The 57,671-nt window shown below is 30.7% G+C and carries 49 protein-coding genes and 1 pseudogene (1 of these 50 only partly in view); 37 read left to right on the top strand and 13 right to left on the bottom strand.

All coding sequences use genetic code 11. The annotated features are described in order from the left end of the window. Positions 1–789 precede the first annotated feature (789 nt). The 3 genes from HGI79_RS03745 to HGI79_RS03735 all read right to left on the bottom strand — a co-directional run bounded on the left by HGI79_RS03745 (position 790) and on the right by HGI79_RS03735 (position 5,613). On the bottom strand, positions 790–2,361 hold the full coding sequence (locus HGI79_RS03745; RefSeq protein ID WP_241428135.1) for a glycoside hydrolase family 32 protein: 1,572 nt from the start codon (positions 2,359–2,361) through the stop codon (positions 790–792). A gap of 253 nt (positions 2,362–2,614) precedes the next feature. Next, a complete protein-coding gene (locus HGI79_RS03740) occupies positions 2,615–4,084 on the bottom strand; it encodes a glycoside hydrolase family 68 protein (RefSeq protein WP_185649317.1) in 1,470 nt (489 codons plus the stop codon). 80 nt (positions 4,085–4,164) lie between these two features. Beyond that, a complete protein-coding gene (locus HGI79_RS03735; RefSeq protein ID WP_185649316.1) occupies positions 4,165–5,613 on the bottom strand; it encodes a glycoside hydrolase family 68 protein in 1,449 nt (482 codons plus the stop codon). 838 nt (positions 5,614–6,451) lie between these two features. Between HGI79_RS03735 and HGI79_RS03730 the strand changes: the two genes are divergently transcribed. Both HGI79_RS03730 and HGI79_RS03725 read left to right on the top strand, forming a co-directional pair. Next, a complete protein-coding gene (locus tag HGI79_RS03730; protein ID WP_207725694.1) occupies positions 6,452–7,924 on the top strand; it encodes a sucrose-6-phosphate hydrolase in 1,473 nt (490 codons plus the stop codon). A 41-nt stretch (positions 7,925–7,965) separates the two neighbouring features. Beyond that, a complete protein-coding gene (locus HGI79_RS03725; RefSeq protein ID WP_185649315.1) occupies positions 7,966–8,958 on the top strand; it encodes a LacI family DNA-binding transcriptional regulator in 993 nt (330 codons plus the stop codon). 156 nt (positions 8,959–9,114) lie between these two features. Here the strand turns inward: HGI79_RS03725 and HGI79_RS03720 are convergent, their stop codons facing one another. The 5 genes from HGI79_RS03720 to HGI79_RS03700 form a co-directional block, all read right to left on the bottom strand. Further along, a complete protein-coding gene (locus tag HGI79_RS03720) occupies positions 9,115–9,798 on the bottom strand; it encodes a hypothetical protein (RefSeq protein ID WP_185649314.1) in 684 nt (227 codons plus the stop codon). A gap of 194 nt (positions 9,799–9,992) precedes the next feature. Further along, positions 9,993–10,706: a hypothetical protein gene (locus HGI79_RS03715; RefSeq protein WP_185649313.1), complete on the bottom strand. Its 714-nt coding sequence runs from the start codon at positions 10,704–10,706 to the stop codon at positions 9,993–9,995. A 29-nt stretch (positions 10,707–10,735) separates the two neighbouring features. Further along, a complete protein-coding gene (locus HGI79_RS03710; protein WP_185649312.1) occupies positions 10,736–12,034 on the bottom strand; it encodes an SPFH domain-containing protein in 1,299 nt (432 codons plus the stop codon). Positions 12,035–12,709: 675 nt separating this feature from the next. After that, positions 12,710–13,228 (bottom strand): nitroreductase family protein, encoded by a 519-nt coding sequence (locus HGI79_RS03705; RefSeq protein ID WP_185649311.1) that lies wholly within the window; start codon positions 13,226–13,228, stop codon positions 12,710–12,712. 602 nt (positions 13,229–13,830) lie between these two features. Then, the gene (locus HGI79_RS03700) at positions 13,831–14,601 is read right to left on the bottom strand and encodes an SDR family oxidoreductase (protein ID WP_185649310.1); all 771 of its coding nucleotides are present in this window, start codon (positions 14,599–14,601) and stop codon (positions 13,831–13,833) included. Between the two features lie 157 nt (positions 14,602–14,758). Here HGI79_RS03700 and HGI79_RS03695 point away from each other — a divergent pair, with 157 nt between their 5' ends. From HGI79_RS03695 to HGI79_RS03685, 3 genes are all read left to right on the top strand, one after another. Further along, on the top strand, positions 14,759–15,769 hold the full coding sequence (locus tag HGI79_RS03695; RefSeq protein ID WP_185649309.1) for an AraC family transcriptional regulator: 1,011 nt from the start codon (positions 14,759–14,761) through the stop codon (positions 15,767–15,769). Positions 15,770–16,007: 238 nt separating this feature from the next. Continuing rightward, positions 16,008–16,811, top strand: a complete 804-nt coding sequence (locus HGI79_RS03690) for a lipid II flippase Amj family protein (RefSeq protein ID WP_185649308.1) — start codon at positions 16,008–16,010, stop codon at positions 16,809–16,811. 81 nt (positions 16,812–16,892) lie between these two features. Further along, complete coding sequence (locus HGI79_RS03685; protein WP_185649307.1) at positions 16,893–17,129, top strand: hypothetical protein; 237 nt, start codon at positions 16,893–16,895, stop codon at positions 17,127–17,129. A 376-nt stretch (positions 17,130–17,505) separates the two neighbouring features. Here HGI79_RS03685 and HGI79_RS23465 read toward each other — a convergent pair whose 3' ends face one another. Next, a complete protein-coding gene (locus tag HGI79_RS23465; RefSeq protein WP_313885178.1) occupies positions 17,506–18,291 on the bottom strand; it encodes a cell wall-binding repeat-containing protein in 786 nt (261 codons plus the stop codon). Here HGI79_RS23465 and HGI79_RS23460 point away from each other — a divergent pair. Beyond that, positions 18,197–18,436, top strand: a complete 240-nt coding sequence (locus HGI79_RS23460; protein WP_313885177.1) for a hypothetical protein — start codon at positions 18,197–18,199, stop codon at positions 18,434–18,436. The two genes, HGI79_RS23465 and HGI79_RS23460, sit on opposite strands and share 95 nt — an antisense overlap. Positions 18,437–18,443: 7 nt before the next feature. Here the strand turns inward: HGI79_RS23460 and HGI79_RS03675 are convergent, their stop codons facing one another. Further along, positions 18,444–19,070, bottom strand: a complete 627-nt coding sequence (locus HGI79_RS03675; RefSeq protein WP_185649306.1) for a cell wall-binding repeat-containing protein — start codon at positions 19,068–19,070, stop codon at positions 18,444–18,446. Positions 19,071–19,303: 233 nt separating this feature from the next. After that, positions 19,304–19,492 (bottom strand): DUF2442 domain-containing protein, encoded by a 189-nt coding sequence (locus HGI79_RS03670; protein WP_185649305.1) that lies wholly within the window; start codon positions 19,490–19,492, stop codon positions 19,304–19,306. 165 nt (positions 19,493–19,657) lie between these two features. On the opposite strand from HGI79_RS03670, the gene HGI79_RS03665 reads away from it, so the two are divergent. Continuing rightward, positions 19,658–23,005 (top strand): ATP-binding protein, encoded by a 3,348-nt coding sequence (locus HGI79_RS03665; protein WP_207725693.1) that lies wholly within the window; start codon positions 19,658–19,660, stop codon positions 23,003–23,005. Between the two features lie 116 nt (positions 23,006–23,121). Here the strand turns inward: HGI79_RS03665 and HGI79_RS03660 are convergent. Beyond that, positions 23,122–23,847, bottom strand: a pseudogene (locus tag HGI79_RS03660) (asparagine synthetase B family protein); the annotation flags it as partial. Between the two features lie 683 nt (positions 23,848–24,530). On the opposite strand from HGI79_RS03660, the gene HGI79_RS03655 reads away from it, so the two are divergent. Continuing rightward, positions 24,531–26,273 (top strand): hypothetical protein, encoded by a 1,743-nt coding sequence (locus HGI79_RS03655; RefSeq protein ID WP_185649304.1) that lies wholly within the window; start codon positions 24,531–24,533, stop codon positions 26,271–26,273. 44 nt (positions 26,274–26,317) lie between these two features. On the opposite strand, the gene HGI79_RS03650 is transcribed toward HGI79_RS03655, so the two are convergent. Then, positions 26,318–26,533 (bottom strand): helix-turn-helix transcriptional regulator, encoded by a 216-nt coding sequence (locus HGI79_RS03650; protein WP_185649303.1) that lies wholly within the window; start codon positions 26,531–26,533, stop codon positions 26,318–26,320. Positions 26,534–26,716: 183 nt separating this feature from the next. Between HGI79_RS03650 and HGI79_RS03645 the strand changes: the two genes are divergently transcribed. The 29 genes from HGI79_RS03645 to HGI79_RS03510 form a co-directional block, all read left to right on the top strand. Beyond that, positions 26,717–27,496 carry a ParA family protein gene (locus HGI79_RS03645; protein ID WP_185649302.1) on the top strand — a complete coding sequence of 260 codons (780 nt, stop codon included), beginning with the start codon at positions 26,717–26,719 and terminating at the stop codon, positions 27,494–27,496. Further along, positions 27,493–28,479 (top strand): ParB N-terminal domain-containing protein, encoded by a 987-nt coding sequence (locus HGI79_RS03640; RefSeq protein WP_185649301.1) that lies wholly within the window; start codon positions 27,493–27,495, stop codon positions 28,477–28,479. The genes HGI79_RS03645 and HGI79_RS03640 overlap by 4 nt, the downstream gene beginning before the upstream one ends. 752 nt (positions 28,480–29,231) lie before the next feature. Further along, complete coding sequence (locus HGI79_RS23635; RefSeq protein ID WP_395939502.1) at positions 29,232–29,600, top strand: TnpV protein; 369 nt, start codon at positions 29,232–29,234, stop codon at positions 29,598–29,600. A 53-nt stretch (positions 29,601–29,653) separates the two neighbouring features. Then, positions 29,654–34,609, top strand: coding sequence for a helicase-related protein (locus HGI79_RS03635; RefSeq protein ID WP_395939501.1), 4,956 nt, complete (start codon positions 29,654–29,656; stop codon positions 34,607–34,609). Positions 34,610–35,035: 426 nt separating this feature from the next. After that, positions 35,036–35,287, top strand: coding sequence for a hypothetical protein (locus tag HGI79_RS03630; protein WP_185649299.1), 252 nt, complete (start codon positions 35,036–35,038; stop codon positions 35,285–35,287). Further along, positions 35,287–36,003 (top strand): RadC family protein, encoded by a 717-nt coding sequence (locus HGI79_RS03625; RefSeq protein ID WP_185649298.1) that lies wholly within the window; start codon positions 35,287–35,289, stop codon positions 36,001–36,003. Before HGI79_RS03630 ends, HGI79_RS03625 begins: the two co-directional genes overlap by 1 nt. A 26-nt stretch (positions 36,004–36,029) precedes the next feature. Next, the gene (locus HGI79_RS03620) at positions 36,030–37,007 is read left to right on the top strand and encodes a DUF3991 and toprim domain-containing protein (RefSeq protein ID WP_185649297.1); all 978 of its coding nucleotides are present in this window, start codon (positions 36,030–36,032) and stop codon (positions 37,005–37,007) included. 72 nt (positions 37,008–37,079) lie between these two features. Then, on the top strand, positions 37,080–38,126 hold the full coding sequence (locus HGI79_RS03615; protein WP_185649296.1) for a hypothetical protein: 1,047 nt from the start codon (positions 37,080–37,082) through the stop codon (positions 38,124–38,126). 208 nt (positions 38,127–38,334) lie between these two features. Further along, positions 38,335–38,646, top strand: coding sequence for a plasmid mobilization protein (locus tag HGI79_RS03610; protein ID WP_185649295.1), 312 nt, complete (start codon positions 38,335–38,337; stop codon positions 38,644–38,646). Between the two features lie 9 nt (positions 38,647–38,655). Next, a complete protein-coding gene (locus tag HGI79_RS03605; RefSeq protein WP_185649294.1) occupies positions 38,656–39,612 on the top strand; it encodes a relaxase/mobilization nuclease domain-containing protein in 957 nt (318 codons plus the stop codon). Between the two features lie 122 nt (positions 39,613–39,734). Continuing rightward, positions 39,735–40,643, top strand: coding sequence for a DUF1837 domain-containing protein (locus tag HGI79_RS03600; RefSeq protein WP_185649293.1), 909 nt, complete (start codon positions 39,735–39,737; stop codon positions 40,641–40,643). Continuing rightward, positions 40,640–43,189, top strand: a complete 2,550-nt coding sequence (locus HGI79_RS03595) for a DEAD/DEAH box helicase (protein ID WP_185649292.1) — start codon at positions 40,640–40,642, stop codon at positions 43,187–43,189. Before HGI79_RS03600 ends, HGI79_RS03595 begins: the two co-directional genes overlap by 4 nt. Positions 43,190–43,292: 103 nt before the next feature. Beyond that, a complete protein-coding gene (locus tag HGI79_RS03590) occupies positions 43,293–45,473 on the top strand; it encodes a VirD4-like conjugal transfer protein, CD1115 family (RefSeq protein WP_185649291.1) in 2,181 nt (726 codons plus the stop codon). A 28-nt stretch (positions 45,474–45,501) separates the two neighbouring features. Then, a complete protein-coding gene (locus HGI79_RS03585) occupies positions 45,502–45,813 on the top strand; it encodes an Mbov_0395 family pilin-like conjugal transfer protein (RefSeq protein ID WP_395939503.1) in 312 nt (103 codons plus the stop codon). Between the two features lie 45 nt (positions 45,814–45,858). Continuing rightward, positions 45,859–46,089: a DUF6133 family protein gene (locus HGI79_RS03580; protein ID WP_185649289.1), complete on the top strand. Its 231-nt coding sequence runs from the start codon at positions 45,859–45,861 to the stop codon at positions 46,087–46,089. Positions 46,090–46,160: 71 nt separating this feature from the next. Next, complete coding sequence (locus HGI79_RS03575) at positions 46,161–46,997, top strand: conjugal transfer protein TrbL family protein (protein ID WP_185649288.1); 837 nt, start codon at positions 46,161–46,163, stop codon at positions 46,995–46,997. Continuing rightward, the gene (locus HGI79_RS03570) at positions 46,997–47,206 is read left to right on the top strand and encodes a mercury transporter (protein ID WP_185649287.1); all 210 of its coding nucleotides are present in this window, start codon (positions 46,997–46,999) and stop codon (positions 47,204–47,206) included. The genes HGI79_RS03575 and HGI79_RS03570 overlap by 1 nt, the downstream gene beginning before the upstream one ends. A gap of 199 nt (positions 47,207–47,405) precedes the next feature. Continuing rightward, positions 47,406–48,905, top strand: coding sequence for a hypothetical protein (locus HGI79_RS03565; RefSeq protein ID WP_185649286.1), 1,500 nt, complete (start codon positions 47,406–47,408; stop codon positions 48,903–48,905). Positions 48,906–49,003: 98 nt separating this feature from the next. Next, complete coding sequence (locus tag HGI79_RS03560) at positions 49,004–49,327, top strand: hypothetical protein (protein WP_185649285.1); 324 nt, start codon at positions 49,004–49,006, stop codon at positions 49,325–49,327. A gap of 16 nt (positions 49,328–49,343) precedes the next feature. Beyond that, positions 49,344–49,766 carry an A24 family peptidase gene (locus HGI79_RS03555; RefSeq protein WP_185649348.1) on the top strand — a complete coding sequence of 141 codons (423 nt, stop codon included), beginning with the start codon at positions 49,344–49,346 and terminating at the stop codon, positions 49,764–49,766. A 1-nt stretch (position 49,767) separates the two neighbouring features. Beyond that, a complete protein-coding gene (locus HGI79_RS03550) occupies positions 49,768–50,556 on the top strand; it encodes a Flp pilus assembly protein CpaB (protein ID WP_185649284.1) in 789 nt (262 codons plus the stop codon). Then, positions 50,557–51,360 (top strand): ParA family protein, encoded by an 804-nt coding sequence (locus tag HGI79_RS03545; protein ID WP_185649283.1) that lies wholly within the window; start codon positions 50,557–50,559, stop codon positions 51,358–51,360. Beyond that, the gene (locus tag HGI79_RS03540) at positions 51,360–52,718 is read left to right on the top strand and encodes a CpaF/VirB11 family protein (protein WP_185649282.1); all 1,359 of its coding nucleotides are present in this window, start codon (positions 51,360–51,362) and stop codon (positions 52,716–52,718) included. Before HGI79_RS03545 ends, HGI79_RS03540 begins: the two co-directional genes overlap by 1 nt. Further along, positions 52,705–53,646 carry a type II secretion system F family protein gene (locus HGI79_RS03535; RefSeq protein WP_185649281.1) on the top strand — a complete coding sequence of 314 codons (942 nt, stop codon included), beginning with the start codon at positions 52,705–52,707 and terminating at the stop codon, positions 53,644–53,646. Before HGI79_RS03540 ends, HGI79_RS03535 begins: the two co-directional genes overlap by 14 nt. Positions 53,647–53,659: 13 nt before the next feature. After that, a complete protein-coding gene (locus tag HGI79_RS03530) occupies positions 53,660–54,532 on the top strand; it encodes a secretion protein F (RefSeq protein WP_185649280.1) in 873 nt (290 codons plus the stop codon). Positions 54,533–54,543: 11 nt separating this feature from the next. After that, positions 54,544–54,951: a DUF4320 family protein gene (locus tag HGI79_RS03525; protein ID WP_185649279.1), complete on the top strand. Its 408-nt coding sequence runs from the start codon at positions 54,544–54,546 to the stop codon at positions 54,949–54,951. Then, entirely contained in the window at positions 54,942–55,496 is a 555-nt protein-coding gene (locus HGI79_RS03520; RefSeq protein WP_185649278.1) for a hypothetical protein, read from the top strand. Before HGI79_RS03525 ends, HGI79_RS03520 begins: the two co-directional genes overlap by 10 nt. 157 nt (positions 55,497–55,653) lie before the next feature. Next, positions 55,654–56,145, top strand: coding sequence for a DUF6550 family protein (locus tag HGI79_RS03515; protein WP_185649277.1), 492 nt, complete (start codon positions 55,654–55,656; stop codon positions 56,143–56,145). A 67-nt stretch (positions 56,146–56,212) separates the two neighbouring features. Beyond that, positions 56,213–57,671, top strand: the 5' portion of a protein-coding gene (locus HGI79_RS03510; RefSeq protein WP_185649276.1) for a hypothetical protein. Its footprint extends 269 nt past the window's final position; the window shows 1,459 of its 1,728 coding nt (coding positions 1–1,459); it begins with the start codon at positions 56,213–56,215; its stop codon lies beyond the right edge, outside the window.

The raw sequence follows: 57,671 nt of genomic DNA, 5'->3' as shown, positions 1-57,671 counted from the left end.
CAAAAAACTAACATAAACAATCAATACTCGTCAAACAAATCAAATCGGGTTAACTGCTTTATTTCGACAAATTCTGACTAATTCAAGCAAATCCTCACAATTACACATAAATCTAATTTAAATATAAGTTAAATTTAATTTTATATTAATTTTTTGTTAAACATAATTCAAATAAGAACTTTGTTGACATGATATATAATACCCTTCATTTGCTAATTACCTTATATGCCATATACGCATATGAAGTTAATTTCAGGGGGTATAAAAAATCAAAAAAATTCATAATATTCTTTTTGAGATGCTATTTTATCTTTATTATCAACCTTAGATAAAGGAGTAAAGCCAAAAGGTTATTCACTGACTAGCAATATAAAAAAGTATTTGATGATGAGATTAAAGAATATATTTTAGAATTTGTAGATGGTGATACTATAAACTATGGCTATAGAAAAATACTGCATCATATAAGATGTAAATACGATTTCAATTGCAAACAATTTGTAAACAATAAAATCTTATATAGATTATGCAAAGAACTTGAAATTTAAAAAAATCAAAGAATTATAAAGCTTAAAATTAATCGTATAATTATACCCAATAGAACACTAACAGGATCAAATCAGCTTTGGGAAATGGATATAAAATAATGATGAAACTATATTACAATAATAAAGCTCATATCATTCTCCTCCTTTATTAACATAAATTACTCTCTCTTTTTCAATTGAATTCCTTTACATTCAATTTTATAATAATATTATATCTACATTTTAAATTCTTTCCCTAATTTTACCTATTGATGGAATGAAAGTGTTTGATTACAACATTTTCAAAGATCGATTTACCACCAATAGAAAAAAGGGTTATTCCTTTATCATTTAAATTAGGAAATACTTCACTTGAGTAAGCAATCTTACCATCATCAACAAATACTTCTACACTTGTTTTATCAACGAGAATCTTTAAATGAACCTTCTTCTTACTTGTATCAAAGGTTGCTCTACTTTCAACATATTTTTTATTTTTGTCAGGCTGTGCTGTAAAAGTTCTATTAACATAAGAATGTTGGCCTTCAACAAAAACCCCCACGTCGATATGACGTTTTTTGTCATCTGATTCTCGAAGCTTAAATCCTACATTTTTGGCATCTAACCAACTTATATCCGCGTCAAGTTGGTACGCTTCACCTTGAACTTCCAGCGTTTTTGATCCATTCACTTGGATTTCATTAAAATAGTCAGTTGACGTTACTATACTATCTAAAGTTTCAACAGGCTGCGAGACCAAGCTATAGGTGTTATCCACTTGTTTTTTTAAGCTGATCTGTCGCACAATAGAATCCATTCCATTGAAGCCTTCTCGCACAGTTGGGGTATTGTGTGGGTAATCCCAGTTATTCATCCAGGCTAAAGCATAACGTTTCGTAAATTTATCACTGCTGTTGCCACTCTCAAAGGTCACACCTGCGTACCAATCAAAGCCATAATCCAGCCATTGAAGTTCACTTTCATCGGCTACAAATTCTTTTCCATTATAATTGCCTATCCAATAGGCATAAGTATTAGGTTTGTCTGTAGATTTGCCATTGGCACTAGCACCTAGAACCCACTTGTACGTACCGTCATTTGCCAGCATCATAAAGAGATCAGGACATTCTATAGTACCTATATTTTCTGTAAAGAAACCACCTGTATAGTGCCAACTTTTAAGATTACGGGATTCATAAAAGCCAATTTTTGTTCCTTCCGCTAAGACCATTACCCATTTATTAGTGTAAGAATCCCATGTGATTTTTGGATCTCTAAAATCTTTTGTCCCCGGGTTTGGTATAATCGGTTGATCACTATAAGGTTTAAACGATATTCCTTTGTCCGTACTGTACCAAAGGAATTGTTCCTGCTGACCGCCATTAGCGGAGGACTGTGTTGCAACGGCCACAATAGCTCCTTCTCCAAAGCCTGCTGTATTATTGATGTCAACAACAACAGATCCTGACCATATATCCCTGTTTTTATTTGTATATTTAGGAATAGCTACCCCTTCATCCTTCCAGTGCACTAAATCCTCCGATGTGGCCTGCCTCCATTCTGTACCATTGCCATTTGGATAATCACTATTATAGAGATAATAGTAATGATACTTCCCATCAAAAAATATAGGCCTCTGTGGATCATTTTTCCATTTACCAGGCGTGGTGAAATGATATATTGCCCGATAAGTTGAATTTTGAGCAATTATCGTTTTAGCTATCTCCTTATTTGAATAATAGAAGAATAATAAAATAACCAATAATATACCAAAACGGGTAATTAAAGCAGTTAATTGTTTATATGCTTTTTTATAAATTTCTCTTCTTTGCAAATAGACATCTCCTTTTTTGTTAATATTTTGAACCTTGTGGAGATTATAGGTAAACATAGCTTAAATTTAATTTATATTAAATTTCGGGCGTGGTTATCTATATACCTTTTATTTTTAAGATGCTTTTAACCTACAAGTAGATAGAGCTTTATCTGCAAAAAAATGCCGATATTCCATCGGCATTTTTGAGAATTTTTTATATTTTTAAGTCCAAATCTTTAATCTTAGTTTATATGTTTTTAGCTTATGACCATTACTTATCAATTGTAAGTTGTCCTTGTGGAAGGATGCTGTTTGGTACAACTGATGTTTTTGATCCTTCAATGTTCAGTAAAAAGCTTGGCGCAAAGGTAGACTGGTGGTCTGTATAGAAACCTCTATTTGTCATATAACTTGTTATTACCACGTTATTACCATCAGCTTGTGGTACAGCAAAGTGAGAGTAAGTAAATGTAAGGTCAGCAGGGTCAAGATTCATGTTTAATACAAGCCCACTTCCATTTAATGGTTTGTATGAACCAGTTAAGGAATCTGCCACATATCCTAACATGTATACATCTTTCGCACCTATTCCATCAATAGTCATTTTAGCTCCTCTTGAGTCTGTGAATAAATACCATTTACCATTCATTTTGAATACGTTAGCACGTTCTATTTCATCTGTAACTGTATTAGATGTAATCAATGGTTTCATTACTGTTTTCAATGTATAGTCATCGTTTAATTCAATAATACCTAGTGCTCCATTAGCTAAAGAAGCATCATGTTTTTTAGGTCCAATTAATAGTTTATCTTTTTCTGACTGGAAGAAGACTTCACTGCCACCATAGAAAGCTTTATTAAATAAAGATTCATCACCTTGGTAACCATCTTCTGTTCCTGTATTAGCTTCAAAAACAAGATATTTATGACCATTATCTTCAACATAGTGAGGATCTCTTAAAGTATGGTTATCTCCTGAGCTCCACTTGCCTTCATCTATAAATTGCTGAACATTTTGATAGATTTTACCATCTCCACCATCAAAAATAGATTTATGATCTTCTACACCATCAATCTTAAGAGTATCAGCATCTGGATTAGACATATTGATTTGAGCCGTTGTTAATGTTTGTTTACCAGCACCTGTTCCTCCATCTTCTGGAGATCCAGAGTAATCTGTGTAAAATAAACGTACTTTACCATCTTTAGTTAAAGTTGCAGAACCTGACCACTCTTGTGTTTGATACTTAAGAATAGGATCATTTGAATCAAATTTATCGCTATCTTTAAATACTCTACCAGCGTTCTTCCAACTGTCAATAGAATTGTCACCTATTTTTTTATAGAAAAGGTAAATAGATGTATCATTGCCGTTTTTAGGATCCCCTGCTAGAGCGAAAACGATTTGGTATCCATTATAATTTGCCACTGTTCCGTCAGCATTTTGTAATGGCCAACTATCCCATACATCTAAATCTATTAAATTACCATACTTATCATAACCTTTTGCCGAAGCTATGTTTTTTATTGTAGACGGATCAAATTGAGGTACACTAAATTGTGCACTATTTTGCTGTCCAGGTACTTTTAGCATGTCATTACGAGTGATATGAGAAATGCCATAGGTTTCTTTGTAATCCATACTGCCACTTGCAGCAAAACTTTGCTGAGCGCTACCTATTAAACAACTAGAAATTATAGAACCAATTAAAACGAATTTTCCAACTTTTGACTTAATCATTACTAAACCTCCTAAAATTTTTTGATGTTTTTTAAATCTAAATCTTTAATCTTAGTTTATAAGTTTTTAGCTGATGACCATTACTTATCAATTGTAAGTTGTCCTTGTGGAAGGATGCTATTTGGTACAACTGATGTTTTTGATCCTTCAATGTTAAGTAAAAAGCTTGGTGCAAAGCTAGAATGGTGGTCTGTATATAAAGCTCTATTCGTTATATAACTTGTTATTACTACGTTATTACCGTCAGCTTGTGGTACAGCAAAGTGAGAGTAAGTAAATGTAGGGTCAGCAGGGTCAAGATCCATGTTTAATACAAGACCAGTTTTGTTTAATGGTTTGTATGATCCAGTTAAAGAATCTGAAACGTAACCTAACATGTATACATCTTTCGCACCTATTCCATCAATAGTCATTTTAGCTCCTCTTGAGTCCGTGAATAAATACCATTTACCATTCATTTTGAATACGTTAGCACGTTCTATTTCATCTGTAACTGTATTAGATGTAATCAATGGTTTCATTACTGTTTTCAATGTATAATCATCATTTAGTTCAATAATCCCTAATGCACCATTTGCTAAAGAAGCGTCACGTTTCTTAGGTCCAACTAATAGTTTGTCCATTTCTGATTGGAAGAAAGCTTCACTTCCACCATAGAAAGCTTTATTAAATAAAGATTCATCACCTTGGTAACCATCTTCTGTTCCTGTATTAGCTTCGAATACAAGATATTTATGACCATTGTCTTCAACATAGTGAGGATCTCTTAATGTATGGTTATCTCCCTCAGTATTACCTTGTGTAACGTTTTGATAAATTTTACCATCGCCATCAAAAATAGATTTTAGATCTTCTACTCCATCAATTTTAAGGGTATCAGCATCAGGTTGAGATACATTGACTTGAGCCGTTGTTAAGGTTTGTTTACCATAAAATCCGCGCTCTGGTGCCCATGGGTGTCTATCTGTATAAAATAAACGAACTTTTCCATCAGCTGTTAATGTTGCGGAACCTGACCACTCTTCTGCTTGATCTTTTAGAATAGGATCATTTGAATTCAATTGATCTTCATACTTAAATACTCTACCAGCATTTTTCCAGCTATCAATAGATGTATCGCCTATTTTTTGATAGAACAAGTAAATATGCGTGTCCCATCCTCTTTTAGGGTCTCCTGCTAAAGCAAAAACAAGATTGTATCCATGATAGTTTGCCACTGTTCCATCAGCATTTTGCAGTGGCCAGCTATCCCAAACATCTAAATCTATTAAATTACCATACTCATCATAACCTTTTGCCGAAGGGATGTTTTTTAATGTTGATGCATCGAATTGAGGCACTTTAAATTGTGCACTGTTTTGTTGTTCAGGTATTTTTAGCATGTCATAACGTGTAATGTGGGAAACTCCGTATGTTTCTTTGTAATCCATACTGCCACTTGCAGCAAAACTTTTCTGAGCGGTACCTACTAAACAACTAGAAATTATAGAACCAATTAAAACATATTTTGCAACTTTTGATTTAATCATTACTTAAACCTCCTAAATAATTGTTTTTTTCTTATTTTCCAAACTGGGAACTTCTCTTTGCCATTAATTTATACATGTTTACTTGTCTAATAAAAAGATTCATGATCTGATCGAATTGCATTGGAAGCAAACGCTCAAAACAAGTAGAAAAGTGTAACTTTGCACATTATTTACTTTTTAGGTTTCAACTAGGTATCTGTAAATGGCCATTTACACGGTTTTTGCAACATTTATTTCGATATCCAAAGCACAATTTTATATAAAAATCTTTTTTTTTACTTCAACAAACATTCCAAATTATACGACAAGATCTGCTCAACAAGAAACTACCATAAACAATCGATACTCGTCAAATAGCTGAAATGGGGGGATTAACCACTTTATGGGGACAAATTCTGACTAATTCTGCCACATTCTCGCAATTACACATAAATTTAATGTTAAAATAAATTTGATTTAATTTTTTATTAAATTTTTGTAAAACACAGCTTAGAAGAGATTTTATTAACATGGTATATGATTTACGCATATGAAGTTAATTTTAGTGGGGTATAACATGATAAAAAAATTAATAACATATCTTTTGAAATGCTATTATATTTTAGAATTTCAGGTAAAATTCATTAGAGGTTTTATTCCCTGGACTTGAATACAATCTTTTATATTTATATATAGACAAGAAAAAGAAAATAATGTATTATAAATTTATAAACAGTTAAATAAGAATTTATTTTATAAATTTTGAGGGAACGTTCCCTTATTTCGAAGCTACATAGTACATATGAGGTTTTTTTTAATGGAATATGTGGGAACGATACCGTATGGAGGTGGAGTTAAAATGATAGAGTGGTCAAGAGAACAGAGATATAAAAAACTTGAAGAAGTTACAGCTATGGAATTGCAAGAATTAAAGCAAAAGGTTAGGGTGTGTCCATTTCGTCAAAAGTTCCATATTCAACCTCCAACGGGTCTTTTAAATGATCCTAATGGATTTTCATATTATAATGGCAGATATCACTTATTCTATCAATGGTTCCCACTGGGACCGGTTCATGGTTTAAAATATTGGTATCATGTTAGTTCAGCAGACCTTGTAAAGTGGGAAGAACATGGAATAGGAATAGCCCCTGGCGATTGGTTTGATTCCCATGGAGCTTACTCAGGTTCAGGTATAGTTCATAATGAAAAGTTATATTTATTGTACACGGGGAACACAAGAGATAAAAACTGGATTCGTCATCCATCTCAATGTTTAGCAATTATGGATAAAGAAAATAATATAACTAAGCATTCAGGTCCAGTAATTGATAGGGTACCAGAAGGGTATACAGAACATTTCCGCGATCCAAAAGTATTTGAGAAGGATGGAGTGTATTATTGCATCATTGGGGCTCAAACAAAAGATTTGAAAGGTACTGCGGTTTATTATGAATCTAAAGATTTAGTAAACTGGACTTATAAAAATTATATTAAAACTACTTTGAAAGATTTTGGATACATGTGGGAATGTCCAGATTATTTTGAATTAGAAGATAAGGGAGTTATGGTCTTTTCACCTCAAGGTATTGAAAGACAAGGAGATTTATACGCTAATATTTATCAATCAGGTTATTTAATAGGTTCAAAGATAAATTTTGAAGATGGAAAATTTGAACATACTGAGTTTGTTGAGTTAGATAACGGATTTGACTTTTATGCCCCTCAAACTATGGAGGACCACAAAGGAAGACATATTTTAATAGGATGGATGGGGTTACCTGATGTTGAATATCCAACAGAGAGAAATGGATGGGCTCATTGTTTAACATTACCACGTGAATTAAAAATTAGAGGCAATAAGTTAATTCAAACGCCTGTTACAGAATTAGAGCAGTTACGTAAGAATCATAGATCATTGAATGAAACTTTAAAATTAGATGAAAAATCCTTTGATGGTTTTAGTGGAGAAAGATACGAGTTAAATTGTTTATTTACAGAGTTTACAGGAAAACAAGTAGGTGTAAAACTACGTGTATCGGAAAATGAAGAAACTGTTATTTATTATGATATAGAAAATAAAAAGATTGTATTAGATCGTAGTAAATCAGGAGAAGAATTTGCAAAGGAATGGGGAACAGAACGTAAGACATACTTTGATTGTAAAGATTTAAAGCTTCAGATTTTTGTAGATAGTTCTTCAGTTGAAGTTTTTATAAATAATGGAGAAAAGGTATTTACATCGCGTATATTTTCATCTAAAGAAAGTCAAGGAATTAAGTTCTTTGCAGATGGAGAAAGTAAGTTAAGTGCAGATATATGGAATATTAATTAAAAGTTGTAGAAAATCTAAATAATAGGATTTAGGTGAATTTAATGACCATTATAGAATTTGCAAAAATAGCAGGAGTGTCGAAATCAACAGTATCTAGATATTTTAACAATGGATACGTTAGCCCAGAAGCTAGCGAAAAAATAAAGTTGGCTATTGAAAAAACGGGCTTTCAACCTCACAGACAGGCTAAATCAATGAGAACAAGGAAAACTAATTTGATTGGTGTAATAGTTCCTAAAATAAGTACGGAAACAGTTCCTAGGATTGTAGAAGGAATATCAGATGAATTAAGTGTTTATGGATATGATATATTAATAGCTAATACAAATTTAATCATTGAAAAGGAAATAGAGTATTTAAAGATATTCAAAAATAATCAAGTTGATGGAATAATTTTCATAGCTACAAAGGTTACTGAGGAGCATTTAAAGGTTATGGAAGAGGTTAAGGTGCCTATAGTGGTGGTTGCTCAAAATATAGAAAAATATCCATCTGTGTATAGTGATGATTATAATGCCTCAAGAGACGTTGTAAAATATATAATTAACAAGGGATATAAAGATATAGGATTTATTGGTGTATATGAAGACGATATTTCCGTTGGTTTTGAAAGAAAAAAAGGATATATAGATGAGTTAAGAGAAAATAGTATTGAAATAAAAAACGAGCTTATAAAAATAGGTAACTTTGAAGTGGAAAGTGGCTATAAACTGGCAGAAGAATTGATGAATCAAAAAGAAAAGCCAACAGTAATATTTGCAGTTACGGATAACATTGCAGCTGGTGCTATTGAGTATTTAAAAGAAAATAGTTATAGGATACCAGAGGATGTAGGAATAGTAGGTATGGGGGATTCTAAGATATGTAAGTATATTAATCCTAAGCTTACAACTGTTCACTATTATTATAAAACATCAGGCGTAGAGGCTGCTAGTATGATGTTGGAGTTATTAAATCAGGGAGTACGTTCTTCTAAAGATATAAATAGGAAGCAAAAGTTACCATACAGGTTAGTTGAGAGAAATACTATATAATATAAAGTGAAACTTGAATCAGATGGGGTTTTGATCCCACCTGATTCTTAGTTGAACGAATCCAGGGACGTAGCCACTCTTTACTCCCAGTTAAGCAGAGAGCCAAAATCTGTAATTTTGTGCGAATCGCTTACTCCTCCTAAGAGGAGTTTCCTATTATTCTACTTCAATTTTAGAACCGCAGAATTCGCATTCCCCGACAGTTCCAGTAGCAATGCTGTTATGTGCCCCGCAGCCTTTGCAGGTTACAATCTGCATTCTAATACTTTGATCAGCATTATTAGATTGATTATATAAAGGTTCCTGATGTTTTCTAGGTATTACTATTTGTCTTACTGATTCATTAATATAAGCACCCTCGAAAAAGCCTTTGTCAATCATTTTCTGCAAGTCTTTTATAGCATTTTCATATGATGTTGGAATGGCTGCAGCAATGTTGTCGATATCTATAACTCCATCATTGACAATAATTGAAATATATTTTTTGGACTTGTTAGCATTATTTTTTATCTTTTTTCCTAATATAACAAGACCTATTCCAGCTAAAAGGAAAAATAATATTGCAGTTACATCATCGCTTTCAAATCCCTCAGAAATACTTACAAGGAATCCTAGAAGTGCAAAAGATAAGCTTATCCATCCAAATATACCAATAGCTCTTCCAGAAAATAAAGCTGCTTTTTTATCAATAGTAGTTCTTTTCCATATCAAAAATAAACCAACTGGCCAAAATACAATACAAATTATTATAATAGCCGGCCAGGATAACCACCATTCAGGTTTAGGATTTTTCACTGAAACTTTAGCGTTTTGAAAATCATTCTGTAAATTACTATTCATCAATATCCTTCCTTTACATTTTATTGTGAACCTATCGCTGATTCGCAGAATTTACACTCAGCCATTGTACCCTTAGGTATACTGTTTGAGGCTCCGCAGCTTTTACAGGTAACAACCTTAAATTCAACATCATGAGGTACCTAATATTCTGCTTATTACAATTGCTGATTGTGAAGTTTGCTGTACGCTCATACTTAGAATCCCCCTTGATTTAATTGTATTACTGATAGATTGCGCTCCTTAATAAGCAAAACTATTTCATCAACCATTTTTGAAATATCTTCTACCTTTAGTTCATTTTCATTGTTTGATAAAAGTGCTTTAAGTTCTTCTAATTTCATATATATGGTTTGTTCTTTTTTAACTGATTTTGTCTTGTCGCTGTATTTTATCTCTTCATAAATTTTGCTCAGCAATGAAGAGTATGCACTAAAATTAGCATTGGATTTTAATGAAAAGGCCAGATTTTCACACTCGCTCATTATTAATCTGGAGTCCATAAGCTTAGCATCATGTTCCCTAACATTAATTACAGCAGCATATAATGATATTGAAATGATTAGAGCAATTGCAAGAATAACAATTTGAGTAGTTGCAAAGCCGCGAACATTGTCTTTGAATATATTTCTGCTAAAAACCGAAAGTATGGTTGTTGCAATCCAATAAATAGATAAAGTAGAAATAATTCCAGACACCAATAGCATTTGGCTGCTTGTGTACTTTCTTATTAATGTAACAGTAGTACCGCCAAACAAGACGATTTCTGAAATTAGCACAAAAGTTAAGGCAAGCCAGTGAATAGTTTCTTTTGGATGATTTGTATACCCTAAAAAAAATACTACTAAGGTAACAATAAAAACAATTAAGCCAATTCCCATGTTTGCAAGAGTTCTTACTTTACTGCTCATAACTACACCTCCTTATTTAATTTTAGGAATTAGAGTTTATTTCCACACTCTGGGCAAAACTTTGGAGTGCCTTTTATTTCTATGCCGCAACTTGAACACCTTTTAATTAAAGAAGTTCCGCATTCAGGACAAAATTTAGTAGTTTCTCTTTCTATCCCATATCCACATTTATGGCAAAGTCTTGGTCTTGCACTGCCGCATTCAGGACATACATTTGTATCTTCCTTCAAATCGGCTCCACATTTATGACAAGGATTATATTTGTCGCCGCACTCAGGACAGAATTTAGCTTTCACAGAATATGAAGCGCCGCAATTACTGCAAGTAACTGTCTCGCGTTTTTTGTCTTCTTCCTTCTTTTGTGTATCAAACCCGCAGTCACTGCAAAAACGATTTTCCTTTTCCATTTCAACGCCGCAATTTGGACAATTTTTCTTTGCTGGTGCTGCGGCCATATTTTGAGTTATTCCACTCATTTGGGAGCCAAAGCTGCTGCCTAGTCCAACTCCCATTCCTAGTCCAATGCCAGCTCCCATAAGGTCTGACTGTCCAGAACTCGGATTTGTGGCTGCACCTTCCAGTGTATCAAAGGAACGCTGCTGAACATAATTATAACCAACTATATCCATCTCAGCGCGCTTAGCAAGTGCATCCTTTAATTTAATAACAGCCTTGTCATCTTCGGGAACGTTTATGTCATTAACATAAAAATTAACTAGCTTAATGCCGTATTCTGATAGAACAGGTACCATCTTTTCCTTTAATTGTTCAGAAAGTTCATCAAGATAAGCATTTATCTCTAAAACACTTACTTGCTTATGTACTAAATATGATGATATAGCATCCTTTACCTTTGTTAAGTATAAGCCTCTGAAATATTTAATAAGACTGTCTTTATCAAATACAGAAAGAGTACCTACCAATTTAATTAAAAACTTTCTTGAATCTTCTATTTGAATACCAAATTGTCCAAAGGAACGCAGTGGTACAAAAACTTTATACTTGGGATCTTGCAATTGAATTGGTGTAGCAGTCCCCCATTTAATATCCAACGAATGCACCTTATTTATATACCAAACCTCTGCTGTAAACGGTGATCTTCCTCCAAACGGAAGATTGATGATTTTATTTAAAAATGGAATGTTAGCAGTTTGAAGAGTATGCCTTCCACTTGGAAATAAATCAAGTGCTTGACCACCCTTAAATAAAATAGCCTCTTGAGATTCGTTAACAATAAGCTGAGTCCAAGTTCCAAGTTCTTCACTTGGATATTTCCAAGCAAAAATACTTGGCCCACCATTATATTTAACAACTTCTACAACTGCCATTAAAATGCCCCCCTTTTATTAATTTTAATAACTGCTTATGTAAAGAAATTTACAATAAATACATTTTGATTATACATCAAAATACAATTATTATACACCAAAATATGATTATTTTACATTTGTTGCATGAAAATATTAATAAATACACAAAATTACATGTAAATGTGAAGGGTTGGCCTTTGAATATTTCAGGAAAAGCTATCAATTATTGAATACGTAGAAAATAATAAAAACTACCGTTAACATAATCAAACGTTAATGACGAGTTTGATATGGCTTCCTCGGGGTCAAAGAGCCAAGCATGCTATACAATGATTACACAGTAACTCAGGAGACCTACAGCTCTCCTTCATAGGAGTATGGCAAACAACTGATAACAAGGGAGAATGTCAAATGGTTAGTAGGGAGTCGGATAATCTAATAGTACCAATGAAGCAGGTTTTATTTCTAAGTTAATAGCTTTTATGGCCGTATGATTCCCATAAAGTTTTGTTAAGTTTTCAATTTTTATCAACCTTATCACCTCTAGACTATTTTTAGTTCACTTGAAATTTATAACAAATAAGTATGGCATTTTTGTGACATATTTATGACTAGTATGTAAAATCATTATTAATATAAAAAAATAGACCCTCTCTTTACTAACATCAGAGTAAAGAGAGGGTCTATTAAAGTTTAAAAAGTTTCATAAAATACTGTATTCTCTAAAGGCTTACGTGCTTTATCATGTCTATCAGGTGAGGCAGGTTCATCTTCTGCGTATCCAACAGCTAAGATATTTACTGGTTCAACGTTATCTGGCAGATTAAATTCCTTGCGTATAACTACTGGATCAAAATAACATACCCAAACTGTTCCTAATTCCAATTCTGTTGCTTGGAGCATCATATGATCTGTAACTATGCTTACATCTATATCAGCTATGTCCTTACCATCAAAGGGTCTTTTCCAAGTAGTGCTGTGATCTGCACATACTATAAGAGCTAGAGGAGCACCATATACATTTGCACCCTTCTTGAGTTTTTCTAAACCCTCTTTTTCTTGTATGACTATAATTCTTTGAGGTTGAGTGTTAGCTCCTGTGGGAGCAATTCTGCCTGCTTCAAGTATTTTAAGCAGCTTTTCCTTTTCCACTTGTTTTGTTGAATATTTACGTACAGAGTAACGCTTTTTTGCCAATTGTAAGAAGTCCATTTTTATCATCCTTTCTAAATTTAAAATAATATATTTAGATACCCACGCCCGAAATTTAACTTATACTCCAGAATATATTACCATGTTTCGGCACGTTAAATATTTTTAATTAGTCTAAAGCTTAAATTTGAGAAAAATCTAAGAACTTTGATAAACTCGTACCTCAAACATATCTAAAGTTCTAAGATTTTTTCTCAAATTTTCGCTAAGACTAATAAAAAAATATTTAAATGTGACTTCAACATTGGTAATATACCCCTACGTATAAGTTAAATTTAAGTTGTTGTTATCTATTGAGACTCTAAGGTATATGTTACTAATTGTTCTTTTGTTATTTATAGGATTAATTATATACAGAAAGTATTAGATATTAAAGTAGGCACATTAATCATACACAATATATAAAATGATACTTAAGTATATTTTTATACTAAATATAAAAGCTCTATGAAAAGTAAATAAATCTTTCTATTTTTATAGAACTTTATTTTAGATTAAGTGTTAAATGTATATTCTACTAACCTCTGATCTGCAAATGGAAAATTCTTAAATATTCTTATTTAAATGCTATTATAAATAGCACATATTTTTGAAGTTCATTTTTAACTCATAAGTAGTTGTCCTAATTTCAACACTAGCCATCTAGGAGTAAATCTTATTAAGATTACCATTAACTTATTATATAGTCCAGCAACGACAACTCTTTTTCCTTTAAATAGAGCTTTATACCCTATTTTTGCTACAGTGCTAGGATTCATAACTATAGTATTAAACATTCGAGTATTTTCAATTTGTGCTTTTTTAGAAAACTCTGTTTTAGTTGCACCAGGACATAAGGTTGTAACAGTAATACCAGCACCTTCAAGATCCTTAGAAATACCTTCGCTAAAGCTTAGGACATAGGCTTTTGTTGCACAATAAATTGCATTAAGAGGAGCTGGTGCAAAGGAACCTGTTGAACCTATATTTAATATCTTACCACCACCATGTTTCAACATTTCAACAACAGCAAGTTTTGTAAGATGTGTGAGTGTAACTAGATTCACTTGAATAAGCTGTAGTTCTTTCTGAAGGTTTGTTTGCTGAAATTTGCCATAAATTTGAGTTCCAGCGTTATTTACTAAAATGTCAATGTGTATAGACTTTTTTCTAAGCTCATCAAAAATTTCTTCTGGAGCTGTAGGTAATGTAAGATCTATTGATATAGTTGTTATATTTACTGAATACTTTTTGCACAAATCAGTTGAAATTTCTTCTAGTTTTGATTTTTCTCTTGCTACTAATACTAGATTATAACTATCTTTAGCAAACAGTTTGGCTAGTTCTAGACCTATTCCACTGGATGCACCAGTTATTAAAGCTGTTTTATTCATATTTTCTTCATCACCTTCCTCTTAGTATGTATAAATATATTTATACACTAGGTACTTGTTAGAATTAATGATTTTTAACGAAAAAATATTGACTTTTAGCGCAAATAACAATAGCCTATATTTGTATAATTTTTTTAAAAAGTTAGGTGGTTAGATTATGGAAAATACCTTAACAATATCAGCAACTAAAATTTCAGCATTTTTAAAGGACTTTGAAAATTATGGAGTTACAAGAGATGAAATTTTACGATATGCACGTATTATACCTTCAATTCTTAAATCACCTGACAACAGGTTAACATCTGAAGGGGTCAACCGTATTATTCAAGCAGCTGTTAAGCTGACTAATAATGAAGATATAGGTCTTCTTCAAGGAGCACGTCTCTCTAAAGGGTTTTCCAGCATTTTGGGGTATATTCTAATGAACTGTGATACTTTGGGTGAAGCAGCTTTAAAATATTGTAAGTATGAGAAGATTGTAGATGAAACTAGTATTACAGATATTAAGATAGAATCCAACTTTGCTATATTAAGTAATACAACAATTGATAATAAATTATTAAATAATAGGCAGTTCTCCGATTTTAAAATCTCTGGAATGCTTTCATATGCTAAATTACTGACAGGTAAAAATATTAGATTAAATAAAGTATGTTTTACGCACAGAAAACCAAAAGATATCTCAGAATATCAGAAAATTTTTCAATGCCCTATATTTTTTGAAGAATCAATGAATGCTTTGGTATTTGACTATGAATCGTTGAAGCTTTTAATTACTGAGCCTAATAGGTCACTGTTAATTTTATTCGAAAAAAATATTCAGGAAGTCCTGCAAGAGCGTGATGGTAGTGAGACATATACAAAAAAGGTAACTAGAATAATTACTAAGGAAACGAAAGGTGAATTGCCTAAAATTGATTTAGTGGCAAGGAAACTTACTATTAGTACACGAGGTCTGCAGATCCGGCTAAAGAATGAAGGAACTTCATATACTAAGTTGATAAGTAAAGTTCAAAGGGAGATGGCTGAAAAATATCTGAAAGACAAGAATAATTCCACCGATGAAATTGCATATGCTTTGGGTTTTTCAGATACGAGTGCTTTTCATAGAGCATTTAAAAAATGGACAGGTATTACTCCTAAAGAATTTAGGAATAGTATTCTTTAGAGAATTGAATTTATAGATGGCCCAGTTGTTGAAACAGTAGAAGATGACAGATATGTTTAGTTAAATATCTGAATTAAACATAAAATAGCCTCGGTAATCTCCGAGGTTATTTTATATGTAGATTATTGCTCATGGTACCATATAAATCCTAAGGAGTAGTTTTAGTAAATTAATGGTATAATTTATTAAATAGGCTACGCTATATTGATAACATGAATAAAATAAGAGGTGTTAAAAAATGACAGTTCAAATATATTTAGTTTTTATACTAACTTTCATTATTTATATAATAGGAACATTAGCATATTCTGCAAGGATTGTAGGAGTGAGAACAGGAAGGATTGCAGTGTCTTTTGCTGTATTTAATGTTTTTATATTAATACAAAGAACAGCTAATACTCTTCAAGCACCATTACTGGCAAAAACTATTGAAAATGGTATAAATACAGGACAGTCTAATAGCTTACTATATATCTTTAGGTGGATAATTTTTTCTATTACGCTAGCTACAATAGCTGGTGCAGCTTTAATGCCAACTTTTATAAAAGTATTTAACAAATTAGTTGCATCATTTAGTATCTATCGATCCTTGCCTAAGTTAATGGTACATGCATTTTCAAAATCAGGAATTGAGCAGTTTAGGAATAGTATTTCAATTCCCAAAAAGGAAAATCTATCTGAATTAAGAAATTTTCATAAGACCCCTAGAAAGGTAATTTTACTAAATATGATTGCATTTTCTATATCTAGCGTAAGCGTTTTATCGGCGCTATATGCTGGGTGCTTAAATCCAAGTTTAAGAACTACATGCAGCACTTTATCAGCAGTGATTAATAGTGTTTCAACAATATTTATGGTTATATTTATTGATCCTTATTTATCTATGATAACAGATGATGTGATAAGAGGAGAGTGTACAGAATTAGAATTTAATCGTTGTATAATTTTTATTATTGGTGGACTAATCATTGGAAGCATAATAGCACAATTTATATTGGTTCCTGCTTCAAAGATAATAGTAGTTATTGCAAAATTACTTTAGTTACTAAATTATGCAAAAAATTTATTGCTTCGAAAAGTATTTTTGTTTATTTATATTTAGCGATAATAAAGGGGAATGAGGATGGTTAAAAATATAACTAGTAAAATAATATTAAAAGTTTTAGTAATTATGCTTACATTTTTGATAATAGTAACTGGTATTATGTATGGCAAATATGAGAATGCAAGATATGTATTCAATAGAAATTGTTATTATAGATTAGAAGATCTTCAAGGAAGCACAAATGAAATAGTAAAAAAGTTCAAAGATTCAAAGTCAGGTGAAGTAGGGGCTAAAAACCAAAAATTCCTGTCCTAGACTAAGAGAGAGTAGTATATAAATTCAGATAAGACAAAATTTTCTTATCCAATTAAAATGTAAAATCTAAGAGACTGTCATAAATGATGAGTTTTAACTTAAATTTTATGATAGCCTCCCATATTTTATTATAATCATTACAATGGAATAACAGATTGACGTTCTACCAATTCTACATCCGAAACTATATTTTGTTCCTTGCAAATTTCATTTTCAAAAGGATATGAGCATTTCTCTTGATTATATCTGCAGAGGTAAGCGATATTGTTCCAATGTCAGATGATATTGTATAAATAGAAAAGAAAGCATGTGGTTTAGAATAAAAGTATTGCACATAACCACATGCTTTCTTTTGGTTATAATTTATTGATTTTGTTTATTGTATATAGCTTTGAATTTTAAGTAGCTTACTACGCAATTTTGTGATGTCATTAACGTATGGAGTGCGTTCTTTATCTAAGTTGTATTTTAAAGTTTTTAATTCTTGGGTTAACTCCATTGCTTTATTTATATTATTTGAATTTACAGCATCTTTTATTTCAGTGCATAAGTTTATGAAGTTATCCATATAACCTATAAGAATATCCAATTTTTTTAATACAGTATCTATACCATTAATATAATCAGTTTTAAGCAATTCTGTACTGCCAGGAGATTGTAAGCTTGAAACTTGATCTTTTAAATCAAGGAATTTTTGCTTATATGTATTATTTAAGCTTTTCATATCATTCATAAGATCAATATATTTATTTAAAAAGTCAGTTAGCGCCGTTATATTATTTGATGAATTCTGATTTAAAGATTTAGCTATAGGATCAAATTTGTTCATATCTTGAACATAATTTAAGGATATATCTGCATAAGCGTTACAGTAATATGATAATTTATTTATATAATCCTTTTCTTCATCTGTTACGTTATCTGAACCTTTTAATGCATATTCTGTTAAGATATCTATAGACCCAGAACCCCCAAGAAGAGTTATATTCTTATAATGCCTAGAATCTAAATAGTCTTTTTGATCTGCAATATTTTGCCCATCTGTTAATATTATAGGTGCATTTAGTTTGGCTGCTAGGGCACTTCCTGATAATGCGTCGGGAAAGTTTTCACCATTTGCAACAATAGCGTTATCAGTGTCTAAATCAAAATATTTACATATATTTAAAGAGGTTTCATATCTAGTTTGTCCACCAATTCTTACTATATTGTTAGTATCTAGTGAAGGTACAAGAGTCTTTACCTGGTTTACAGTTTCATCTCCAACTGAAGCATTACCACCTATTACAAATAGTTTACTTGGTTGAAGATTTGTTATTGTTTCCTTGGTTGAAGATTTGTTATTGTTTCCTTGGTTTCATTTGGCAAGTTAGAAGAATTGGCCATTAGTATAGGATAACCTTTTAAGGCGGCTACACTTGAAATGCTGAGTGCATCTGCAAAACCATAGCCATTTACTAAAACAACAGGAGTACCTTTTGGTACATTCATATAGTTAACAATGGATTTATTAGTGTCAAATCTATTGCTTCCTCCAAGTCGTATAACATTGTATCCTTGCTTTTGCATATAGTTCATGAAATCATCACTTACAGAAGATTTTCCACCTAAAACATAAATATTTCCTCCTTTGTCTAAGTGAGATTGTATATATTCTATTGAGTCACTGTTATTATTTATATCGTTACTTACTAAAAGTATTGGTGCATTAAGCTTCTTTGAAAGGACACTTCCAGCTAAAGCATCAGGAAAGTTATTCCCACTGGATACAATTACATTTTGCACAGTTCCACTGCTAAAATTATTAGAAATATTAACAGAAGTTTTATACCTATCTGATCCATAAAGCCTGTTAAAACTATATCCTCCTTTTGCCTGAGTGGTTGTTGAAATACCAAATGTTAATGCTGTTATAGCAATTAAAGTAATAATTTTTTTCATGTACATCCCCCTTTTGTTGAATTAATTATTAAATCAAATTATATAATTTATTATATATTACATTATATAGTAATTTTACAGAAATGTACAGTAATATATATGTTAAAGTTACACATTGATGCAGAAAAATGAAAAATTTTATAAATAAATACAAAATTATGTCATATTCCAATATAATAAAGTATTGGTGAGGCTTTGATTCAATGATACTCTGCTAAGTATTAAAGATAATATTAATTTACTGGTTTAGAATTAAGGTAAATAGAATTCTTACATATATCTATTCTATTATTCCAGACAACATTAGAGTCAATGTTAGTATCTCTATCCCAAGCTACATTACCTGATTCGTCTATGAAAACTTCTTTAAATTTATTTAAGTCTTTTAAGATTTCAAATACTCCAAATAATTTATCCTTCATATCAGTTTATCGATTAAGCCTCTGACTTTTTTAAGGGTATTTATTATAAAAAGGATTGAAAAGATATCATATAGAATTAAACATAATTTCTTGATATACTATATATTATTAAGAAAATGTGAGCTAATCTCAATAGACAAGGATTAACAATTAAGGAGTTTTTAGATGAGTATTAAATTACCAAAGATAAAATTGTTTAGTTTACTTTCAATTACTTTAATAATACTTATATACATAATAAGCAGCAGTTTAAATGTTAATCATACGAAAAAAGCAAGGCCTGTAGCTGTAAAAGGTGTAATAGATTTAAGAAATTGGGATTTTAATAAGGATGGGCTGTTAAAGTTAGATGGACAGTGGGAATTTTACGATAAACAGCTTTTAACGCCTAAAGATTTTAGTAATAGGTCTTTAAAAAAGAGTTATAGTTATATCCCAGGTAATTTTGGTGGATACGGCTATGGAACTTATAGACTTAAAATCCTTGTCAATAGCGATGATTACCTGTATTCTGTTAAAATTGATTATATCCAAAATGCATTTCAACTGTGGGCAGACAATAAACAAGTAGCTGCTGTAGGAAAAGTAGGTAAGACACAAAATGAAATGAATCCGCAGCTATTGCCAAAGTCGGCATCTTTCTATACAGAAAATGGTGAAGTATTTTTGACGCTTCAAGTTAGTAATTTTTATGCTACTTATGGATTTATTGATACTATTTTAATGGGAGAAGCTTCAAAAATAAATAGTTATAAAGAGCGCAAGCAAGCCTTTGATATTTTCCTCTTTGGAAGTACATTAATAGCTGCAATTTATAATTTGGCTATATTTTTTAAGAGAAAGAAGGACAAGACTCCATTATATTTTGCAATAGTTTGCATTATAGTTGCTGTTAGAACATTGTTTTTAGGTGAAAGATTTATTATTTCCTTATTTCCTAACTTTAATTTTATAGTGTCAGGAAAGATAAGGATTTGGACCTTTTATTTATATATTCCTTTTATAGTATTATTTATTAACAAGAATTATGGTGAGATACTATCAAAAAGAATTTTAAAAACTTCAAACTTTTCAGCTATATTATACTTTTTGCTTGTGCTTATTTGTCCACCTAAGTATTATATTAGGTTGATAGTTCCTTTTGAAATTTATGCATTATTAATGATATTTTGCATGATGTGGAAGATATCTAAAGTATATATTAAGTCGGAAACCAGCGATTATATTGCTGTAGTAGGACTTTCTGCACTGTTTATAACAAGAATTAATGATATTTTATACGAGTACAGCATAATTATAACCAATTCCTTTGCACCCTTAGGAATATTTATATTCATAATAGCCAATTATTATGTTTTGGCAGAAAGACAATCTAAAGCTCTTTCAAGTTTTGAAGATATGAGTGAAAGACTAAAGTCTTTGAATAATTTAAAGGATGATTTTTTAGCTATAACTTCACATGAATTGAAAACGCCACTAAATGGAATAATTGGACTATCCGAAAATCTTGCTAATAAAAGCTCAAATAGTATCAGCAAGGACGATAGAAATGATTTGTTTTTAATTAAAGCAAGTGCAAGGAGATTATCGAATTTAGTTGATGATATTATAGTATTTTCCAAGCTAAGAAATAATGAAATAAAGTTAATTAGAAAACCAGTTAAGATTAATAAAATTTTAGAAATGGTAATAAAGTTTTGCCAGCCTACCATAAGTAGCAAAAATATAGAGTTAGTCAATTTAATAGATGGAGCAGTTCCTAGTATAAATGGGGACGAAAATAGAATACAGCAGATTTTTTATAATTTACTAGGTAATGCAATCAAATTTACTCAAGAAGGTAAAATAATTGTTTCTTATTCTGTAAAAGAAAATTATATGGAAATTTGCGTAGAAGATAATGGAGTTGGAATACCTGAAGAAGAAATTAGCACAATTTTTAGTATCTATGAACAAGGCCAGGGTATTTCTGAAAAATATGGAGGTACTGGCTTGGGGCTATATATAACAAAAAACTTAGTTGAGCTTCATGGTGGGAAGATAGCAGTTAGTTCCATTGTTGGTAAGAGTACTAAATTTATGTTTACGCTACCTTTATGCTCTGAAGAGGAAGCTTTGACTATTGAAAATACTGATTATATAGAAGAATCGAAGGGTGAGACTTTAAATTTATCCATAAATAAAATAACTGAAAAAATTGAAGAAAATATAAATATTAAAACTGATAAAAATTATAAAATATTGATAGTTGATGATGAATATGTAAATCTAAAGATACTAGAGGATTATGTCTCAATCTTTAGTCAGTATGTTCTAAAGGCTTCAACAGGGAAACAGGCTATAGAAATTATTGAACAAAATAAAGACTTAGATTTAGTTATTCTTGATATGATGATTCCTGACTTATTAGGCTACGAGATTTGTAATGTAATAAGAAAAAAATACTCACTTTTTGAGCTGCCTGTACTTATGATGACTGCAGACAATAGGCTGGAAAATTTAGTATTATCCTTTGAATGTGGTGCAAATGATTATTTAAGAAAGCCCTTTGGCAAACATGAACTTTTGGCAAGAGTGAATACTTTACTAACATTAAAATATTCCGTAAAGGAGGCTTTAATGTTAGTGCAGCAAGTGGCAGTGGCTAATGAAAAGATTAATACCCTAAGTCTTAAGAATAATGAAAGTACCAAAAAAGTAGAGGAGCTAATGGAGTACAATAAGTTAAAAACAGAATTCTTTACCAATATTTCTCACGAGATTAAAACGCCCCTTAACGTTATAAGTAGTACCATACAGTTATTAAAATCTTTGGATGGATCAAAGCAACTAGGTGATGAGAGAATAAAATATTATTTTGATATAATAAACCAAAATTCATTCAGGCTTCTTAGATTAATTAACAATCTAATAGATACTACAAAAATAGATGGAAACTATTTAAGTCTTCATTTAGTCAGCGGAAATATAATATATGTAATTGAAGAATTAGTTCAATCTGTTGCAGCTTTTATAAATTCACATGGTATAAATATAATTTTTGATACAGAAATAGAGGAAAAAATTATTTTATTTGATGAGGAAAAAATTGAAAGAATTATTTTAAATCTTTTATCTAATGCGGTGAAATTTACTAATGATAATGGAAGCATATTTGTTAATATTTACGACAAAGGATATTTCATAGAAATTTCTGTAAGAGATACAGGAATTGGTATACCTAAAAACAAGTTAGACTTTATATTTGAGAGATTTGCTCAAGTTGATAAGTCTACAACTAGAAAAAAAGAAGGAAGTGGGATAGGTCTTGCTCTAGTAAAATCACTTGTTGAAATGCATGGCGGAACTATTTGTGTCAAAAGTGAGCTAGGCAAGGGAAGCGAGTTTATAGTAACGCTGCCTGTAAAAACATCGAATACCGGAGAAGTAGAAAGTAACATGACAAGTAAAGAGTTTTCTAAATCAAAATATGGAGAAAATCTGCAAATTGAGTTTTCTGATATATATATTTAAATAAATTTAGATGCTAAGAAGTAGGTATTTTTGTAAGACGCCAGCTTCTTAGCATTTACATTATTATCTATTTAGTTTTACATAAACCTATGGATGTTCTCCTTGCTTTATTTTTATTATAATTCTATTTTAACATTATATTCCTTAAGCCAAGTATTAACCTGAATTAGATAGGCCAATAACTGAGGTCCTCTCATAAGCTGACCAAACCAAGGAGCTTTAAAGGAAGAACCACCTGTTTCGATTAATGTTTCCACAGCTTTTCTATCTATTAAGTCAAGAATTGGTGAGGATTTATCCTCTACGATTTGTCTCATCCAATTTTGAACTATGCTAGTATACTCAGGGTTATGAGTCTTAGGATAAGGACTCTTTTTTCTTTCAATAATGTCATCAGGGAGAATACCCTTTAGGGCTTTTCTTAATAAGCCTTTTTCTCTGTCATTATAGAATTTTATTTCAGATGGAATATTGAATGCATATTCTACTAATCTCTGATCTGCAAAGGGAACTCTTACTTCAAGACTATTGGACATACTCATACGGTCTTTTCTGTTTAGAAGTGTAATCATAAACCATTTAATGTTAAGATAAAATAACTCTCTCATACGATGCTCTTGTTTAGATTCGCCATCTAGGTGAGGAACTTGTTTTATAGTACCTTGATACTGTTCATTTAAAAATCCTTCTAAGTCTAAGGATTTTAATTGGTCTGATAGAATTTCTTTTCTTGCATTTACTGATTTTGACCAAGGGAAGGTATTTGCATTGATGTCTTCAGGCCTTCTATACCAAGGGTATCCACCAAAGATTTCATCTGCACACTCACCTGATAGTGCTAATTCAATGATGTTTATTATTTTGTTAATTTAAGCTTAATTTTTACACAGTATTAATATATGCTATTTATATAGTTATATTATATATAATTACTTGGTAATAGTGTACTTTTTGAGGTTATATTATTCCAAGATACATTTATAAAAAAAATTATTCTAAAAAATATAGAGTGATGAGCTTTAAGGGAGTAGTATTTTCAAATCGTCTATTTTGTAATATTGAGAATTCCTTTTAAAAATAAGTTGTAATGTATTGAGGGTAGATATGTTTTTGAATCTTATACATGCGGAGTGTGTGGTAGGAATACTTCGCAAAGATTCCGTGTAATACTTGAATTTATATACTTTACAAGCTTTTTTAATTTTAATACAAAAGGTGATGATTTTAGAAATAAAGAAGTCATTCATGGTGTTGTTAGATATGTGATGTAATATAGTAAGGATAGAAAAATAGTATGCTTAGTATTAAAAAGTTCAAATCTTAAGATTTGAACTTTTTATTCAATTTAATTGGTTTTATTTATATTTACAATACATTGAATTAATTTACAAAATGTACTAATATATTTACATAAGCGCATACAAATTAGTTTTATTTTTAAATATATTGTAAATAAAGGTACAATAATAAGTTAATTTTAAATAGGTAACTATTTTTATATAATATTTTAAGAGTGGAGAAAAGCATGAAAAGAATAAAATCAATTAAGATTGAAAATGTAAGAGGCATAGGTAATAAAGAGTTTGTACTCGACTTAATTCCTAACAAACCAAGTATAATGGTTGCACCTAATGGATTTGGAAAGAGTTCTTTTGCTGCAGCTTTCAATAATATTAATTCTAATGGCATTAGGTTAGATAAAGATGCTTTCTATAATAATGATGAAGCAAATAAACCTAAGGTTACTATTTCTATAATTGAAAATGATAATAGTGAAAATATAGTGGAAGCTACTGAAAATTCAAATAAAATTAAAAATGAATTCGATATATTTGTTATTAACAGTCAATTAATACCAAAAGCTAAGAAGTTAAAAATATCTGGTAAAACTATAGCTAGTCCATCTCTAGAAGTTACACCAATTTGCTTGATTGAAAGTGTTCCACCAAAAGTTAAATTTAAGTATTCTATAAAAGATATTAAGAATAAATTTGGATGTAATGGGAAAATATTAGGTAACATCAATTGTATTTTAGAAAATATGGACTTGATTGTTGAACTTAAAGATAACATTGATTTTTCTAAATTTTCAGGGGTTAGAATTAAAAAGAAGTTAGAAAAATTTAATGAAGAAGTAAACTTATTAAAAGGAAATAGTGAAAAAATAGTAGAGAAAATCGAAAAAAAATACTTGTCTATATTAAAAGAGATAAACGATATAAATAAAATTGTAGCAATAATTAAAAAACACGATAAAACATTCGAGAGTGAAGTGGCACTTTATCTTTCTACTATTCAGTTAATTAGTATATATAATGAAGATAGTAAAGAATTTAATTCTGTATGTGTATATTATGATTACTTAATTGAAAAAAAAAAATTAGATATGAATTTTAATTTTTTTAGATCTACATGGAAAAACATAAGGCCAAAAGAGGTTCCAGGTAAAGGTGTAATGATTGAATTTCCAAAAGCTAATCAGATTTCTAACGGAGAGAGGGATGTAATATCTTTCGTGGCACTATTACTGAAAGCAAAAAGAAAACTCAAGAAAGAAAAATGTATTTTAGTAATTGATGAAGTATTTGATTATTTAGATGATGCTAATTTAATATCAGCTCAATATTATATCACTCAATTTATTAAAGAATATAAGGAGTCAGGGAAAATATTATTTCCATTAATAATGACTCATCTAAATCCATATTATTTTAGAAATTTTTTATTTAAAAATCAACATGTATATTACCTAGATAAAAATAACATTGGAATTAATGAATCAATTAAGAATATATTATTAAAAAGGAAAAACGTATCTATTGAAAATGAAATTAGTCATAATTTTTTGCATTATGCTCCAGAAAATGTAGATATAAAAGAGCAATTTAAATTGCTGGGATTAAATGAAAAACTAGGAAGTTCTCTAGATTTTAAAAATTTTGTTTATAATAAATTGGACAAGTATGTTAATGAGAATACAGAAATTGATATTCTATCAGTATGTTGTGCAGTAAGATTAAAAGTTGAAGAAAATATTTATAATTTGATTCAAAATGAAGATGATAAAAAAGAATTTATTAGAACACATTGTACTACTGAAAAATTGAGATTTGCTGAAGAGAAAGGTGTAGTTGTTCCTGATATTTATTTTTTACTAGGTATAATATATAATGAAGCAATGCATATTGATAATAATATCGATAAGTTAACTCCTATTAGTTGTAAATTGAAAAATCTTACAATTAAAAACATGATAAAGCAGATATAAGTTTAAAAAGCTATGAGTTAAAGATTAGAACTCATAGCCTTTTACTATATTTTATCCCCATCCTCAAAAACAAAATAACCTTCAAATTTACACCCAAGAGCTTCAGCAATTTGCTGGAGTTCTTTTTCTGAAAAATTATCACGAGTAAGTTTGTTGGATAAATTTTGATTAGTAGTTCCAATTAATTCTGCAAGCTCAGATATAGTAATTTTTTTACGTTTTATTAAAATACGAATTTTTTCCCCCATTGTTAAAGACATATAGTTTCACCATCCTTATTAACAATATACACTTTTAAGTGTGATTTATCAATAAATACAAATAAAACCAAACTAAATAGTTTGATATTTCTTGTAATAATAAACTTTAAAGTGTATTATTAAACTATAAAGTGTGAAATATAAGAATGAAAAAAATAAATTTAGCAAGGTGGAGGATAAAATATGAGCAAAGTAATAGCAATCGTTAATCAAAAAGGGGGAGTAGCGAAAACTGTAACAGCTTTAAATTTAGGATATGCTCTGTCAGAAATGAGAAAGAAAGTTTTACTGATAGATTTTGACCCTCAGAGCAGTTTAACTGTATGTTTTGGCTATGACAACACTGATAATATCAACACAACAATTTATAATCTGATGGCACTGGCTATTGAAGAAAAAAATCTACCTGAAAAAGATGAATATATTCTTTCAGTAGGAAACATTGATCTTATTCCTTGTAACTTGGAATTATCGGCAATAGAAATAGCTCTTGTTAATGTTATGAGTAGAGAGCTTGTTTTAAAGTCTATCGTTGATGAAATTAAAGAAGCTTATGATTATGTTATTATTGACTGTTCTCCATCACTTGGAATGCTAACAATTAATGCTCTTGCAGCCTGTGATAGTGTTATTATACCTGTTACTCCTCAATATCTTTCTGCTAAAGGTTTGGAGTTGTTATTAAGAAATATCATAAGGGTAAAAAAGAGAATTAACCCTAAAATAGAAGTGGATGGAATACTTCTTACCATGTATGCAGAAAGGATGAAACTATCAAAGGAAGTGCTATCAATTATACAAGAAGCATATGGGAATAGTGTTAACATATTTAATAGCAAGATACCAACATCAGTAAAGGTTGGAGAAGCTAATATGAAAAGTAAAAGTACCATAGAATATGATCCTAAGAATAAAGTATCAATAGCATATGAGGAGTTTGCAAGGGAGGTTGTGTTAATATGAGTGAGAAAAAGTTAATGAGTTTGGCAGATATGTTTGGAGAAAATACTGAGGAAAAAGAGGTTACTAATCAAACTGAAATTGACATATCAAAGCTTGTATCCTTTGAAAACCACCCTTTTAAATTATATGATGGTGAACGCTTTGAAAATATAGTACGAAGTATTAGGGAACTTGGAGTTATTGTTCCTGTTATTGTAAGACCTAAAGGTGAAGAATTTGAAATTTTATCAGGTCATAACAGGGTTAATGCTGCTAAAACAGCAGGACTATTGAAAGTACCAGTAATAATTAAAGAAAACCTTGAAGATGAAGAAGCAATGCTTATTGTAACTGAAACAAACCTTATGCAACGTTCTTTTAGTGATATGCTTCATTCTGAAAGAGCAACGGCATTAGAGCAGCATCATAAGGCACTATCTTCACAAGGAAAAAGAACAGATATTTTAAAAGAGATAGAAACACTGCTAAAAGCTGATGAAATCAAGGATGATGAAACTTCTCGACAAGTTGGCGAGAAGTTGACAAGTGCGGATGAAACAGGAAAAACTTATAATCTTTCAGGTAGATCAGTATCAAGATATTTAAGGATATGCAATCTTATAAAGAATTTAAAAGACCGATTAGATATGGAAGAAATACCTTTTATAGCTTCAGTAACTCTTTCATATCTAACAGAAGAAGAACAATATATTGTAGAACTTATTATTTCTGAGCATAACTTCAAAGTAGATATGAAAAAAGCAGAAGCACTTAGGAATTACTCAGAAAGCAAAAAGTTAGATGAAGAAACAGCTTATGCAATTCTTTCAGGAGAATTAAATAAGAAGGAAAAGGTAAATAAGCCAGCATCTATTAAATTAAAACCTAAGCTTATCAGTAAATTCTTTACACCTGAAACAAAGCAGTCTGAAATTGAAGATGTTATTGAAAAAGCTTTGGAATTATATTTTAAGTCACAAGGGAAGGAGGTTTTGAATGAGTAGATTCAAAGAAGTAAAAGAAATTTATGAAAAGATAACTGATATTGTAACAGGAAGTAAGCCGGAGTGGAAAGACTTTTTAAGCTTTGCATCAAGGATTTACAAATACAATTTTGACAATGCTATATTAATTTATGCCCAAAGACCAGATGCAACAATGGTTGCTAATATGGAAATCTGGAATAGAAAGATAGGAAGATATATTAATAAAGGAACAAGGAGTATTGCGGTTTTTGATACTTCTAAATCTAATTTAGAGCTTCAGTACTTATTTGATGTTAAAGACACTAATGGTGAACCACATACAATTCCTAAGCTATGGAGTTTAAATGATAATATTACTCCTTCACTTGTAGACAAGCTTAATAAAAAATATGACCTTTCTTATAATAATTTAGATAGCATAATTGGAGAATTGGTTGAAATGGAGGTCAATGCAAACCTAGAAAATAGCTTTGCAGACTTTGAAAATGATACCCAAAACACATGGCTTCAAGATTTACCTATTGAGGGGCTTATAAGCTGTTTTACTCAAACTATTATTGAAAGTACTCATTATATGGTAGCTAAAAGGTGTGGTATAGAATCTCCTATTTACAATGATGATAATAGCTTTAGATTGATTACACATTTTAATACACTGGCACTTACTTTTCGATTAGGCAGTGCGGTTTGTAGTGTGTCCCAAGAAATTCTAAGAGAAATTGAAAGTGAAGTAAACCAAATTATTAGAGAAAAAAGGAGCGAGAGAAATAATGAAAGAAGCATTAAAAATGAATTACAAGGAAGTCGAGGGGATACTTTATCCAGAGATTCAAATATCCAAGGACAAGAAAGCAGACGTGAAACTATTAGGGAAATACGGACAGATGGCACTAAGTTATCTGAAGGAAAATCATCCGAACAGATACAGCCTACTTCTAGCGAAGGGGGAACTGATGCCAACTATGCACAAGGTGAACAAGGAAGCCTATGGGAAACTGGAGTTAATAATGGAACAGATGTTGAAAACAAATCCAATACCAAATCCAGAGAACACCATGGAGAGCTTCAAGTACAGGGAACAAGTGAAACAGACAGCAGAAGAAATAGTTCTACTGGAGATAGTGTACCAAGTCAGATAGAAAATAAAATACAAACTAACGTTATTGAGTCACTTAATGGTGGCTCTTTTTTTATGCCAGAAAATAATCAAAACAATATTGATTTAGCAGAAGAAGTTAAAGGTAATGAAGAAGATATTGTTTTAGAAGAAGTTAAAACAAATGAAGAAAAGGAAACTATAGAAAAACATAAACCTATAAATTATAAATATAGTCCAGAAGATGAAATTGGAGTTGGTGGGCTTAAAACAAAGTTTAGAAATAATGTAGAGGCAATAAAAACTTTAAAGGTTATTGAAGGAGAAAATAGACTTGCAACGATTGACGAGCAAAAGATACTTGCAAAGTATGTTGGATGGGGTGGTATGCCACAAGCTTTTGATATAAATGCAGGTGGGTGGAATAGTGAATATGCAGAGCTTAAAGCTTTATTAACACCTGAGGAATATTCATCAGCTAGAGCATCTACACCTAATGCTCATTATACTTCACCAATAGTTATTGAGGCTATGTATAAAGCACTTGAGAGATTTGGATTTAAGTCAGGTAATATATTAGAGCCATCTATGGGGGTAGGAAATTTCTTTTCTACTTTACCAGAAAGTATGGAAGGCTCAAAACTTTATGGAGTAGAGCTTGATGATATATCAGGAAGAATATCAAAGCAGCTATACCAGAAGGCAAATATTAAAATTCAAGGCTTTGAAGAAACTAACTATCCAGATAATTTCTTTGATGTAGCTATTGGAAATGTTCCTTTTGGAGATTACAAACTCCATGATCCAAATTATGATAAGCAAAATTTCTTAATCCATGATTATTTCTTTGCCAAGGCTTTAGATAAAGTAAGACCAGGAGGAATAGTTGCCTTTGTTACCAGTAAAGGAACTCTTGATAAAGAAAATAGCTCAGTAAGAAAATACCTCGCTGAAAGAGCTGATTTAATAGGAGCAATAAGGCTTCCAAACACAGCCTTTAAAACAAATGCAAATACTGATGTTACAACGGATATTATATTTTTGCAAAAACGTGAAAGGGTATCAGTAAATGAACCTAACTGGCTGCATGTAGGATTAACAGAGGATAAAGTTCCTGTAAATGAGTATTTTATTGATAACCCTGATATGCTTCTTGGAAAAATGCTTTTTGACCAAAGAATGTATGGGGAAGGAAGTAAGTATACAGCATTATTTAATGAGGATGAAAACTTTGACCTTAAAGAATCACTGCATAAGACTATTGAAAATCTTAATGCTGATATAGGTAGTTATGAGAGAGAAGATATTAATTCACAAGATGAAATACCTGCTGACCCTAATATAAGGAATTACACATACACTTTTGTTGGAGATAACTTATATTATCGTGAAAATGCTTCCATGAGAAGGATTGATGAAATAGGTAAAACATTGGAACGTATTAAAGGGCTTCATGGTATTAGAGAAATTACAAGAGAAATTATTGATATTCAAACCAATGGATGTACTGAAACAGAATTAAAGGAAAAGCAAGCTATTTTAAATAGCAATTATGATAGCTTTGTTAAAAAATATGGTTATATTACTTCAAGAGCTAATAATACAGCTTTTAGAGATGATAATGATTATCCTCTTTTATGTTCATTAGAAGTTGTTGATGAAGCTAATAAAGTTACCAAGGCTGATATGTTTACAAAGCAGACAATTAGACCACTAGAGAAAATTACAGAAGTTGATACAGCTATTGAAGCACTAACTGTAAGCTTAAATGAAAAAGGTAAGGTGGACTTGTCTTTAATGTTAGAGCTTTATGATAGTACACCAGAAAATATTATAGAAGAGTTAAAAGGACAAATCTTTTTAAATCCTGAACATTATTATAAGGATGATATTTTAAAAGGATGGGAACCACAAGATGAATATTTAAGTGGAAATGTAAGGCAAAAACTTAGAATTGCTAAAGTATATGCAGAAACTAATGGAGCATTATTTGCAGGTAATGTAATAGCTTTAGAGCAAGTGCAACCTAAGGAACTTGAAGCTAGTGAAATTGATATTAGACTTGGTACTACTTGGATTGAAGAAAGTGATATGGAAAAATTTATTTATGAAACTTTAGGAACACCAAGATACTTTCAAAATTCAAATTCACGATATTCAAATAATGAAATAAAAGTTCATTACAATAATTATAATGCTTCTTGGAGTATAGAAAACAAAGGTGCAGATGGTAATTCTATAGCAGCCACAGAAACCTTTGGAACAAAGAGAATTAACGCTTATTATATCAGTGAGGAAAGTTTAAATCTTAGAACGGTTACCGTAAAAGATAGAATAGAAGATGGTGATACTGTAAGATATGTTTTAAATCAAAAGGAAACAATGCTGGCAAGAGAAAAACAAAATCAATTAAAGGAAGAGTTTAAAAACTGGTTATTCAGAGATCCAGACAGAAGAAAGAAATATGTTGATTTTTATAATGAAAATTTTAATAACATCAGATTAAGAGAGTATGATGGTTCACATCTTACTTTTCCAGGAATGAATCCTGATATTAAACTTAGGAAACACCAAGTAAATGCCATAGCAAGAATTCTTTATGGAGGAAGTACATTACTTGCCCACTGTGTTGGTGCAGGGAAAAGCTTTGAAATGATAGCAAGTGGTATGGAACTTAAAAGATTAGGACTTGCTAAGAAGAGTATATTTGTAGTACCTAACCATTTAACAGAGCAGATGAGAGCAGAGTTTTTAAGACTTTATCCATCAGCCAACATTCTTGTAACTACTAAAAAGGATTTTCAAAAGCAAAATAGAAGAAAGTTTGTAAGTAGAATTGCTACAGGAGCTTATGATGCAATTATTATTGGGCATAGTCAATTTGAGAAAATACCAATATCTAAGGAAAGACAGGAGAGAATGTTAAATTATCAGATTGAGCAAATGACTTATGCTATTGAGCAAACTAAAAGGGAGCGTGGTGAAAACTGGTCTATAAAGCAAATGGAGAAGTTTAAAAAGGGGCTTGAAAGTGAACTAAAAGCGTTATTAGATGCTTCTAAAAAAGATGATGTTATTAATTTTGAGGAACTAGGTATTGATTGTATGTTTGTAGATGAAGCACATTATTATAAAAACTGTGCAGTATTCTCTAAAATGCGTAATGTTGCAGGCATTTCAAATACTAGAGCTAAAAAGGCAAGCGATATGTTAATGAAGTGTCAGTATATCAATGAAGTTAATGATGGCAAAGGAGTAATTTTTGCCACAGGAACTCCTATTTCAAACTCTATGACTGAGATGTATGTTATGCAAAGATATCTTCAAAACCATGAGTTAGAAAGACGAGGTATTCATCATTTTGATGCTTGGGCAGCAAGCTTTGGTGAAGTTGTTTCATCTCTTGAACTTGCACCAGAAGGGACAGGTTATAGATTTAGAAGTAGATTTTCTAAATTTACAAATTTACCAGAGCTAATGACTTTATTTAAGAATATAGCAGACGTGCAAACATCAGATATGCTGCAACTTCCAATACCAAAATTAAAAGATGATAAATATATCCTTGCAGCTTCAGAGCCAAATGAGTTTATTCAAGATGCGATGATGGAGTTTGTGGAAAGAGCAGAGAGAATAAGAAATGGTATGGTGGATCCTTCTCGTGATAATATGCTTAAAATTACAAATGAAGCAAGATTACTTGGTACAGATCCAAGGCTTTTAGATATAAATGCTGTAAATGATCCTGCTTCTAAGGTTAACCAATGTATAGAAAATATTTATGAAGAATACTTAAAATCACAGGATATAAAAGGAGCTCAAATAGTCTTTTGTGATGTAGGAACGCCTAATAGTGATAGGCGTTTTTCAGTTTATGATTATGTAAAACAAGAGCTTGTAAGGCGAGGAATTACAGAAGATGAAGTTTGTTTTATTCATGATGCTAAAAATGAAATTCAACGTGAGCAAATATTTTCTGATATGAGGTCAGGAAATAAAAGAGTAATTATAGGAAGCACACCTAAGATGGGGACAGGAACCAATATTCAAGATAGACTTATAGCACTTCACCATTTAGATTGTCCTTATAGACCAAGTGATATTGAGCAGCGTGAGGGAAGAATTTTAAGACAAGGGAATATGAATAGTGAAGTTAATATTTATAGGTATGTTACTAAGAATACCTTTGATTCTTACTTGTGGCAGATAGTTGAACAAAAACAAAAATTTATTTCTCAAATTATGACTTCAAAATCCGTTGCAAGAAATTGTGAGGATGTAGATGAAACAGTGCTTTCTTATGCAGAAGTAAAAGCTCTTGCAACAGGTAATCCATTGATTAAAGAAAAGATGGATATTGATAACGAAGTATCAAGACTTAGAGTATTAAAATCTGCCTATGATAATCAAAAATATACTATGCAGGATAACTTTACTTTTAAATATCCTAAGATTATAAATGAAGCAAAACAGCAGCTTGAATGTGTTATTAAGGATATTAATAGACGTGATATGAGCATAAGTAAAGACTTTTCAATTACTCTTAATGGTAAGTTATTTGATGAGAGAGAAAAGGCAGGCACAATGCTTGAAGCTTTATCCTCAAAAGTTGCAAAAGGAGAAGAACGTCATATTGGTACTTTTAGAGGTTTTGATTTAATGTTAAGAAGAAATGTATTTTATGAAAAAGTAGACCTTATACTTCATGGCAACTCAAAATATACTGTAGAACTTGGAGATAGTGCACATGGGAATATGATAAGGGTTGAAAATGCTCTAAATAATCTTGAAAATAAGTTAAACAGAATTGAATGTAAAATTGAAGAGTATCAAAGAAACCTACAGCAATCCAAGATTGAATATGAAAAGCCATTTCAGTATGAAGAAGAACTAAAGGTAAGGCTTGCAAGGCAATTTGAACTTAATACACTTCTTGATATGAACAAAAAATGTGAGGAAGTTTTAGCAGATGAAGATACCTTTACTGATAAAAAAGAAGAAACAAATGAAATTGAAAATGATGAAGAAGAAATGGATGAAATGGCGGTATAAATTTTCAGATGACTGGATATTTTTAAAAGAAAGTTATATAATTATGTATAGTTAAATTTGTTTGCCAAGGTCGTGGGTTCGAGTCCTTCACTCCCCGCACTAACAACCATAAGTATTTATATTCTCATTTTAATTGGAGAATCAACAGTTAGGTCTACCATTGGTAACTTAATTACAATTCTCAAGGATAAATACGAAGGGAAGTGGTGTTTTGTGAATATTTTATTCATAATAATAGCTCTATGCGGTATTTACGGGGAGTTAGCTCAGTTGGTAGAGCATGTGATAAAGTAGATCGCAGCGTAGAGCTTAACCAAATAATGATGTGCTATTTAGTACATGTTTATAAATAAAAAGACTTGTCGTTTGACAGGTCTTTTTTTGAGTAAAAGTTGAAATTAGATATTATAGAAAGGTGATGAAAAAATGACTAAGCAAAAAAGAATTGACTTATATAGCTATAAATACATCAGTTCATTGGTAGCACAACTTCTTGAATTAGACATTGATACTGAAGAAAAAATTACAGGATACATTGAAAACTTTGGAATAGATAATTTTCTAAAAGATATTGAATTAATGGATTTACCCTATGAGATATTAGAAAAACTTGAAAGTTTAGAGCAAATTATTGAAGCTTTAGAAGAAGAAAATGAAAAGAATGGAGGTGTTATTTAATGAAGAGTATGCCACATACAGAAAGTTTTTTAAAAGGATTAACTACACTAACTGGTCTTTCTATGAGAAAGGTTCAGGACTATGCCAGAGATAATAGTCCATTTAATATTTTAGAACATCCACGTATTATAGATCCTAATGAAAAACAGCTTCAAAAGATAGGATTACTGAATGAATTTATTGCTTCTTATAATCTATTAAAGTCCCATGAAAGTGAAAATAAAATAAAGATAACATCTCCAGAGCAAGCAGGAGCTTACTTTGTACCCTTACTTAGTGGTAAGAAAGACAAAGAAAAGTTCATGGTTGCTTTTTTAGATGCAGGAAATAATATTATTCATTCCAGTGTGGTATCAGAAGGAACAATATCACAGGCTATAGTTTATCCAAGAGAGATATTAAAGCAAGCTTTAGATTGTGATTGTAAATCAATGATTATAGCACATAACCATCCAGGAGGCTCAATAATGCCATCCGCTGAAGATAAAAACATGACACAAAGACTTGTAGATATTTTTCATCCATTAGAAATTAGAATACATGATCACATTATAGTGGCTGATACAAAATATACTTCAATGGCAGAAAAGGGATATATGCCAAGGAATACACAGGCAAGAGCAAATTATGAACCTTTTGAAATTGTAGAAGTTACAAAGGAAGCAGAAATTGGTTATTCTATGGATATTGAAGATGAAGAATGGGAGCTTGAATAAATCATGCTATAGGAGTGGTGAATTTTATGAGAAGAGAAAAATTGAGATTTACCGATAACCAAATTGCTCTTGCAGATAGTGTAAATATTATAAGTTATGCTGAAAGTATGGGGTATGCAGTAAAACAAGTTACTCCAAGATCCTTTAAAATTGAAGGCTATGGTGGTTTATATATTCATGGAAATGGTCATAAGTGGAATTGGTTTTCTAAAAACATGGGTGGTGGTACTATTCAATTTGTTATGGAAATGGAAGGAAAAACGTGGGTAGAAGCAATAAAGAAGTTACTTAATATAGAGAATGAAATTGTAAGATATGCACCACCTAAAATTGAAAATAAAGAAGAAGAAAAAGGAGAATTTATTCTTCCAGAGAAAAGTAGTACCTTTAAGCATATATTCGCATATCTCATAAACACAAGGGATATTGACAAAGAAATAGTTTATGATTTTGTAAAGAGAGATAAGCTTTATGAAAATAAATATGGAAGCTGTATTTTTGTAGGATATGATAAGGAAGGACAGGCTAAATATGCAAGTATAAGAAGTACCAACACTACAGGAAAGTCTTTTAGATGCGATGTGAAAAATTCAGATAAAACATATCCATTTTGTAGCTCAGGAACCAATGATACAGTATGCGTATTTGAAGCTCCTATTGATCTTATGAGTTATTTAACATTAATTAAGAAGCATGATATTAAAGATTTTAAAAGCCATTGTATTTCTCTTGGTGGTGTTGCTGACAAAGCTCTTGAATATTATCTTAAAGAAAATCCTAATATCACTAAAATAATGCTCTGCCTCGACAATGACGAATCAGGGCATTTTGCATGTCAGCAGATAAGAGAGAAATATAGGGATAGATATAAGATAGTAAGACATTTACCACAAGGTAAAGATTTTAATGAGCAACTTTTAAATCTTAAAAATAGTTTTAAGCAACAGGAAGTTTGTTGTGGGAATAATATTGTTGCAGAGGTGGAACAAGGTTTTTCCCAATAACCGTCAGAATATATAGTGATGGTAGGTAATAGATGATATAATCAAAATATAGATTTGAAGGGGGAGAATGCTTTGATATACGAAATTATATCCAAATATCATTTATTATCTGTCAGGGATAAACATCATCGTTTTAAGTCTTGGGAGCACTGTAATAACTTTTTCATTAAACATAAAGGAAATTTAGCAGATGAGAATCTATTTGACTATTCATGTTTACATTTGGCATTTTATTTAGCTAGTTGGGGAATGATGAGAGGTGGAACCTTCTTATTGCAAAAGGACTATAGGATACATGAATATTTTATCAGAGACGTTGCAATGAATGATAAATATAAAAAATACTATTCATCTATGCAAGTAGCTCCAATTGACGAAGGGGATATTGATGGGTTGAATGATTTAATTGAGGACACTATAAAAGTTTATGTAGGTAACATTAAAGAGATTAATGGTATTGAAACTACAGTTTCAGTAACGGATACGTTAGTATCTAAAATACTCTTAGGCATTTATGGGATAGTTCCAGCTTATGATAGATTTTTTATAAATGCTGTGAAAAGCCATGGCTTTAAAAATACAGCATTGTGTGAGAATTCAATAAAGGATTTGGTATCTTTCTATTATGATTTTGAAAATGAGTTTGAAAAATGTAGAATGTTATTTGAAAAAGATGGAGTGAAGTATCCACCTATGAAATTAATAGATATGTATTTTTGGCAGGTAGGATATATGGTAGAGAACCCAGAGGAATTTTCAGAAGATGAACTGCAAGGTGTATGCGAATTTGCAAACCAATACTCACAAAAGATAAGAGAAGCAAATAAATTTAAGACAAGAGAAAAACTTGTATCTACATCAAATAACCAAGATAGAGCTACTGGGCTGAAAGAAGAAATCTCTAGCTATATTAATAGTTTATTGGCAAGTTCTTTAGAGAAGGGATTGCTAGTTTTAGAAATATCATCTGGGAATATTCATAAAGCTATGAATTTGAAAAACAGGATACCATCAGTATGTAATGCGATGCTTAGTGTTAAAGACTATAAATATGAAATAATTAAGGATACAGCAAGTGGAATGAGTTCAACGAAGACTATAAGATATTACTTAAAATAAAATTTGATATTAATAATATGATTAGGCAAGTCCGCATGATGTGGACTTTTTTGTTTTGAAAAACTTTGTTTTCAATAACCCAAAAGACCAAGAACAAAGCCATGGGCTTTGGTGAGGGCAAGCTTCCTATAGGTATAGCCAATAGATTGTTAAGAGTGGGGAATCCCCACGCCCCTTTTAAAAATTTTCTACAGCAAGGAGGTAATGGATGAGAAAAAGAAATTTACAGACTAATATTAGAATGACAGAAAATGAGATGGAATGTATAAAGAAAAAGGCTAAAAGTGCCAATATGACTTTTAGTAATTATGTTATAACTTCAGCACTAAATAATGAAATTACAGTTATTGATGGAATAAAAGATTTTACTCATCAGCTTTCAAAGGTAGGTACAAATCTTAATCAACTTACAATGCTTTGTCATCAGGGGAAAATAAATTGTGCAGATATAACATCAGTAAATAAGTTATTAAATGATTTATGGGAGTATTTAGTTTCTATAAGGAAACGTAAAAAGTAAGGTGAGAAAATGGCTGTAATAGAGTTTATTAATGCTTCAAATAACACCTACAAAGGAATGAAAAGAGCCATTAATTATATAAAAAATCCTGTAAAAACAGAACCACATTTAGTTGGTGGAAAAGACTGTAGTCCAGATGTTGCTTTTAATGAGTTTGTAATGACTAAGCAAAATTTTAAAAAGGAAACAGGAAGACAGTTTATACATTTTGTACAGTCTTTTTCACCACATGATAAAGCTGCTCCTGAAATAATAAATGAAATAGGGAAAAAGCTTTTAGATCATGAAGCATTTAAAGACTTTCAAGTTGTATATGCTACCCATACAGATAAAGAACATTTGCACAACCACTTTATAATTAATTCCGTAAGTTTTGCAACAGGACGAAAATGGCAGCTATCAAAAGAGCAGTTAGAAAGTTTAAAAGAATACTCTGATGAGCTGTGTAGAGATTATGGACTTATCATTGTTCATGGAGTTAAAGGAAATCATAAAGATAGAGGAGAACACAGGGCTAAGGATAAAGAACAAAGCTGGAAATATGAACTTTTCTTAGCAGTAAAACACTGTAAATGGTGTAGCAGAAGCAAGGAAGAATTTATTGCTAATATGGAGAAGCTAGGTTACAAAGTAGATTGGAATGATGAAAGAAAATATATTACCTTTACTACCTCTAACGGTAAAAAATGTAGAAATAGAAAGCTATATCCTCCAGAGCAGTTTACTAAAGAAGCACTCCTTAAAGCTTTTACATTAAATGAGCAGCAAGCAACTAAAAAACAACTACAAGCAAGAATGGAACTTTTGTTATCTGCAATTCAAATGTTATCTAAAGAGGATAGAAACTATAATCAAGGACGTTATCCTTTAACAGCACTTGAGGGACAAGCACAAAAGGAAAGAGCAATAGAAGAAGCAAAAGGAAAAGGATTTAGATGGGATAAAGAAAATGCTCAAGAAATGTAAAAAATGTATCAAATATATAAAAAACTGCTGTTTTATGGTAAAATATTAGCATGTATTAATAGAATGTTATATAAATATGTACACTAAATAAAATAGTTAAATGCTTAGTGGGGGGATACAAATTGGAACTTAGCTTATCAGGGGTGGAGTTTTTGGATTCATTTGATGAATTGTGGACAAAGGATATTGATAAATATGGGAAAAATAAATTGAGTTTATTTGTAATGAAAATAAACGCTAATCAGTTTAATTATGATTTGCTTACAAGAAATTTATTAGAGCCAATTGCAGATTACTCTATTTCAAGAAAAGTAAAAGAAGAATATAGTAATCGCCCTATGACTTTGTCAAAAAAGGCAAGAGAAAAATTTGTTGACTATGCTAGAAATAACGGTGAACTAGGCGAGGTGTTATTGTATTGCTTTTTAGAATCACATTTGCATGCGCCTAAAATATTAACTAAATTAGAACTCAAAACATCTACAAGCCATTATGTTAATGGAGCGGATGGAATACATTTTATAGAACTATCTAACGGAAATTATCAACTAATATTTGGAGAAGCAAAGACAATTGAGGATTTAACAGCTGCAATATCAGATGCATTTAAATCAATTTATGAATTTAAGAATGGCATTAATGAAAAAGGAAATTCTAAAAGTGGTATTATATATGAAAGAGGATTAATTAGTGATAACTTAACAAAAGAAACTTTTTCTGATAAAGAAAAAAAATTTATCGAACAGCTTATATATCCTCAGAAAGATAATGAATTTGAAGTTGATGATGCCTTTGGAATTTTCGTTGGATTTCAAATCGAAGTAACAAACGAAGATAAAAAAATGCCAAACGATCTTTTTAGGGATAAGATTAAAAAACTTATAGATCAAGAAGTAAGTAAAAGATTAGGGCATATTATAAAGAAAATTGATGAATATGAATTGCAAGGGCATAATTTTTATATTTATGTTCTTCCATTTACGGATATGAATAAAAAAAGAAAAGAGGTAATGGGGGAATTGACAAAATGAAATGGATAGATTCACTATCAAGAAGAGCGTTAGAAGACCCTTATTTTCAAGAATTACTGGAAAAACTTGAGACTAAATACGCATATAAATTTTTTAAGTCTGACAGAAATATTAAATTATCTGAAAAAGAGTATAACGATATTTTAAGATTCGCAGATATTTTATGTAGATCAGAATCAGCAGATGGTAGAAATAAGGCATACAAAGTAATAAGTTTGTTATATGAGTTTTATAATACAGATATTCAATATAAGATTTATGCAAATACTGTATTAACTAAATTGGGAAACTTTCCATCTTTAGAATTAGCGATAGGTGAAGAAAACAATTTTGGCACACCTGAAATTGTTATGGAGAAGTTTGTAAAGAAAACTTTTCAGGAATCACCATATGAAGGATTTGTTTTTACAGATCCGCAATATAAGCTCTATGAGGCGTTAAAAAGGAATAATCATTACAGTTTTTCTGGACCAACTTCATTTGGTAAATCTTTCATAATGGAAGCTTTTATCAATTATATTATTACTGAACGGCATGGAGTTGATAATGTAGTTGTTTTAGTGCCAACTAGGGCATTAATAAACCAAGTTTCTAATAAGTTAAAAGCTCAAATAAATAATGAAAAATATAAAGTGTTATCACATCCTGTGGTTCCAATGATATTTAAACGCAAAGAGTATAAGTATATTTTTGTGTTTACACCAGAGAGATTAATCTCTTATTTGGCAGATAAAGATAATCCAATAATTAATTATATGTTTATTGATGAGGCACAAAAGATTATTGCAAAAAAAGACTCACGTTCCCCTTTATATTATCATGCTGTTTTGCTTGCAGAAAGAAAGAGTATCAAATTATATTTTGCGTCTCCCAATATACCTAATGCAGAAGTATTTTTACAATTGTTTGAAAAAAGTTCAGATGAAAAAATGGTTATTGAAGAATCACCTGTAGCACAAAATAGGTTTTTTATAGATCTTATAAATAATAAAGCATTATTTTTTTCTGAATATGGAAAAGAAATTGAATTACCTAGTCTATCAGTTTCTAGAACAAATAAACTAAATATAATGATAAATTATTTAGGAAAGGGCTGTAAAAATATAGTTTATTGTAATACGGTGGAAGATACAATTAATTTTGCATTGGAGTTTGCTAATACATTGCCAGAAATAAGTGACTATAGAATAGATGCAGTTATTGAGTTGATAAAAACTTATGTACATAAAGAGTATTATCTAATTGATTGTTTAAAAAAAGGAGTTGCATTTCACTTTGGTAGATTGCCACAGAGAATCAGAGAAAAGGTAGAAAATTTATTTAAGGAGAAAGCAATTGACTATATGTTTTGTACATCGACGTTATTGGAAGGTGTAAATTTACCCGCAAAAAATATTTTTATTCTTAGTAATGCAATTGGAATGACAAAATTTACAGATATAGATTTTTGGAATCTGGCAGGGCGTGCAGGAAGATTGAGTAAAGAACTTTGTGGTAATATTATTTGTGTTAGAGCTGTGCAAAAGAAAAATCGATGGGATGATATACAAAAAGATTTAGAAGTCGTAAGAAATAAAAAAATTAAGAAAGTAGTTCCATATGTTATTTCTGGTGAAAAAAATTTCTATAAAAACATTGGATTTTCATTACAGGATACTGAATTTACAAGAAAGGACGCATCTCAAACTGAAAAGGAGATCTGGAATCACTACGCTAACATAGTTTTTATACATCAAGTAACAAATAATGACTCTATTCTAATAAGTAATTTTTTAAAGAAAAATGCGAATGCTAAGCAAATATTAGTAAAAGTAGAAAAACAAAACTTAGTGTCAGAATATATTTTAGAGCAATGTTCAGCGATTAAACCTATGTATCAGAACAAAGTCTGGAATTTAGAAATAAATGATCCTGCATTCCCAGATAGCATAACTACTGAGACATGTAAAGCTATGCTTAATAGGTTATATGATTTATATAATTGGGGACAAGAAGAATCTGGGGGACGTAATCCATTAGTTAAAGATCGTTCAAGACTTAATTATTTTGCAGTATTAATGTATACATGGATGAAGGGGATTCCGTTAAATCTAATTATTGTTAATTTAATTAAGTATTATTCAGAAAGAGGAGTTATTTGGGATCAGACAGAATATATTAATTTTAATAGAAACAATCGTAGACATATAAATATTGTTATCAATAATTTAATTTCTGATATTGACAATGCTTTAAGATATAAGTTGAAAAATTATTTTTTAAATTATTATTTAATTATTTCTGAAAAATATGGAAAGCAAAATGTTGGAGCAAATTGGGCTGAATATTTAGAGTATGGAACAATAGATTCATTAACGATTGAGCTTCAAAACATTGGATTACCAAGGCATTTATCATTATTTATATTAGAAAATTATAGTGAGTGTCTAGAATTTGAAGATGGTAAATTAGTTGATTTAAAGGAAGATATTTTAAAAAATGCAATAAGAAAAGAAAATAAGGAAGAATATAAAGAACTTAAGGAATTTCTTAATTGGGATAATTAAAATATATTTACAGTTATCCATATCATATTATAATTCAACTATAAAGGCTTACTATGTGTAGGTCTTATTTTTATGCCCAAAAACAAAATTGAGGAGTAATAACGTGAAATCAAAAAAGAAAAAATTAGTCATTTCCTTGCTGATAATAGTGGGGGGATTATTATTCAATACTTATTTTTCAACTAACTTACATTTAGTACTTACAAAGAAAAGAACAGCTTTGTCTATACCAAATTTTAAATATTGTTTAGAAAGCATAGCATCAAGTAAAGAACACTTGATGCTTTTTTTATGCCTAAATGGCTTTGTAGTTTTATTTGCAATATTCTTCTTTGTAGCTAATAACAAGCCTTACCAAAGTGAATTAAAGCAAATAACTCCTAAAATTTCTACACCAGTATCAGCAGGGCAGAAACAGTTTGGTTCAGCAGAATGGCTTTCAGAAAAAGAGAAGGATACAGCTTTTCAGAGCTTTATTCTAAATACCAATGACAGCACAGTTAAAACATTAATTAAGCAAGGCTATGATGACTTACAAGAAATTTTGAAGGGAGGTGAATGTAAAAATGAGAGAGAAGAAGGTCAAGAAAAGCAAGAAGAAATTCAAGAAAAGCAAGAAGAAATTCAAGAAAAATCAACATTGGAAAAACAAGAAAGAAATGCTGAGAACATAAATGAAACCACCAAAATCATTCGTAAATGTTCCAAAGCTCTTTTACCGCAGGGTGGTGTAGTACTTGGCTGTAGAAAGGAAGGTGGTAAAGAAAAAATATTCTTTATTGGTGAAGATGTTCACAGTTTATGTATTGGTGCAACACGTTCAGGAAAAACAAGAACAGTGGTACTTCAAAGTATAGGAAATATAGCTCTTGCAGGTGAAAGTATGATTTTAAGCGATCCTAAGGGCGAGTTATATCAATATACATATCCTTTTTTAGAAAGGTTTGGATATGAAGTCATTGCTATAGATTTTAAGAATCCATTAAAGAGTGATAGATATAATTTTTTAGAGCCTGTAATTGAAGCAGTGGATAATAATGATATAGCAAAAGCTATTGATGCTACATGGGATTTAACTTCTCAGCTTGTAGGTGAGCCAAAGGGTGAAAGGATATGGACAGATGGTGAAGCCAGTATTATTGCCAGTGCAATTATGAGCGTTGTTTATGACAATAAAGAAGGAAAAAATCGAAAATATCAAAATATGACAAATGTTTATTATTTCATAAGTGAAATGTGCAAGGTTGTAGGAAACTCAATGCCTATAGTGGAGTATGTGAAAAAACTTAGTCCTACACACCCTGCTAAAGCTTTGCTTGCTATATCAGAAGTTGCACCAAGTAAAACAAGAGGAAGTTTTTATACAGCAGCTCTTACTACTTTAAGGCTTTTTACTAATCCACTTATAAATTCTATGACTAATGTAAGTGATTATAATCCGAGGGAAACTGGAAATAAGAAAAGAGCTATTTTTATTATTCTTCCTGATGAAAAAACAACGTACTATTCTTTAGCAAGTTTATTTGTATCACAGCAATATATAGAACTTGTAAAAAGTGCAGATGAAAGAGGTGGTAGATTAAAAAATAGAGTAAACTTTTTGCTTGATGAATTTGGAAACTTTGCTCAAATACCTGATTTCTCAAATAAGCTTACCGTTGGTGGTGGTAGAGGAATTAGGTTTAATTTATTTTTACAGAGCTTTGCACAACTTGATGATAAATATGGAAAGGAGGTGGCGAAGACCATAAAGGGCAACTGTGAAAATTGGATTTATCTTCAGGCGGATGATCTTGAAACCTTAGATGAAATATCCAAGAAATTGGGAAATTATACAGTAGCTACTTATTCATTAAGTGCTTCTCATGGAAAATATAGCGCTCCATCAAGTTCACATAGCATTAATCTTACTCATAGAGCTTTGCTTTCAGTTGATGAAATAAGACTTGTTTCAAGACCGTATAGCTTGATTACATCCAGAAATAATCCTGCAATTATGTATTCTCCAGACTTATCAAAATGGCAATTTAATAAAATCTTTGGGTTAGGAGATAAGGAACATAATCGAAAGGTAAGAGAACTAAGAGAAAATAGAAGGAGAGTAAGAAGTGCAAGTATGGAAGATATGGATTTGTGGGGAGTATGGCTTTATTACACGGCTAATGAGCAATTAAGTATTGTAAAAAATTCAGCAATAGGGTTGCAAGAAAAGATTGCTAAACCTCAAAGAATTAGCTATGTAACAGGAAATGAGAAAGGAGATGATTATTTTGAAGAAGATTAGAGACTTCTTAGAAAAGACAAAAGAAAAAATATTACTAACTTTAGTATCTGTTTATACAGTTAGTATGATTTCAATACCAGTTTATGCAGCAGATGATGTTAGAAACAGCCAACTTGTAAAAGGTACCGAAAAGCTAATTAATGATACTACCACTTGGTTAATGATACTTGCTCCTGTATTATCAGGACTTTTAATCATATATTTCTGCATTAGAAGAAGTGCAGCAGATGAAATGGACCAGAAAAAATGGAACAACAGAATAGTCGTAGCAATTGTTTCATGTATTGGAGCAGTGTTAGGTTCAGCAACATTAAATCTTATTGTAGGTTACTACAAATAATTAATAAAAAATTATAATAATAAAATTTACGGAGGAATGAATAATATGAAAAATTTAGTATTAAGAACACAAATTAGGGCTATGAATATGGTAGGAAAGGCAAAGAAAGCTCTCACAAGCAAAAGCGGTGAGGGCTTTGTTGATACAGCGGTAAAAATCTTAATGTCCGTTGTAATTGGAGCATTAATTCTTGCAGGGTTGTATATTCTTTTTCAAGATACTATTCTTCCTACTCTAACTCAAAAAGTTAAAGATATGTTTAATTTCAAGGGCTAAGATAAATCCATTTAAAGGGCTTATGTTTATAAAATCTAAGCCCTTTAAAAATTGGAGAGGAAGGTGATGATTTGGAATATTTATTAGTGCTTTTGATTGCAGGAATATTAAGTGGTTGTCTTGCCTATGTAAACTCATTATTAAATGATTTAGTACCTATTGCTTTATATGCAGAAAGATATATGGATACAATGCTAGGAACTAATGGTTTAACAGAAGTATTCAATATTTTCTTTGGTTTTGGTGTTTCACTAATAGTACTGAAATTTTTAAAGAAAGGCTTTGAGCAATACATTCTTTGGACAGAAGGAGATGCTGATGCAGATCCTATACTTATGCTTACAGGATTTTTTAAAGCATTAGCAATAGCAGTATCTTTTCCAACTCTTTATAGTTGGTTAGGTCAAATTATTGAAGATTTAACAGATGAATTGATAAAGGCAGTAAGCAAAGGCATGGTAACAGATTTTACAGCCATAATTAATGGAATATCCAGTGCAGGACTTTTTACAGCCATTATTTCACTGATATTTTTTATATGTTTCTTTCTTTTGTATCTTCAATTTCTAATGAGAGGAATGGAGATATTAATACTTCGTGTAGGTCTTCCAGTGGCTTGTGTTGGATTATTAGATGCAGATAAGGGAGTCTTCAGGACATATGTTCAGAAGTTCTTTCAATCCACTTTAGCAGTATTAGTACAAATAGTTCTAGCAAAAGTGGGAGTAGCTTTAATGCTTAATACACATGTGTTTTGGGGAGTAGCAGCCTTAATGCTTGCTATAAAAACTCCAAGGTTCTTACAAGAATTTATTATTGTATCAGGTGGACATGGGGCAGGACTTATGGGAAATGTATATCAATCTGTACGTTTAGTACAAATGGCAAAAGGAGCGTTTAAAAGGTAATGGAATTAGTAAAAGAAATGGCAGATGCTTTTGTAATGCTCATTAGAGTAGGTGCTGGGTTAAGAGTGATTTACTGTTTTATAAGGATGGGAGCTTCTGAAGATGAAAGTGTTATGTATAAGAAAAGAGCTAAGAATACAGTAGTGTTTTATGTGCTTGCGGAATGTATTTGGCAGATAAAAGAACTAGTATTGGTGTATTATTCATGAACGAAAAAATTTATATATAATAATTAGTGTGATATGTCGAATTTATAATAAAAAATTACTGTTATTACTAATTATATTAAAAATAAAATTTGATTTTTAATGCTAATGCAGAATTATATACAAAAATCAACAAGTATGTAAAATTAAAAGGAGTTTAAAAACAAATATAGAATTTATACCATTGAAAGAAGGTGTAAATATGCAAGAGGATTTCGGATATATTATAATTGATAATCAGGAAGCTTTTAAGATTTTAAAATCATATCAAGGAAAATGGATTTATGTAAAATCTACAGTGAATTATTTTGGGGTAGACAAAGTGCAACATAATAGATTTGGTATGTATTCTAAATTAAAGGTACAAATATTTCAAAATTTATCAGATGTAATTTATCTTTATGGAGATGAAGATAGAGATAGAGTATTGATAGGTAAAAATGATATATTACAATGTGAAAAGAGCTATGGACAAGATGGTGTTAATTTAAAAATATTAATTGGAAATGATAATTCAATGATATGGTTATATTTTCTAGAAGATTTTATTAGTGATACTGTCAGAAGTAGAAGTGATAGTGTTAAAACAATAATGGAACAAACAAGTACAAATCTTGTTATTACAGAAGGAAAAACAGATTGGAAACATTTAAAGAGAGCATTAAATAAGTTAAACAATAAAAATATGTTTTGTGAAGATGATTTTAAATTTTTAGAGTACAATGATACGGAGATGGGAAATACTGAACTAATGTCATTATGCAAACAACTTAGTAAAATTCCCAATAAATATAAAATAATTTGTATTTTTGATGCAGATGTTCCAAACATATTGAATAAGGTTACAACAGAAGGAGCTACCTATAAAGAATGGGGAAATAATGTATTCTCATTTGTTATTCCAGTCCCAAAGCATAGGGAAAATACCCCTCAAATTAGCATAGAACATTATTATACTGATGAAGAATTACAAACGGAAGATATTAATAGCAGAAGATTATACATGGGAAAAGAATTTTCAAATATTTCAGGAATACACTATAATAAAGATAGATTTTGTGTAAATAAAAATAGATGTGGTGAAAAATCTATATCAATTTTAGATAGTGAAATATATCTTTTGAGTGATGAAAATAAAAACATTGCATTATCCAAAAATGATTTTGCAGATAATATTTCAAAAGAGATATCACCATTTGATAATATAAGCTATGAAAACTTTAAGAGTATATTTGAAATAATAAAAGAGATTATATCAAAAAAAAATTCTGTTGGAGAAAGTAATAAAACTTATGGAGAACAAATAATAGACTGGGGAAAAGATCTTAAAAATAAGGGATGTAAAATAATTTATCAAGAGGGCAACATACTTTCAATTGTAGTAAAAGATGATAAATATAAAGTTACTAAATTAAAAAATAATCCAACAGTAACGATTGTTAGCTATATTCCAGAGTATAATATTGTACTGATATGTGTTTATCCAAGTAATGGAGATGAGAATGATGGAGTAGTGATTCCAATACAATTAGGCAATAAACTTGAAGAGGATATTCTCAAAAAAATAAGCTTAGGTTCGGGTCAAATTGAACTATTTTCTATTAGTGATGACTTAGAGGAGATATCTGCGAAGGTAATATTAAGAGATGAAATGGGAAGAATGGCTTTGAAAATGGAGTTGGAAAAAGCAGGATTAATTTAATAACTTATGTGAGCTCTTAAAAGGGCTCTTTTTTATATTCAAAAATAATATACAATCAAATAAATTATATTTAAAATAAAAAAATGGGAGGTAAATTCATGGAAAACCACGAAAAAGAAACCTTATATATCCCACTAGGTTTAAAAACCAAAACAGAAATCTTTGATGGTTTTGGAAAAGAAGAATTATTTCAAGCTATCCTTGCTACATTAGTAGCAGGAGCAATTGATGTAATTGTATATATGTTGACTAAGAGCACCGCATTTTGTGTGGTGTTTATTTTATCTGCAATTGCAGGTTCTGTAATGATGCTTACCAAGGATAAAACCAATATTTCAGTTGTAGATCAGCTGAAATTTATAATTAAGTTTGCTAAGTCACAGAAGAAATATAGATACAAATATCTTGATGAATGGAGGTGAGGTAGCTTTGGATGATATGAGTTTAATCCTCAAGGGCTTTTTTTACGCCTTAATTTTAATGTATGCAAGCTATAGTGACATAAAAGAAAAGATTATTCCAGACAAAGTACATCTTATGATTATGGTCGTTGGCTTGATTAAAATAAGTCTTATGGATGCTACTATGGGATTTATCATTGTTCCATTGCCATTCTTTATAGCAGCCTTATTAAAAGGTGATGATATAGGTGGTGGAGATGTAAAGTTTATGGCAGCCGGTGGATTTTTCTTAGGATTGAAGGGAGGTTTTATTGCAAGTATTATGGGTCTTACTTTAGCAGTAGCAATTAATTTCATTTATTACAAAATAAAGAATAAGGATAAAAATATATCCTTTCCCTTAGCACCTTATTTATCTATAGGGTGTTTTTTATCATTTGTAATTACAGGAGGATGTTAAGATGAAGAATTTATTTAAAAATAGGACAGTAGTGGGGCTTACAGCCATTGTGTTATCACTCTTAATTTGCTTTGGAGTTACACCACTTTTTAATAATGCATTACAGTCCAAGATATCAGTTGTAAGAATTGTTAAGGATGTTAAAGCAGGAGAAAAAATTACAGCAGATAAGATTCAAGTTGTAGAAATAGGTGGTTATAACTTACCAACCACAGTTCTAAAAAATAAGGAAAATGTAGTTGGTAAATATGCAACAGCAGATTTATTTAAAGGTGATTATGTGTTAAATAGCAAAGTATCGACTAATCCACTTGCAGAAAATAAATATCTTTATGGGTTAGATGGTAATAAGCAAGCCATTTCAATTTCTATTAAAAGTTTTGCAGCAGGACTATCAGGAAAGCTTCAAACAGGAGATATTATTTCAATTATTGCATGTAATTTTGGTGAGTTAAGAGAAACTATTATACCTAATGAACTTCAATATATAAGAGTTTTAGCTGTTACCACAGATAAAGGGGCAGATAAACAATATACGGATAATAAAAAGGATGATAAAGAACAAGAGCTTCCATCCACAGTAACCCTTTTAGTAAACAAAGCTCAAGCAAAACTATTAGCAGAACTAGAGGAAAAGAGCAAAATGCATGTGTCCCTTATTTATCGTGGTAATGAAGAAACAGCACAAAAATTTATTGATGAGCAAGAAAAAGTTATTAAAGATTCAAGTGGTAACGCTACTTCTAATGCTGAAGTTAACGTTATCAAGCAAGCACAGGGAGGAATATAAATGGGAAGTAATCAAATTCTTGCTATATGGGGAAATCCCAATTGTGGTAAAACTACAACAAGTATTAAGATCTCAAGAGAATTATCATTAAAAAAGAAAAATGTAATTATTGTAATGTGTGACACATTGTGTCCGGAATCTATGATAGTTTTACCTAATGTTAAGACAGAGAAAAAATCACTTGGAAGTTTATTATCAGCTCCTAATATTAGCCAGGAAGATATTTTATCTAAGTGTATTACTTTGGGAAAAAATAGGTATATAAGTATTCTAGGATATGAGCAAGGAGAAAACATATTTACCTATGCACAGTATTCAAAAGAAAGAGCAGTAGATTTGTTAATACTGCTTAGACATTTAGCAGATTATGTGATTGTAGATTGCTCTAGTATTTTTACTTCTGATATTTTATCAACAGTTGCACTTGAAATGGCAGATAAAGTTATAAGGCTTAAAAGTTCAAATTTAAAAGCTGTAGCCTATTTTGATTCTTATTTATCTTTATTAGCTGATAGGAGATTTAATGTAGATAGCCATATTAAAGTTTTATCTGATGTTAAGAATAATGAGCCAAAAGAACAGATAAAGGAAAAATATCATGGTATAAAGTATGAGTTACCACATCTTGAAGAAATATCAGAACAGTTTTTATGTGGTGAACTTTTTCAAGGGCTAAAATCAAAAGAAAAGGAAGAATACAATGCAACAATTAGAGAGTTAATTAATTTAATTTTTGATGAAAGCTTTGAAGTTAAGAAGAGTTCAGGGAGAGTTTTACCATGGTTCAAGGGAGGGAAGAAGTAATGAATAATGCTGCTTTGTTTTTTAATTCAGGACAATATATCAAAGAATTTACTGATGTATTACAAGAGGTACAGGAGTATATTTCAAATAAATACTCAATATTAATATCCGATAATCCAGAGATGCAAAGGGAACAGATTAAATCCTATATATCTAAATACCTTATGGATTATTCACTAGGGGTTAAAGATTTATCCTTTGATGAACTTGTAGAAAATTTGTATTCAGAGATGGCTGAGTTCTCTTTCATTACTAAATATCTTTTCAGAAAAGATGTAGAGGAAATAAATATAAATCAGTGGAGAGACATTAAAATTACTTATTCAAATGGGCAAATACTACCTACAGAAGAAAAGTTCAATTCTCCAGAACATGCCATTGATGTGATTAGGCGATTGCTTCATAAATCAGGCATGATACTGGATAATTCACAACCTGTAGTAAGAGGACATCTATCAAACAAGATAAGAATTACTGTGTTTGGAAATGGAGTAATGGATCATGATAAAGGACTTGCAGTATCTATCCGTATTGTTAATCCTCAAAAATTAGAAAGAGAGGATTTTATAAATAACGGAACAGCCACAGCAGAAATGCTTAATTTTTTAGGTGTTTGTTTAAGATATGGTTTAAGTATGTGCGTTACAGGAGCTACATCATCAGGTAAAACAACTTTGATGAGCTGGTTACTTTCAACTATTCCTAATGATAAACGTATTTTTACCATAGAAAATGGCACAAGGGAATTTGATCTTGTAAAGGAAGATGAAAAAGGGAATATTATAAATAGTGTGGTGCATACAGTTACAAGGTACAGTGAGGATAAAAAACAAAATATAGACCAAGAAAAACTACTTGAAAGTGTTTTAACATCCAACCCAGATTATATATGTGTAGCAGAAATGAAGGGAGATGAATCTTTTTCAGCTCAAGAGGCAGCAAGAACAGGACATGCAGTTATTACAACAACCCATGCAAACTCATGTGAAGCCACATATTTTCGTATGGTTACTTTATGTAAGATGAAATACGATATTAATGATGATACATTATATGCTTTGGTAACAGAAGCTTTTCCTATTGTGTTCTTTTCAAAGAAGTTAGAGGATAATTCAAGAAAGATTATGGAGATTACAGAGTGTGAAATATTGCCAGATGGCAAAAGGCAAATTCACACTCTTTTTCGTTATAACATCAAAGAAAATAAAGTAGTAGATGGAAAGTTAAAAATAATCGGTAATTATGAGAAGGTTAATAACATTTCGAAGAGCTTGCAAAAAAGACTTCTTGAAAATGGTATGCCTTTAAATATCCTTCATAGTTTGTTGAAAGAAGGTGATAGCAGTGACATTACTTAATGTAATAGCATTTTTAGGATTAGTGACAGGAAGTTTTATACTTCTTTCCATTAAACCATTAGAATTTGCAGAGTATATTTCAAAAATATTTAAGAGTAAAGAAAAAACACTTAAAGTAAAAGTTATAGAGATTACTAAGAAGAAAAATCCAAAAGGATTAAAACTTCTAATAGAAGAAATAAAGGATATTTTAGAAGCTACCAATAAGAGTGAAAAATTCTCAATACTTTGTGTGTTATCTTTTGCGTTATTTATTTTAGGTGTGATGACAGCAATATCTATGAATAACTTTTTCTTAATACCAATACTTGCAGGGGGATTTGCATTACTTCCATTTTGGTATATTAAGTTTACAGCTACATTTTATAAAAAGCAATTAAATTCAGAGCTTGAAACATCCTTATCAGTAATAACAACATCTTATTTAAGAAGTGAAAGTATAATTACAGCAGTTGATGAAAATATCACATATATTAATCCACCTGCAGCTGATGTATTTAAAAGCTTTCTTACACAAACTAAGCTGATAAATTCTAATATTAAAATGGCATTAGAAAATCTAAAATCTAAGATTGATAATGACGTATTTAGGGAATGGGTTGACGGAGTTATTGCTTGTCAAGATAATAAAAATTTAAAAAGTACCTTAACACCAATAGTTGTAAAACTTTCAGATATGAGAATTGTAAGTGCAGAACTTGATTATCTTTTATATGAACCAATGAAAGAGTTTATAACTATGACAATACTTTTAATAGGTAATATACCACTTATGTATTTTTTAAATAAATCATGGTATCAAACTTTGATGTTTACAACCATGGGCAAAGCAATACTTGCTATATGTATTCTGGTGATATTTATATCATTGGCAGCGGTGATTAAACTGACAAAACCAGTTGAGTATAGAAAAGTTTATAAAGATTAGAGGGGGTGAGATTTTGCTAAGTATATTATTTGTTTTTATATGTTTATTTTCCTTTGGAATCTATATTATGTTGGTAGATTATTTAAAACTACCAAGTTATAAGGCTTCTAAAGTAGTTTTAAGCATTAATAAAAGAGAAAAGAAAAAAGTCAAAAATTTTGATGTATTCATTTTAGAACTTTCAACTAAGATTTCAAAGTATATCAAAATCAATGATTATAAAAAGCGAAAGTTGATAGCCAGCTTAAAGTCAGCAGAAATTAATTTATCACCAGAAACTTATATAGCAAGAGCTTATATTAAAGCAGGAATGGTACTTTTAAGTATTATCCCTGCTTTAATTATTTTACCTATGATAAGTCCAGTAATTTTATTTTTAACTGTTGCTATTTATTTTAAAGAAGTAAAAAGTGCTGATGAAGCAGTGAAAAAGCAACGTGAGGAAATTGAATATGAGCTTCCGAGGTTTGCTTCTACACTTACTCAGGAGTTAAAGGCAAGTAGAGATGTTCTTTCAATCTTAGAAACCTATAAGCAAAATGCAGGAAAGAGTATGAAAAGTGAATTAGAAATAACTATTGCAGATATGAAATCAGGTAGCTATGAAGCTGCCCTTACAAGATTTGAAACAAGGCTTGGAAGTTCAACTTTATCAGAGGTTATAAGAGGGTTAATCAGTGTACTTCGTGGAGATGATGGCGTTGTATATTTTCAAATGCTGTCTCATGACCTAAAACAGTTAGAACTTCAAAGACTTAAAGGAATAGCAGCAAAACAGCCTTCAAAAATTCGTAAATATTCCTTTGCAATGCTCATATGCTTTGTATTTATGTATCTTGGAGTAATGGGAGTTGAAATTGTTAAAACACTTGGAAATATGTTTTAGGAGGTGGTAAGGTGAAGAGATTACTTAAATGCAAACGTGGAGAAGGGTATATTGATACTGTTGTTATTGTTATATCTGCCATGCTTGTGATTGCTTTTGCAGTAAAGGTATTTCCAGTATTTATTGCTAAAAATCAGCTCAATAATTATGCCAATGAAATTATTAGAACTGCCGAAATTTCAGGAAGAGTAGGAACAGAAGTAAATGCGAAAGCAGAAGAATTAAAGGAACAAACAGGAATAAATCCTGCAATTTCATGGAAGGCGAATTATTTAAGCGGAACAAAACAAGTACAGCTTAATGATGAAATCACAGTAACAGTATCAAGTACAGTAGATATAGGATTTTTTAGCTTTGGTTCTTTTCCTATTGAACTTAAAGCAAAGGCAACAGGAAGGAGCGAAGTATATTGGAAATAAGAACTTTAAAAAGGATATTGAAAGAAAAAAGAGGAAATGCATTGCCACTTGCCTGTGCTATAGTCATGTCATTAATACTTATATTTAGTGCAGTATCAGAATACATGAGGCTTCAAATAATTGCAAAGGGAGTAAGAGATGCACTTCAAACTTCTGTTATATCTGTTGCAACTCAAAATTATGATGATGTATATAACGGACTTAGGGAAGGTTACAGTGGAGGATATACATTATCATCTTCAGATAAATGGGAAAGTAAACTTGATACAGGAGATGTATATGCTTATCTTGATAATCTCCTTGGACTTGAAAAAGATGGAGTATATCATATTAAAATTACAGGGAAAGAAGCAGAGTATAAACTTTCAGAGCTTAAAGTAAATATTACAAATACTCCTTTAGCACCATCAAATCCTGATAGTCTACAAAAATTTCAAGCAGAAGCATATATTCATCTTGAAGTACCGTTATCCTTTGGATGGGGTAAACTACCGCCACTTCAAATAAATTTAAAAGTTAAGGCAGGTTACACACAAAAGTTTTAAACTTAATAACATATCCACAGGAAATGTTGTGGAAAAATGTGAATAAATGAAGTGAAAAATTTATTTGAAAAACATCTGGACATCTTAATGAAAGTATGTTTGTTTTTTAACAATAGTAGAGAAACTCGCTAACTAAAAAATAAGGGAGGTAATTTTTATGAAAAAACTTAATTTAAAGGTAAAGAAAAATATTTTAGTATCAGTTCTTGTGGTTTTAGTTATAGTTTTTGGAACTATATTAATATCTTCTATAACAAAAGAACATAATGCAAAAGATACTCAAGCTTTGGTAAAGGATAATGAATCAGTATATTTAAAAAATGATGATGCAAAAACGGAAAAACCCACTGAAGATAAACAATTAAATTCAAATCCTGAAACTACAAAGAAAGAGAATAAAGTTGTTAAACCTGAACCACCAAAAGAAAAACCGAAGACTAATGATGATGTAACAAATAAAAATAAAGTTCCAACATATCCTGAAAAGGAAGTAAAACCTCAACTTCAAACACCAAAGGATGGAGAAACTAATAATGAAGGACAGGTAAACTTCCCAGGATTCGGACAGGTTGAAGATGGTGGTGCAAATAAAGGGCAAAATGTAAATTCTAATGGAGATATAAATAAACAGGTTGGAAAAATGGATTAAGATTTATAAAAATATATTTAAAGAGTATGGCAAAAGCTGTACTCTTTAAATTTTTTAGGAGGTATTTATGAAGAGAATAACAGCATTTTTACTTTGTATAATGCTAATACTTATTGCTATTCCTAAAAATGCTTTTGCCACTGGAGATGGAAACTTTGATGGTGGAGGAGGCGGAATGGGAAATGGTACAAATCAAAACTTTTGGAATCCAGGTAATGATGGTGTAAGAGTAATAGTTATTAGAAACAGTGACAAAATGCCTGTTACTACACCTATTGATTTTTCAAATAATAATCAGCCTTCTACCATTGGTCATTTTGGCAAAAAGAGCAAAATTCAATATATAAATGGTGATACGTTAGTTCCAAGAATGAATGGTTATGTGTATTATAAGCCTTTACAGCCAATGCCAAGGATAATAGGTTCAAGTAGTTACAGTATAAATATTGAAGCTACTAAAAAATATTTTTGTTCAGAATATGCAATAAGATTAATTGCAGATATTACAGCAATGAAATATGAAAATCTTATAAACGGTGATTATAAATTACTTATAGAACCTATAGCATATATGACTTTTCAAGGTGTTTATATAGCTATGACTGCACATGAAGCAGCTTTATATGATGAAAAATTAGGTGGAGGACTAAGAAGCAAGATGGTAAGTTTATCTCATAAAAATTTACCTCTTGCCTTATTTTTGCAAACTTCTGATTTAGGTTTCCCAGCATGGACAGGTTCTAATAATCAAAAAGTATCCAATGCACAAATAAAAGCATATTTAGGACTTGGAATTGTGCGTTTCAGTGAAGCCGACAAAGGAGTTGTTATAGATACTAACTACTATGAATACAGATGTGATACTGATGTTATTACTTCAATAACAGTAACTACACAAAAAAGGTGCACTCCAGATAGTCCTGTATCCGTAACATTTAGAATGAATGGACAAAATTATACTGTGAACAATATCTATATTCCAGAAGATGAATCACAGAAAGTCTGGTTTAAGTGGCATACTCCATTAACACCACAAACACTTAATATTGATGTAAGTGTTTGTGGAGCATCCGCAGGCAGAGCATCCATTACAGCAAAAATTGTAGATTTAAAAGAAAATACACCGCCTAATCCAACAGCTTATGATAAAAATAATAATTTTAAAATACCAAGCATTCCAAGTAACCCACAAAAGACTTCAGCAACATGGGGAGAATGGGATTGTTATTGGGAACCTAAATGGGAATGGGATGCAGATTGGAGCTGGGTTAGTAACGGTAGTGGTGGAGGACATTGGGTGGATAATGGACATTGGGTAGACAGGGGAGATTGGAAATATAGGTGGATAAGTTATACTGCAAATCTTTCAGCTAGTATTAATGTTCAGCCTGATAGTAGAGTTCCCACAGCATTATTAAAAACAATAAAATCAGGATATGGTGTAAATATAAATGTAGCAACAAATTTAAACTCTAATGCTCCAAGTTCAGCAATAACAGGTGCTCAGAATGTAATATCATATTACC

The sequence above is a fragment of the Clostridium sp. DJ247 genome, assembly GCF_014231265.1.
The sequence above is the reverse complement of the archived record's forward strand: the minus strand, read 5'-3'. Positions and strand labels throughout refer to the sequence as shown.

Excerpts from the sequence above, each read along its gene's own strand:
- HGI79_RS03740 (WP_185649317.1), bottom strand. The coding sequence starts at position 4,084 with ATGATTAAGTCAAAAGTTGGAAAATTCGTTTTAATTGGTTCTATAATT.
- HGI79_RS03735 (WP_185649316.1), bottom strand. The coding sequence starts at position 5,613 with ATGATTAAATCAAAAGTTGCAAAATATGTTTTAATTGGTTCTATAATT.
- HGI79_RS03730 (WP_207725694.1), top strand. The coding sequence starts at position 6,452 with ATGATAGAGTGGTCAAGAGAACAGAGATATAAAAAACTTGAAGAAGTT.
- HGI79_RS03725 (WP_185649315.1), top strand. The coding sequence starts at position 7,966 with ATGACCATTATAGAATTTGCAAAAATAGCAGGAGTGTCGAAATCAACA.
- HGI79_RS03720 (WP_185649314.1), bottom strand. The coding sequence starts at position 9,798 with ATGAATAGTAATTTACAGAATGATTTTCAAAACGCTAAAGTTTCAGTG.
- HGI79_RS03715 (WP_185649313.1), bottom strand. The coding sequence starts at position 10,706 with ATGAGCAGTAAAGTAAGAACTCTTGCAAACATGGGAATTGGCTTAATT.
- HGI79_RS03710 (WP_185649312.1), bottom strand. The coding sequence starts at position 12,034 with ATGGCAGTTGTAGAAGTTGTTAAATATAATGGTGGGCCAAGTATTTTT.
- HGI79_RS03705 (WP_185649311.1), bottom strand. The coding sequence starts at position 13,228 with ATGGACTTCTTACAATTGGCAAAAAAGCGTTACTCTGTACGTAAATAT.
- HGI79_RS03700 (WP_185649310.1), bottom strand. The coding sequence starts at position 14,601 with ATGAATAAAACAGCTTTAATAACTGGTGCATCCAGTGGAATAGGTCTA.
- HGI79_RS03695 (WP_185649309.1), top strand. The coding sequence starts at position 14,759 with ATGGAAAATACCTTAACAATATCAGCAACTAAAATTTCAGCATTTTTA.
- HGI79_RS03690 (WP_185649308.1), top strand. The coding sequence starts at position 16,008 with ATGACAGTTCAAATATATTTAGTTTTTATACTAACTTTCATTATTTAT.
- HGI79_RS03685 (WP_185649307.1), top strand. The coding sequence starts at position 16,893 with ATGGTTAAAAATATAACTAGTAAAATAATATTAAAAGTTTTAGTAATT.
- HGI79_RS03675 (WP_185649306.1), bottom strand. The coding sequence starts at position 19,070 with ATGAAAAAAATTATTACTTTAATTGCTATAACAGCATTAACATTTGGT.
- HGI79_RS03670 (WP_185649305.1), bottom strand. The coding sequence starts at position 19,492 with ATGAAGGATAAATTATTTGGAGTATTTGAAATCTTAAAAGACTTAAAT.
- HGI79_RS03665 (WP_207725693.1), top strand. The coding sequence starts at position 19,658 with ATGAGTATTAAATTACCAAAGATAAAATTGTTTAGTTTACTTTCAATT.
- HGI79_RS03655 (WP_185649304.1), top strand. The coding sequence starts at position 24,531 with ATGAAAAGAATAAAATCAATTAAGATTGAAAATGTAAGAGGCATAGGT.
- HGI79_RS03650 (WP_185649303.1), bottom strand. The coding sequence starts at position 26,533 with ATGTCTTTAACAATGGGGGAAAAAATTCGTATTTTAATAAAACGTAAA.
- HGI79_RS03645 (WP_185649302.1), top strand. The coding sequence starts at position 26,717 with ATGAGCAAAGTAATAGCAATCGTTAATCAAAAAGGGGGAGTAGCGAAA.
- HGI79_RS03640 (WP_185649301.1), top strand. The coding sequence starts at position 27,493 with ATGAGTGAGAAAAAGTTAATGAGTTTGGCAGATATGTTTGGAGAAAAT.
- HGI79_RS23635 (WP_395939502.1), top strand. The coding sequence starts at position 29,232 with ATGAAAGAAGCATTAAAAATGAATTACAAGGAAGTCGAGGGGATACTT.
- HGI79_RS03635 (WP_395939501.1), top strand. The coding sequence starts at position 29,654 with ATGCCAGAAAATAATCAAAACAATATTGATTTAGCAGAAGAAGTTAAA.
- HGI79_RS03630 (WP_185649299.1), top strand. The coding sequence starts at position 35,036 with ATGACTAAGCAAAAAAGAATTGACTTATATAGCTATAAATACATCAGT.
- HGI79_RS03625 (WP_185649298.1), top strand. The coding sequence starts at position 35,287 with ATGAAGAGTATGCCACATACAGAAAGTTTTTTAAAAGGATTAACTACA.
- HGI79_RS03620 (WP_185649297.1), top strand. The coding sequence starts at position 36,030 with ATGAGAAGAGAAAAATTGAGATTTACCGATAACCAAATTGCTCTTGCA.
- HGI79_RS03610 (WP_185649295.1), top strand. The coding sequence starts at position 38,335 with ATGAGAAAAAGAAATTTACAGACTAATATTAGAATGACAGAAAATGAG.
- HGI79_RS03605 (WP_185649294.1), top strand. The coding sequence starts at position 38,656 with ATGGCTGTAATAGAGTTTATTAATGCTTCAAATAACACCTACAAAGGA.
- HGI79_RS03595 (WP_185649292.1), top strand. The coding sequence starts at position 40,640 with ATGAAATGGATAGATTCACTATCAAGAAGAGCGTTAGAAGACCCTTAT.
- HGI79_RS03580 (WP_185649289.1), top strand. The coding sequence starts at position 45,859 with ATGAAAAATTTAGTATTAAGAACACAAATTAGGGCTATGAATATGGTA.
- HGI79_RS03570 (WP_185649287.1), top strand. The coding sequence starts at position 46,997 with ATGGAATTAGTAAAAGAAATGGCAGATGCTTTTGTAATGCTCATTAGA.
- HGI79_RS03565 (WP_185649286.1), top strand. The coding sequence starts at position 47,406 with ATGCAAGAGGATTTCGGATATATTATAATTGATAATCAGGAAGCTTTT.
- HGI79_RS03560 (WP_185649285.1), top strand. The coding sequence starts at position 49,004 with ATGGAAAACCACGAAAAAGAAACCTTATATATCCCACTAGGTTTAAAA.
- HGI79_RS03555 (WP_185649348.1), top strand. The coding sequence starts at position 49,344 with ATGAGTTTAATCCTCAAGGGCTTTTTTTACGCCTTAATTTTAATGTAT.
- HGI79_RS03550 (WP_185649284.1), top strand. The coding sequence starts at position 49,768 with ATGAAGAATTTATTTAAAAATAGGACAGTAGTGGGGCTTACAGCCATT.
- HGI79_RS03545 (WP_185649283.1), top strand. The coding sequence starts at position 50,557 with ATGGGAAGTAATCAAATTCTTGCTATATGGGGAAATCCCAATTGTGGT.
- HGI79_RS03540 (WP_185649282.1), top strand. The coding sequence starts at position 51,360 with ATGAATAATGCTGCTTTGTTTTTTAATTCAGGACAATATATCAAAGAA.
- HGI79_RS03515 (WP_185649277.1), top strand. The coding sequence starts at position 55,654 with ATGAAAAAACTTAATTTAAAGGTAAAGAAAAATATTTTAGTATCAGTT.